A 57186-nucleotide genomic window follows, 5' to 3' on the forward strand; every position below is an offset into this window, starting at 1 on the left:
ATGGCGCATGCGGACTCCTTGAGGTCCGGGGCGCGACTTGCGGCCGCGCCCCATCGCGACTGTCGATATTGATAATCACCGCCGGCTGCCCGGCCCGTCCGATGGGTGGGAAGGCAACGACTTCTAGCCGTAGAGCAGGTACGACCCGCGGCGGCCGTCGAAGTCCGCGAGTTCGCCGGTCCAGGCGCCGACCACGTCGTCGACGTCGGCGCCGGCGTCGATCATCTCCCGCAGCCGCGACGACCCGGTGAGCTTGTCGATCCAGTTGTCGGCCCGCCAGGCGAACGCCGCATACTTGCGAGCCTCCACGAGCATCGCGACGCCGACGCGGATCGGGTCGTACCGCTCCCGGTCGACCACCTTCACCTCGACGCCCGCGCAGAGTTTGTTGAGCAGTTGCGGCTTTTGTCCGGCCGCTGTGGGCGTGAAGTATGCCTCGCGGAACTCCACGCCCGGCAGGTTGCGGGCGTTGAGCCGGTCACCCCAGTGGTGGTCGAAGTCGCCGGCGAGGCCGCCGATCAGCTCGAACGGGCGGGTGGTGCCGCGACCTTCGGTGATCGACGAGACAGCCTCGAACATGCAGGTACCGGGGTAGACGAGCGCCGAGTCGGGGGTCGGCATGTTGGGGCTCGGCATCACCCACGGCACATCGGTGTCCGCGGCGAACTTGTCGCGCTTCCAGTGCTCGCAGGCGATCACCTGCAGGTCGGCCGACCGTCCCGCCTCGACCGGCAGGAACTCGGCGTTGAAGAACCGTGCGAGCTCCCCGACCGTCATGCCGTGCTGCTGCACGATCTCTTTCTTCCCGACCCCGGAGGTGTACCCGGCGGTCATCATCGGCCCGTACGCGCGTCCACCGATCGGGTTGGGCCGGTCCAGCACGACGTACCGCTTGCCGAGCCGGGCGGCCGCCACCATGGAGTCGTACATCGTCCAGATGTAGGTATAGAAGCGGGCACCGACATCCTGGATGTCGAAGACGAGGGTTTCCGCGCCCGACTTCGTGATGAGCTCACCCCACTTGGCCTGGGATGCGCCGTACGCGTCGTAGACGACGATGCCGGTGCGGGCGTCGGTCCCGGTGCCTTCGCTGCCGCCGGCCTGGGCCGAGCCCCGGAAGCCGTGCTCGGGACCGAAGGCGGCGACCACCTCCACCCGGCCGGAGCCGTGCATGAGGTCGACGAGGTGACGGTATTCGGCGTCGACCCCGGTCGGGTTGGACACGACCCCCACCTTCTGACCGGCCAGCGCCACGAAGCCGGAGCCGACCAGCACATCGAGGCCGGTCTTCACGCGGCGAACGCCGGGTTCGGCCGCCACGGGCGCGCCTGCGGCCGTTGCGGCCGCCGCGCCGAGCGCGCCCGCGGCGACAGTGCCGACGAGAAATCTCCTACGCTCCACGGAACCTCCTGCACAGCCGGCCTATCCAGAGCCGGTAGGTAAGTTACCTCGGCTCAAGGTTCTTGAAAGTTTCCTACCCAAATTGCTGGATGTCAATTGGGAACATGACGAATGTCTGCCCCGGTCACGGCAGCCTCCGGGCGACGACGTGGTGCCGGCCCCGCGGTCGGCGCCATACGGATTTCCGTGACGGTTACGGTGTGGCGGGGTTCGGGTCGCGGATGGTGCTGGTGTCGTTGCCGGCTTCGGAGGCGCCGACCCAAACCACGACCCTTGCTGCTGGTTCGAAACCTCGGGGCGGGTGGGTCAGGCTGCGTGTGCGCGGGAGCGCAGGCGGCGCAGCATGCGGGCGTCCTCGAAGCCCGCGGCGCGGGCGGCGGCCTCGACCGTGGCGCCGTGGCCGATCAGGTGCTCGGCGCGCTCCAGGCGCAGCAGCTGCTGGTAGCGCAGCGGGGTCAGGCCGGTGGCGTCGCCGAAGGCGCGGGTCAGGGTGCGCTCGCTCACGCCCGCGGCGCCGGCCAGGGCGCGCAGCGGGAGGCGTTCGGCGAAGCGGCCGTCGATGAGGTCCTGCACGCGGTGCACGACGTCGGAGAGGTGGTCGCGGTGGCGCAGCATCACGCTGTGCTGTGGTGCGTCGCCGTTGCGGCGGGCGTAGACGACCATCTCGCGGGCCACCTGGGCGGCGACCGCGGGGCCGTGCCGGGTCGCCACCAGGTGCAGCGCCAGGTCGATGCCGCTGGCGATGCCGGCCGAGGTGACGACCCGCTCGTCGACGACGTAGAGCACGTCGCGGACCACGCGGGCGGCCGGGTACCGCTCGGCCAGGTGGTCCTGCAGGTCGTGATGTGTCGTGCAGCGGCGGCCGTCGAGCAGGCCGGCCTGGCCCAGGGCGTCGGCGCCGGCGCAGACGCTGGCCACGGTGCCGCCGGCGGCGTGGTGTCCGGCGAGTCTTGCGCGGGTCGATCCGGTCAGCACGCCGTGCACGCCGAAGCGGTGGCCGCGCCAGCCGGGGACGAGCACGAGGTCGTCGGGTGCCAGCTCGGGCCAGTCGAGCGACGCGCGCAGCGGCACGCCCTGCGCGGTGGGCACGTCCTCCAGCTCGGCCACGTAGTGCAGCTCGTAGCCCAGGCCGAGGTCGCGCACGGTGGAGAACACCTGTGCGGGTCCGGCCAGGTCGAGCAGGTGCACCTGCGGCACGAGCAGGAAGACGACTCTCACCGGGCGAGGACCTCCTTGACGGTGGCGACGGTCGCGAAACGCCCGGCCAGAGCATATTCCGTGCGCGCGATGACGTCGGCGACCGGCAGCGTGCGGGGGCTGGCGAGGATCTCGTCGTACGGGCGGTCGCGCTCGGCCACGTGCGGGATCGGGAACGTCGCGGTCGCCTCGGTGACGAACGTGACCTCGTACCCGAGGTCGCACCCCACCCGCGTGGTCGTCTCGCAGCACCACTCGGTCTGGATGCCGGTCACGATCAGGTGGCGGATGCTCTCGGCGGTGAGCAACTGCTGCAGGCCGGTCGTGGTGAACGCGTTCGCGGAGGTCTTGACCAGCTGCGGCTCGCCCGGCAGCGGGTCGAGGCCGTCGAGGTAGCGCACGTAGTCGTGGCCCGCCTCGGGGTCGAAGACGTTGCCGGTGCCGGGCTCGGTGTGCAGGACCCACACCACGAGGTCGCCGCGCTCGCGGGCGTCGGCGACCAGGGGCGCGACGGTGTCGGCGATGTCCGGGTCGGACACGGCCGCCCAGCTCGGGCGGCGGCGGAAGGACTCCTGGATGTCGATGATGAGCAGTGCGCTTCGCATGGCTTCGATCCTGCGCCGCGCCCGGCCGGCACGCCAGGCACGGCCCGGCACCGCACCGGACGGATCCGGTCACGCTGCCGCCACTCGACGCGTCCCATAATATGGGAGATCAATACCGAAGTTTGAGAACGCGGGCCTAGAGTTCGGGACATGCCGAGCAACGTCTACACCCACGGACACCACGAGTCGGTGCTGCGCTCACACCGCTGGCGCACCGCCGAGAACTCCGCCGCCTACCTGCTGCCGGTGCTCAACGAGAAGATGAAGGTGCTCGACGTCGGTGCCGGGCCGGCCACGATCACCCGCGACCTGGCCGCCCTGGTGGCGCACGTGACCGCCCTGGAGGTGACCGACGAGGCCGTCGAGCTCGCCCGCGAGGGCCTCGCCGGGGTCGCCAACGCCGAGGTCGTCAAGGGCGACGTGCACGCGCTGCCGTACCCCGACGACACGTTCTGCGTCGTGCACGCGCACCAGGTGCTGCAGCACGTCGCCGACCCGGTGGCGGCGCTGCGCGAGATGCACCGCGTGTGCAAGCCCGGCGGCTACGTCGCCGTGCGCGACAGCGACTACGCCGGGTTCGTGTGGTACCCCCAGCTGCCCGAGCTCGACGAGTGGATGGCGCTGTACCAGCGCATGGCCCGCGCCAACGGCGGCGAGCCCGACGCCGGGCGCCGGCTGCTGGCCTGGGCGCGCCGGGCCGGGTTCACCGACGTCACGGCGACGTCGAGCACCTGGTGCTACGCCGACGACGAGGACCGCGCGTGGTGGGGCGGCATGTGGGCGGACCGCGTGGTCTCCTCGGCGATGGGGCGCCAGGCGCTCGCCTCCGGGGTACCGCTGGCGGACCTGCAGCGCATCGCGGACGCCTGGCGGCGGTGGGCGGCCGACGGCGACGGGTGGATCTCCATCGTGCACGGGGAGGTCCTGGCCCGTCCGGCGAAGTGACCTACCGTGTGCTGATGCGCCGACTGCCCCCCGACCTGCACACCCACAGCGAGTTCTCGTGGGACACCGACACCGGCGACATGGAGGGGTCGTGCGCCCGGGCCGTCGAGCTCGGGCTGCCGGCGATCGCGTTCACCGAGCACACGGACTTCGTGACCTGGACCGTCGACCCGTCGCTGCTGCCGGACCGGATGGCGCGGCACCTGGCCGACCCGACCCACCTGGCGCCGCCGCCGCTGGACGTCGAGGGCTACCTCGAGGCGATCGAGCGGTGCCGCGCGAAGTACCCGGAACTGAAGATCATCACCGGCGTCGAGCTCGGCGAACCGCACTGGTTCGCCGAGCCGGCCGCGGCGCTGCTGGCCAGTCACCCGTTCGAGCGCGTCATCGGCTCGCTGCACTCGATCAGCGTCGCCGGCCGGCACTGTCTCGTGGAGGACGAGTTCGCGCTGCGCGGCGTGCCGGACGTGCTGCGCGAGTACTTCGCCGAGACCATCCGCATGATCGTGTCCTGCGGCGACTTCTCGACCCTGACCCACCTCGACTACCCGCTGCGCTACCTGCCGCAGGACCGGGCCACCCGCCTCACGGACTTCGAGGAGGAGGTGCGCGCGGTCCTCGCGGCCCTCGCCGGGACCGGCCGCGCCCTGGAGGTCAACACCCGGCGCGACCTCGAGCCGGAGGTGCTGCACTGGTGGCGCGAATCCGGCGGCACCGCGGTGAGCTTCGGCAGCGACGCGCACCGGCCCGAGGCGGTGGCGACCGGGTTCGCCGCGGCCGCCGCCAAGGCCGAGTCCGCCGGCTTCCGTCCGGGCCGCCACCCGTACGACCACTGGATTCGCTAGTGGCGTGACCGCGAAGCTATCCGGCAGCCGGTAACCCGCGGCACCGAGCCGCTCGGGCGGATCCCCCATCACGTCGCCGGGTCGCTACGGGCCTCCAGCCGCTCATAACGCTGCCGAGCCGCTTGCGGGGTGCCCAGGCCGAGGCTCAGCGCGATGTCCTGCCAGGTCATTGCGCGGGCGCGGTCGCCACCCACGCGGTGCGCCACCTGGCCTGGCTGCGCCGCACCGACGAGGCGGCCGCGACCGCCCTGGCCGCCCTGTGGCATGCGCTGGACGACCACGCCCCCGCACCGGCCGGCGCCCTCACCTAGCGTCCACGCGACGCGAGACGAGCGCGCCGCCGCGGCGCCGGCTCGACCTAGTGAAGACCTCCGGCCGAGTACTCGGCCGGGGGTCCCCTGTCGGATCAGGCCTGCACTACTGCGCCGAGCACGTCAGGGCCGGCGGGTTGTTCGTGCCGGACCAGGTGCCGTTGAAGCCGAAGCTGGTGCTCTGCCCCGGGCTCATCCGGCCGTTGTAGCTGGCGTTCGTCGCCGTGACCGTGCTGCCGCTGGTCGTCAGGTTGGCGTTCCAGAAGCTGGACACGGTCTGCCCGTTGGCGAACGTCATCTTCACCGTCCACGTGCTGATGCCGACGGCACCCGCGGTCACGGTCACCGTCGCGCCGAAGCCGCCGTTCCACTCGGAGGTCTTCGCGTAGGACGCGGCGCACGAGCCGGCCGGGATCGACGCCGAGGGCGACGTCGAACGCGACGGCGACACCGACACCGACGGCGAGGGCGAGGTCGAGCGCGACGGGGAAGGCGACGTGGAGCCGCCGCCGCCCTGGCCGGTGAAGATCACGTCGCTGCACAGGTAGTACGACTGGTCCATGTGGCTGGCCTGCCAGACGGTGTAGATGACGTGGCGCCCGGTGCGGGTGCCGGCGTCGACCTGCGCCTGGTACTGCCCGGCCGGCGCGTACCGCCCGGTGCGCTGGATCAGCTCGAGGCTGTTCCACGTCAGCGGCTGCGTGGCCGGGTCGAAGCCCTGCTTGGTGATGTAGATGAGCAGGTAGTCGGCGCCGTGCTGCGCCTGGTCGGTCAGCGTGAGCGTGAACTTGTCCGGCTTCGTGGCGGCGACCCACGGCCCGACCGTGTCCAGTGAGGCGTAGAACCCGTTCTGGGTGCGCCCGCCGCTGCACAGCTGCCCGTCCGGGACCGCGGCCTGGTGGTTGCCGGCGACGCCCTCGCGGTACAGGCCGTTCCAGTTCCACATGGTGTTGGGGTTGGCCTGCCAGGCCTGTGCGCACATCGGGTCGGTGTCGGCCATGTGCGGGTTCTGGAAGTCCGAGCCCCAGCGGGCCCAGCAGCCGTAGTTGCGCGACGGCGGGTCGGTGAGCGAGCCGTGCGCCGAGACCGGCGCCGGCCGGTCGAGCACGACAAGGCCGAGGGCCGCGGTCAGCACGACCAGCCCCCCGACCGCGATCCGCCGGGCGATCGATGAAAGTTGCATCGGTACTCCTCGGGGTGCGCGCCCGCCACCGAAACCGAACGGGCGCGGCGGCGGCGCGGCTGACGACGAAAGAACGAGGTCAACGCGCGCGGCTCCCGCCGGGGAGGGTAGCCGATAAAGCGAAGAATGTGAATATCTCAGCTGACTGGTCGGGCGGTGCCTCCGACCTCGACCGCGCCGCCCCGCACGGTGGCGGTGACCGTCGCCGGCTCGCCGAGCGCGTCGCCCATGTCCACCGCGACGTCCGCGCCGAGGTACGCGGCCAGGCAGGCGGTGCTGTTGGCGTTGGCGATGTCCTCCGGCACGCCGATCGAGGGCGCGAACATGCGCGCGGCGGCCCGCCCGTCCGGGCCCGGCGGACTGTACACGTAGCAGCCGAGCAACGCCGGCACGGCGCGCAGCCGCTCCAGGTCCGGCGCCAGCGCGGCCAGTGCGGCCCGGGAGGCGACCGGGACGAGGAGCCGCTCGCGCCCGACCGAGGCCACGCACGGCGCACCGGCGAGATCTGCCGCGGCGAGCCCGAGCGCGCCGAGCACCTCGCCGGCCTCGTCGCCGGTGGGAGCGCGCAGGGTGACCGGGCCGGGGTCGAACGCCGCGTGACAGACCTCGCCGTCGAACGAGGCGCGACCGGCGAAGGTCCGGCCGCCGGCGCGCAGGGCGAGCTCGATGCGCCGCCCGGGCGCGCGGGCCGCGAGCACGGCGAGGGCGGCGACGGTGCCGTGGCCGCACGCGGGCAGCTCGCCTTCGGACGTGCAGAACCGCAGGGCGCCGGCCGCGCCGAGGAACACCGCGTGCGACGTGCCGGCCCGAACCGGCACCGCCCGCCGCTCGGCGTCGGTGAACGGACCGTCGTCGAGGACCGCGGTGGGGCTGCCACCGCGACCGTCGCGCAGGCAGGCGCGCACGATAAGCATGCGCAGCAGCCTAAGCCGGCTTGGTGGTGAAGATCGGCCAGGCGACCTCGGTGCGGTGGGCCGACTCGTCGTCGGTGTCGAACGCCGAGACCAGGTAGTGCTCCCGGATGGGGCCGCCGAGGCCGATCGGTGCCGCAGCGGGGCCGGCGCCAGGGCCGCCAGCAGTGCCGACTGGCCCGGCCCCAGCCCTCCGTTGCCGGCGCCCGCCACGACCGCGGCGGCCGGCGCCCAGCCCGGCGCCGTGGCGAACGCGAGCCCCGTGTAGCCGGCGGCCAGCGCCGCGCGACGCTGCGGCCTCCCCTTACGGGAGAGTCAACGGATGTCCTTGTCGATGGCGACGGCCAGCGCCTCGTAGGTCGGCGCGAGCTCGCGCAGCAGCGCCGCCGCGGTCTTGGTGTCGCCGGTCATCACCGGGTACTGCAGGCCGCCGACCAGCCGCGCCTGGTGCGTGGCGATCTCGGCCGCCTCGGCCAGGCCGAGCCCGTCGAGCGCGTCGGCGGCGTCAGCCAGGCGGCGCGCCCCGCAGCGGATCGCGAAGTGCACCAGGTGGCCGTGCACCCCGTCGGGCAGGCCGGCCTCGACCTGCGCCGCGAACGCCTGGACGCCCTCCGCGCCGCCCAGCGTCCCCGGCGGCGGGGTGCCGCCCTCGCCGCGCAGCCACGCCACCGCACCGGGCAGCGCGGCTCGCAGGGCGGTGTCCGCGCCCACCGCGCGGTCATGGTGGAAGTCGAAGCGGATGGTGTACTCCGTGCTGCGGTAGGCAATCGTCTCCGCCCGCCACGCGGCGAGGAAGTCCGCGACCGGCAGCGTCGCGTAGGGGAACCCGTGCGGGTCGTGGAAGCGCACGAGGTCGTCGTCGACCTCGAGCACGGCGACGAAGTGATCGGCGCCGATCGGCCCGTTCATGAACGGCTGATGCCGAAAGAGCCCCATCTCCACCGGCCCGACGAGCGCCGGCCGCCCGCTGCGCAGCGCCGCACGCAGCGTGGCCAGCGCCTCCGCACCGCCGGCCGCGCCCGTGCGCCGGAACGACCAGCCCAGCAGGCCGATCGCGTCGTCGAGCCCACGGTCGGGGTCCCAGCCGTACGGGTCGAAGAACGGCAGGCCGGCGAGCAGCTCGAAGCCGAACGGCGACCCGGTGAGGACCTCGAGCACGGCCGGCGGCGGCGCGCCCGGGCCGAGGACCATCGCGAGGGAGTTGGCGTAGCAGTACGGTCCCGATCCGATGTAGCGATCCATGCGCCCCACCCTGGACCTTCACCCAGGGGAAAGGTCAACGCGGCAGCGCGCCGCCCAGCACCGCGGCCACGGCGCGGCGCACCGCCTCCGGTGCGGGCGCCGGGCCGGTGCGGTCGGCGAAGAGCAGGTGGCCGGTGCCCACCAGCATCGCGCCGAGCGACTCCTCGTCGGCGCCGGCGGCGATGCGCCCGAGTTCGCGCTCTGCGCCGAGGTACCGCCCGATCATGATCGCGGCCTCGGTCAGCACCGGCACGCCGGCCGGCCAGGTGCGGCGCAGCCGCGCCCGCAGCTCGTCGCGGAAGGTGACCAGCGCGACGATGGCCACCGCGACCGAGCCGAACACGGCGGCGAGCGCGCCCGCGACGTTGTCGACGACGTCGCCGGTCCCGGCGGCGTCACGCAGCGCGGCGGCCTGCGCGTCCATCCGCTCGACGCGGTCGAGCACGAAGTCGGCCAGGAAGCCGTCGAAGTCCTCGAAGTGCTTGTGCAGCACCCCCTTGGCCACCCCCGCCTCGGCGGTGACCGCGCGGCTGGTCAGCCCGCTCGGCCCGTCGCGCAGCAGGATGCGGTCGGCGGCGTCGAACAGCTGCTCGCGTACGTCGCGGATGGCCACTCCGGTCGGCACCCAATCCCCTTACGTTTGCTTCCAGTTGGTGAGTGGGCGGTTGCCCACTAGAGTGGGCGCATGCCCACTCCTGCTTCGGACGAGGCCCATCGTCAACGAACGGTAGCCGAGTCGTTCGGCGAGGACGCCGAACGCTACGACCGCGCCCGCCCCGACTACCCGGCCGCGCTCCTCGAACGCATCCTCGACGGCCTGCCCGGCCGCGAGGTCCTCGACGTCGGCTGCGGCACCGGCATCGTCGCCCGCCAGCTGCAGGCGGCCGGCTGCACCGTGCTCGGCGTCGACCCCGACGAGCGCATGGCCGCCGCGGCCCGCCGCCGCGGCCTGGAGGTCGAGGTCGCCACCGTCGAGGCCTGGGACCCGGCCGGGCGCACCTTCGACGCCATGGTCGCCGGCCAGGCCTGGCACTGGGTCGAGCCGTCCGCCGGTGCGGCGAAGGCGGCCGCCGTCCTGCGCCCCGGCGGCCGGTTCGCCGCCTTCTGGAACGCCTTCGGCCCGCCGCCGGACCTGGCCGATGCCTTCGCCGAGGTGTTCGGCCGCGAGCTGCCCGACCTGCCGATGCTGCAGCGCTGGGCGGGTGGCCCGGACGCGTACGCGACGTTCAGCGCCCAGGCCGGCGAGGCCCTGAGCGCCACCGGAGTGTTCGCCGAGCCGGAGATCTGGCGCGTGCCGTGGGAGCGGACCTACACGCGCGCCGAGTGGCTCGACACCGTGCCCACCGTCGGCCTGCTCACCCGCGTGCCGCCCGAGCGCCTGGCCCCGGCCCTCGCAGGCATCGGCGCCGTCGTGGACTCGGCCGGCGGTTCGTTCGTGATGGGGTACACCACCGTCGCCCTCTCGGCCGTGCACTCCTGAAACCTCCGGCGCATATCGTGCCGCCTCTACTCGTAAGCTGTGCGCCATGACGACTCGGCGGCCGGCGGCGGTGGCGCTGGCCCTGCTGCTCGCAGCCTGCGACGCGGGCGGCCCGTCGGCGCACCCCGCGCCCGCGTCTACGGCGGCCGCGGGGGCCTCGGCCGCGTCGAGCGCGTCGCCGTCGCCGGCGGCGCCGGTGGAGCTGACCCTTGCCTTCGGCGGCGACGTGCACTTCACCGAGCGCACGGCCGCGCTGCTCAAGGATCCCGCGACCGCGATCGGGCCGATGACGGGCGAGCTGTCCGCGGCAGACCTCGCCGTCGTCAACCTGGAGACCGCGATCACCACGCGCGGGACGCCCGAGCCGAAGGAGTTTCACTTCCGGGCGCCGGCTTCGGCGTACCAGGCGATCAAGGCGGGCGGCATCGACGCCGTGTCGATCGCGAACAACCATGCGCTCGACTACGGGCGGGTCGGGTTCGGCGACACCCTCGACGCCGCCGCGGCCGCCGGGATGCCCGCGTTCGGGGGCGGGCGCAACGTCGACGAGGCGTACGCGCCGCTGATCCTGCCGGTGCGGGGCGTCCGCGTCGCGATCCTCGGGTTCAGCCAGATTCACACGCTCGCCGAGAGCTGGAAGGCCGGTCCGGACACGCCCGGGATCGCGCTGGCGTGGGACGTCCCGCGGGCCGTCGCCGCGGTCCGCAAGGCGCGCGAGCAGGCGGACCTCGTGGTCGTGTTCAACCATTGGGGTACCGAACGAGTCTCCTGTCCCAACGAGGACCAGAAGTCGTTCGCGCGCGCCCTGGCCGAAGCCGGCGCCGACATGATCATTGGGGCGCATGCGCACGTGCTGCAGGGCGACGGGTGGCTGGGCCGGACCTATGTGGCCTACGGGTTGGGCAATTTCGTGTGGTACGTCGGATCCGCCGACACCGGCGTCCTGAAAGTCCAGGTGCGCGGGCGGTCCGTGATCCGCGCCGACCTGCTCCCGGCGGTGGTGTCGTCCACGGGCCAGCCGAAGCCGCTCACCGGCTCCGCGGCCAAGGCCGCCACCGACCGCTTCGCCGCCCTGCGCCGCTGCACCGGCCTGTCCCCGAACCCGCCGGCCGCTTAGCACCGGCCGATTCGGCACTCGGCTGACGGACCGGTAACCCGTAGAGTCCACGGGGGCCAGGTCCGGCCGGCGGAGGGAGTCGCGTTGATCGGCGCGGGAACGGTGCTCGCCGGGCGGTACGAGATCGGCCGGCACATCGCCGGCGGCGGCATGGGTGACGTGTGGCAGGGGCTCGATCGGGTCCTGGGCCGCACGGTGGCGGTCAAGCTGCTGCGCGCCCCCTCGGAAGAGCCGATGTTCATCGAGCGGTTCCGGGCCGAGGCGCGCATCATGGCCACGATCAGCCACCCGGGCGTGGTCGACGTGTACGACTTCGGCGACGACCCGGCCGCCGGCGTATACCTCGTCATGAAGTACATCGAGGGCGAGTCCCTGGCGCGCACCCTCGACCGCGGCCCGCTGAGCCCCGAGGCGACGATGCGGCTCGTCGCCGAGGCCGCCGAGGCCCTGCACGCGGCGCACAGCAACGGCGTGATGCACCGCGACATCAAGCCCGGCAACCTGCTGATCCGCCCCGACGGCAGCGCCGTGCTCACCGACTTCGGCATCGCCCGCTCGGCCGCCGCGACCCACCAGACGTCGACCGGCCTGCTGCTCGGCACCGCGTCGTACATCGCACCGGAGCGCGCCGGCGGCCGGCCCGCGACCGCACAGTCCGACATCTACTCGCTCGGCGTCGTGGCGTACCAGTGCCTGGCCGGCCGGCTGCCGTTCGAGGGCGAGAGCCTGCTGCAGATCGCGCTGCGGCACGCCAACGACGAGCCGCCGCCGCTGCCGCGGGACGTGCCGCCCGGCGTGCGGGCGCTCGTGGCCCGGGCCCTGGCCAAGGACCCGGCGCAGCGCTGGCCCTCCGGCGCCGCCCTCGCCGCCGCGGCGCGCACCGCGGCGGAGCCCGCGCCCACCGTTTCCGAGGCCGCGCCCGTGCCACCGCCCGGCGACCGCTCGATCCTGCGGTCCCGGGGCCTGCTCGTCGCCGGCGCCGCCGTGGTGGCCGTCGTGGTAGCAGCGGCGGCCGCGCTGACGTTCGGCCGCGGCGACGACCCGCGCGACCCCGACCCGGCGGCGGCGAACCCGGGCGCCACGGAGGCGGACGCGGTGGGCGGCCTCAACGGCGTCCCAGCGGCCGGCGGCGGCGCGACCTCGTCGTCGGCGTCCGCCGGCATCGGCGCGCCCGCGGCACCCGGCGCCACCGGCTCGGCGCGCGCCGGGGCCAACGGGGTGCCCGCCGTACCGTCGAATCTGACCGCGACCCCGGTCAGCGCCACCACCATCCGCCTGCAGTGGGCGGACAACTCCGCGAACGAGACCGGCTTCAGCGTCCTCAACGGCGCCGCGTCGAGAAACGCCGCCGCGAACGCGACGTCGCTCAACTGGGACGGCCTGGCTCCCGACACGCGCATGTGCTTCAAGGTGCGCGCCTTCAACGCCTCCGGCGCGTCGGCGTACTTCCCGGCGGCGCAGGGCGACTGGGTCTGCGCCATCACCCAGCCCGGCACCGGCCCGGCGGCGCCCTCCGGCCTGACGGCGACCCCGACCGGCCCGACCGCCGTCCGCCTGCAGTGGAACGACAACTCCTCCGACGAGACCGGCTTCACCGTCATCAACGGCTCCGCATCGCACAGCACCGGCGCGAACGCGACGTCGTACACCTGGACCGGCCTGAACCCGGGCACCTACATGTGCTTCAAGGTGCGCTCGTACAACGCGGCGGGCGTCTCGGCGTACTCCCCGCCCGCCCAGGAGGACTGGACCTGCACCACGACGCCGGCCGCCTAGTACCGCAACGGCAGCCCGCCTCAGCCACTACCGACGACGCGGCCACCCACTCACCTGTGCCAGTCAGCGGGCGGGGCCGAACCACCTCGGGAGGTGGGCGAGCAGGTCCTGCTGGTCGTCGCCGGCCCACGCCACGTGGCCGTCGGGGCGCAGCAGTGCCGCTGGCGCGTCCAGCTCCTCGCTGACGTCGACGACGTGGTCGACCCGGTCCGACCAGCCCTCGACCGACAGGCGGCCGGTCTGGTCCAGCAGCAGACCCCGGCCGGCGCGCGTCAGCTCGTAGAGGCGGGCCCGCTCGAGGTGGATGTCGCGCAGCCGGCGGCCGAGCAGGTGGTGGCCCTCGCCGAAGTCGTAGCGCACGCCGATCGCGGTGATCTTCTCGATGAGGTACCGGTTCACCTCCTCGAAGTCCATCAGCTGTGCGAGCAGGCGGCGTACCGACTGCGGGCCCGGCTCGGTCGAGAGCAGGACCATCTGGGCGCGGGTGTTGTCCAGCACGTCGGCGGCGACTGGGTGCCGCTCGGTTTCATAGCTGTCGAGCAGGCCCTCGGGCGCCCAGCCGCCGATCGCCGCGGCCAGTTTCCAGCCGAGGTTGAACGCGTCCTGGAGGCCGAGGTTCAGGCCCTGGCCGCCCATCGGCGGGTGGACGTGCGCGGCGTCGCCGGCCAGGAACACGCGCCCGGCCCGGTACCGCTCGGCCTGCCGGGTGGCGTCGCCGAAGCGGGACAGCCAGCGCGGCGAGTGCACGCCGAAGTCGGTGCCCGCGTAGCGCTGCAGCTGCCGGCGGAACTCCTCCAGCGTCGGCGCGACCGCGCGGTCCTCGGCCAGGCCCTCGGCCGGCACGACGACGCGGTACGCGCCGCCGCCGACCGGGCCGAGGCCGAACATCTTCTGGGTCCGGCGGATCTCGGCGACGACGGCGGTCACCGTCTCCGGCGCCGCGGTCACCTCCATCTCGCCCAGCAGGATCTCGACCCGGGCGGGCTCGCCGGGGAAGGCGACGCCGGACAGCTTGCGCACGGCGCTGCGGCCGCCGTCGCAGCCGACGAGGTACCGCGCGCGCTCCCGCGAGCCGTCGGCCAGCTCGGCCGTGACCCCGTCGTCGTCCTGGCGCAGCCCGACCACCTCGCAGCCGCGCCGGATCTCGGCGCCGGCCTCGGCGGCGTGCTCCTCCAGCAGCCGGTCGGTGGTCGTCTGCGGTACACCGAGGACATAGCCGTGCGCCGTGTCCATCCGCTCGGGCCACGGCTTGTCGATGGCGGCGAAGAAGCCGCCGGCCGCGTGCTTCGTGCCCGCCTCGAGGAACCGTTCGAGCAGCCCGCGCTGGTCCAGCACCTCGATGCTGCGCACGTGCAGCCCGAGCGACCGGACGAACTTCGTCGGCTCGGTCTCCTTCTCGAGCACCAGCACGCGTACACCCTGCAGCCGCAGCTCGGCCGCGAGCATCAACCCGGTCGGCCCGCCGCCGGCAACGATCACGTCGAACACGGAATCCCCCCAAATGCGCGCGAATCCGGAATTTCGCGGATTCTTGGCTTCGGCGGACGATTCTGCGTCACGACCCCGGCCTTGCCGCAAGCCCCTGGTCGCCCGGTATGTTGCAATGGGAAGCGCCGGACCACGGTGACTCGACTCGTGGCCCGGCGCTGGTTCGTGGGGGACGGTTACTGGTACAGCACCGCCGTGATCTTCGGGTCGTCGACGTTGGACTTGTCGTACCAGTAGAAGCCCGTGTCGATGGTCTTCTCGACCTTCTGGCCCTTGATGACGGCGACCGCGGCCTTCACCGTCTCGTAGCCGATGCCGACCGGGTTCTGGGTGATGGCGCCGGCCATCGCGCCGGACTTGATGGCGTCGATCTGGTCCTTGCCCGAGTCGAAGCCGACAATCGTGAGCTTGCCGTTCATCCCCTTCTCCTGCACGGCGTGCACCACGCCGATCGCGGCGCCCTCGTTGGAGCCGTAGATGCCCTTGAGGTCCGGGTTGGCGGTGATGATCGCCTTGGCGAGGTCGGTGGCCTTGAGCGGGTCGCCGCTGTACTGCGTGTCGACGATCTGGATCTTCGGCTCGTTCTTCTTGATGTAGTTGACGAAGCCGTCGCGGCGCTGGACGCCGGTGACCGACGTCTGGTCGTGGATCACCAGTGCGATCTTGCCCTCGTGGCCGATCGCCTCGGCCATGTGCTTGGCGGCCTCGGCCGCGGCGGCGAGGTTGTCGGTGGAAGCGGTGGTGACCGGCACGTCGCTGTCCACGCCGGAGTCGAACGCGACGACCGGGATCTTCTCGTTCTTGGCCAGCGTCATGAGCGGGGCGGCGGCCTGGCTGTCGATCGCGGCGAAGCCGATCGCGTCGGGGTGCTTGTCGATGACCGTCTGCAGCAGCTGGATCTGCTGCTCGACGTTGCCCTCCTCCTTGGCGCCCTCGAACGTCACCTTGACGTTGAACTCCTTGCCGGCCTGCTCGGCGCCGGCCTTCACGGCCTGCCAGAACTGGTGCTGGAAGCCCTTCGAGATGAGCGCGACGTACGGTTGCTTGTCGCCGCCGCCCCCGCCGGAACCGGGCTTGTCCGCGGCGTCCGAGCAGGCGCCGAGGGCTAACGTGACGAGCGTCGCGCCGAGCAGCGCGGTGAACGCCTTTCTCTGCATGGAACCGTCTCCATTCGCAACGTGGGGGGTGTGATTAGGCGCGTTTCCTGCGCAGCATGTCGACGTAGACGGCAACGATGATCACGCAGCCGACGACGACTGACTGCCACTCCTGCGGTACGGCGGTGACCCGCAGGCCGTTGGTGAGCACGGCGACGATGAGCGAGCCGACCACCGTGCCGGCGATCGAGCCGCGGCCGCCCTGTAGCGAGGTGCCGCCGATGACGACCGCGGCGATGGCCTCGAGCTCCAGGCCTTGGCCGCCGACCGGCTGCGCGGAGCTCAGCCGGGAGGCGGCGAGCACGCCGGCGACGCCGACGAACAGGCCGGACAGCGTGTAGATGGTGATCTTCCAGCGGGCGACGTTGACGCCGGACAGGGCGGTCGCGGCCTCGTTGCTGCCGATCGAGAAGGCGTAGCGCCCGACGATCGTCTTGCCCAGCACCGCCGCGGCCACCACGGTGAGTACCAGGAAGATGGCGACACCCAGCGGGAACCGGGCGCCCGGGATCACCGAGTAGTTCATGAGCAGCTGGAAGTCGGGGTGTTCCTTGAAATAGATGGGCTTGGTGCCAGAGATGACCAGCGCGAGCCCGGCGGTGACGAGCATCATGCCGAGCGTGGCGATGAACGGCGGCAGGCCGAGCACCGACACGTTGAGGCCGTTGACGAAGCCGATCAGGCCGCCGAAGAGGATCGCCGCGGTCACGCCGAGCCAGACCGGCCAGCCCCAGTACGTCAGGAAGACCCCGGTCATCACCCCGCACAGGATCATGCCGGTGCCGATGGACAGGTCGATGCCGCCGGCGACGATGACGAACGTGGTGCCCAGGGCCAGGATCCCGGTGACCGTGGCGGCCACGAGGATGCCGATGAGGTTGCTCGTGGTGAAGAAGTAGGGGCTGGCGAACGAGAAGAACACCAGGATCGCGATGAGGCTCACCAGGGCCAGGAGCTGCTGCACTGAGCCGCGGATCCGGGCGACGATCGGATTGTTGACCGGGATCGAGGTCACGGGGTCACCGCTCCTTCGGCGCCGAAGCGCGTGGCAAAGTCCATGATGTTTTCCTGGGTGGCTTCGGCGTTGTCGAGGACGGCGGTGATGCGCCCCTGGCACATCACCGCGATGCGGTGCGACATGCGCAGCACCTCGGGCAGCTCGGAGGAGATCATGATGATCGCCTTGCCCTCCGCGGCGAGCTCGTCGAGCAGCGCGTAGATCTCGTCCTTCGCGCCGACGTCGATGCCGCGGGTCGGCTCGTCGAAGATGAGCACGTCGCAGTCGCGCACGAGCCACTTCGCGACGACGGTCTTCTGCTGGTTGCCGCCGGAGAGGTTCTGCACCAGCTGCCCGGTCGACGGGGTGCGGATGCGCAGCTTGGTCACGTACTCGGCGGCGGTGCGGCCGATGAGCCGGTCGGCGACGACGCCGGCCGGCCCGGCGAAGCGGAACATCGAGGCCAGCACGACGTTGTCGCGAACGCTGCGGCCGAGCAGGACGCCGTAGCGCTTGCGGTCCTCGGACAGGTAGCCGATGCCGGCCTTGGCCGCGTCGGCGGGGCTGGCGATCGCGACCTCCCGGCCGTGCACGACGACGGTGCCGCCGTCGCGGCGGTCGGCGCCGACGAGGGCCCGCGCGACCTCGGTGCGCCCGGCGCCCATCAGGCCCGCGAAGCCGAGGATCTCCCCGCCGCGCACCTCGAAGCTGACGTCGCGCAGCAGCGCCTTCGTGCGCAGCCCGCGCACCGTCAGCACCGGCTCGCCGTCGCGCACTGCGCCGCGCGGGCGCTGCTCGCCGGTGATGGTGCGCCCGACCATCAGCGAGATGACCTGCGGGATGCTGGTCGTGGCGGTGTCGAGCGTGTCGACGTACCGCCCGTCGCGCAGCACCGTGATCCGGTCGGTGATCTGGCCGAGCTCGTGCATGCGGTGCGAGATGTAGATGACGCCGGTCTGCGGGGTGACGAACCGGCGGATGAGGCCGAAGAGCGTGTCCACCTCGACCTCGTTCAGCGCCGCGGTCGGCTCGTCCATGACGAGCACCCGGGCGTTGAAGCTCAGCGCCTTGGCGATCTCGACCATCTGCTGTCGCGCCACGGTCAGGTCGCCCACCAGGTCGGTGGGCTCCAGCGGCAGCCCGAGGCGCGCCAGCAGCTCGCGCGTGCGCCGGTTCAGCGCGCGCTCGGAGAGCAGGAAGCCGCCGGCGCGCGGCTCCCGGCCGATGTAGATGTTCTGCGCGACCGTGAGGTCGGGCATCAGGTTGAGCTCCTGGTGGATGACCGAGATGCCCAGCTGGTGCGCGTGGTGCGGGTTCCTCGGCGTGTACTGCTGCCCGTCGAGGTAGAACTCGCCCGCGTCGGGCTTGTCGATGCCGGACAGCAGCTTCATCAGCGTCGACTTGCCGGCGCCGTTCTCGCCGACCAGGGCGAGGACCTCGCCGTGGCGCAGCTCGAGGTCGACGCCGTCGAGCGCCTGCACGCCGGGGAAGCTCTTGCTCGCCCCGCTCACCTGCAGTAGTGCCGCCATCACGCGCTCCCCGGAACATCCGATGTCTGGGCACGCCAGTAGGTGCCGCCGGGGAACGTGAACTCGGCGAGGGTCGAGTCGAGCATCTGGCCGCTGTAGCCGGCCTGCTCCGGCAGCACGTAGTGCCCGTCGCGCACGACGCACGGGTCGGTGAAGTGCTCGTGCAGGTGGTCGACGTACTCGGTGACCCGGTGCTCCAGCGACCCCGACACCGCCACGAAGTCGAAGATCGACAGGTGCTGGACCAGCTCGCACAGCCCGACCCCGCCCGCGTGCGGGCACACCGGGACGCCGAACTTGCGGGCCATGAGGTAGACGGCGAGGATCTCGCTGACCCCGGCCAGGCGGGCCGCGTCGAGCTGGCAGTAGTCGATCGCGCCGGCCTGGAACATCTGCTTGAACAGCACCCGGTTCATGCCGTGCTCGCCGGTGGCGACCCCGATCGGGGCCACCGCCCGGCGGATCGTGGCGTGGCCGAGCACGTCGTCGGGGCTGGTCGGCTCCTCGATCCACAGCGGGCGGAACTCGGCGAGGCGGCCCACCCACTCGATCGCCTGCGACACGTCCCAGACCTGGTTGGCGTCGATCATCAGGTCGAAGTCCCAGCCGATGACCTCGCGGGCGATGCGCAGCCGGCGCACGTCGTCGTCGATGTCGCGCCCGACCTTGAGCTTCAGGTGGCGGTACCCCGCGTCGAGGGCCTCCTTGAGCAGCCGGCGCAGCTTGTCGTCGTCGTACCCGAGCCAGCCCGCGCTCGTGGTGTAGCACGGGTAGCCGCCGCGCTCGCGCAACTCGGCGATGCGCTGCGCGCGGGTCGGCTCCATCTCGCGCAGCATGGCCAGGGCCTCGTCGGGCGTGATCGCGTCGGAGACGTACCGGAAGTCGGTCGCCGCGACGAGCTCCTCCGGCGTCATCTCGGCCAGCAGCCGCCACAGCGGCTTGCCGGCCCGCCGGGCCGCGAGGTCCCACAGCGCGTTCACCACCGCCGCGAGGGCGAGGTGCACGACGCCCTTCTCGGGGCCCAGCCAGCGCAGCTGCGAGTCGGCGCCGAGCTGGCGGTACGCGCCGCCGAGGTCGGCGCACAGCTCGTCGGTGTCCCGGCCGATCAGCGGCAGCGCCCGCTGCCGTGCGGCCTCGACGACGAGGTCGGTGCCGCGTCCGATGGTGAAGGTGAACCCGTATCCGGCCAGGCCGGGGTCGTCGGTCAGGAGTTCGACGTAGGCCGCCGAGTAGTCGGCGTCCGGGTTCATCGCGTCGGACCCGTCGTGCTCGAGCGAGGTCGGGAACCGCACGTCATGGACCCGTACCGCGGTGATCATCGGCATACGCACGCTCCGTCGGCGAGTGATCCGATCTATTGGTGCGGAACCATAGCAGCGCCATCCCATCTGTGAACCCATGTTTCCCCGCTTTCTCCCGCCGAATGGCGCTGTATTACGCCGATTTGGCCCCATCGTTGCGCGAAAATGTTGAGTATTGATCGGATGATTCAGCGATCACCGGTCGGATGTTTCCCGGAAACGCGCACGTAACGTAGTGGCGCAACCGCGCCCCGCAACCTGTTCGTTAGGTTGATTGACCTCGGTCATTCATCGGATGTCTACTGCGCCGGTGCGCACGCGAAACCAATCGGAAATCCGTGCTCGAGCGGTCGCGACGGCCCTGGCCGCCGCCGCAGTGTTCGCGCTGCCCGGCTGCGCCGGCGGCACCGACAACCATGTGAGTGACTCGGGCGGGCCCATCACCGTGTGGGTCGACCCGCCGCGGGTGCCCGCCGTCGACGCCTTCCGCAAGGCGTACCCGGACATCCCCGTCCAGGTCACCACCATCAACGGCAACGTCGGCAGCACCGAGCTGCAGCAGAAGTTCGTGCTGTTCAACCAGGCCGGCAAGGGCTGGCCCGACGCGATCTTCTTCCCCTCCAACGACGACATCGCCTGGGCGGCGAGCTCGAAGATCAACTACGTCCGGGACATCGGGCAGAACCTCGGCGACATCATCCCGGAGTACCCCGCCAGCGTCATCGCACAGTGCCGCATCGACGGGCGGGTGCGCTGCCTGCGCAACGACGCCGCCCCCGACGTGCTGTGGTACGACGCCGAACTGTTCCGCCAGTGGGGCTACCTGCCGCCGGCCACCTGGGAGGACTACGAGCGGCTCAGCCTCGCCATCGCGCAGGACCACCCGGGCTACCTCACCGGCTTCCTCGGCGACGCCTACGCCCCCGACCGCTACCTGTGGGCCAGTGGCTGCCCGACCAACGAGCGGATCAGCGAGAAGCAGGTGCGCATCGAGCTCACCGACAACCGCTGCACCCGCATCCGCGACCTGCTGACCCGCCTCGTCGACGCCGGCGCCGTCTCGCCGTCGGGGATCTTCTCTCCGGACGCCGCCGCCCTCGGCCGGCGCCTGGCGATGAGCCCGGGCGCGGTGTGGTGGGGCAACTTCCTGTTCCGCGACACGTGGAAGGTCGACCCCGGCCGGATCACCGCCGCCGCGCCGCTGCGCTGGGCCGGCGACGACGCGCCGGCGACCAGCTCCGAGGGTGGCGGGCTGTGGGGCTTCTCCCGGCACATCACCGGCGTGCAGCTGCAGAACACGCTCACCTTCGCCCGGTTCGTGGCCACCGACCCGCGCTGGCAGGTCGAGCTCTCCGTCGGGCTGCCCGCCTACGGCCCGCTGCAGCAGCCGTGGCTGACCAAGCAGCGCCAGGCCGGGTACCTGGCGAAGTTCGACACCGCCGCCGCGGCGTTCGTCCTCGCCTCCACGATCGTGCGCTCCGGGCGGGACTACACGCGGTACAACACCGGCACCGTCTGGACCCACACGATCACGCCCGCCCTCACCTCCGGCCAGCCCTTCGCCCGCGCCTGGGACACCTTCGGCCAGCGGCTCACCAGCGAGGCCCGGTCCTTCGGCTACGCGGTGCGCGCCGGCCCCTGACACCCCAGAATCGAGAACCCGTCGTGACCACCACGCTCCAGCTGCGCACGCTCGACGCGCAACCGCGACACCATGCGGCCCGGCCCCGCCCGCGCGGGCGCGGCCACCGCCCGGAGCGGCGCTTCGGCGTGCTGCTCATCGCGCCGTACGCCGCCCTGCTGCTCGTCGCCGGCGTCGTGCCCACCGGGTACGCCGTGGTCAAGAGCCTGCAGAACGAGTCCGAGACCGGCTTCGGCGGCATCAGCAGCTACACCCGCGTCGCCGGCGACTTCCGCTTCCTCGAGACGTTCGTCAACGTCGGGCTCACCCTCGCCATCTGGCTGCCGCTCATGCTCGCCGTCGTGGTGCTGCTGGCGCTGCTCATCGACGCCCGGCCCGGCCGCTTCGGCGCGTGGATGCGCTTCGTGTACTACCTGCCCGGCGCCCTGGCCGGGATCGCCAACTTCATGCTGTGGCTGTTCCTGCTCAACCCCGGGCAGAGCCCGATCTCCTTCCTGTGGCACGGGTTCGGGTACCGCAACCTCAGCGAGGTCGCCCAGCCGGGCAACCTGCCGGTCATCCTCGCCGCGATGCTGTTCTTCCAGGGCGCCGGCACGTGGGTCGTCGTGCTCAACGGCGGCCTCAACGGCATCCCCGACACGCTGCTGGAGTCCGCGCGGCTGGACGGCGCGTCGGCGTGGGACGTCGCGTGGCGCATCAAGCTGCCGCTCATCCGGCCGTGGCTGGGCTACATGACGCTGCTCAACGTCGCATACGGCTTCCAGCTGTTCCTCGAGCCGCAGGTGCTCAGCCAGGTGACCCACGGCATGATCTCTCCACAGTGGACGCCCAACCAGCTGAGCTTCACCTACGCCTACCAGATCCTGGACACCCCGGCCGCGGCGGCGATGTCGGTGATCCTGCTCGTCATCACCCTCGCCCTCGGCCTGCTGATCGTCTCCCGCACCCGGCTCTTCGACGACGGACGGTGAAGCGTGCCGACATCCAGCACCATGCGCATCGGTCGGACCGGCCGCGTCGTGACCCTGCTGCTGTTCGCCGTGGCCTTCGGCTACCCGCTCATCGCCTTCCTCACCGTCGGCTTCCGCCACGACGACGGCGGCGGGCTCGGCGCGCTGTCGCTGGGCAACGCCCGCGCCAACTGGGACGACGTGCTCGCCTTCAACAACGGCGTCTTCCTGCGCTGGCTCGCCAACTCCGTGGTCGTGGCCGGCGGCGGCTCGCTCGTGGCCGTGCTGTGCGCGCTGCCGGCCGGCTACGCCATCGCCCGGCTGCGCTTCACCGGCCGCCGGCTGGTGCGGTTCCTCACCCTGCTGGTGATGGTCGTGCCCAACACCGTGCTGGTCATCCCGCTGTACCTCGAGGCGAGCGCGGTCGGCGCGGTGAACAACATCTGGGTGGTCACGCTGCTCATGGGCTTCCACCCGTTCGGGGTCTACCTGTCCTACATCCACTTCACGACCACGCTGCCGATGCAGATGATCGAAGGGGCGCGCCTGGACGGGCTGCGCGAGGCCGACATCCTGCTGCGCATCGCGCTGCCGCTGTCCAAGCAGGCGGTCGCCCTCGTGGCCTTCTTCAGCTTCGTGGCCAACTGGACCAACTTCTTCCTGCCGCTGGTGCTGCTGCCGCTGTCGGACACCAACACCGTCTCCGTCGGGCTGCAGCAGCTGGTCTCCTCCAGCCCGCTCTACGACCCGACCAACGCCAGCGGGCTGGACGTGCGCCTCTACGCTCCGCAGCTGGCCCTGGCGACGCTGGTCACGGCGCTGCCGGTGCTCACGGTGTTCGTGCTGGCTCAGCGGTACCTCATCCGCGGCCAGATGCTCGGGGCGCTGAAGGGATGACGGGCCCCGACGGCGAACGGCCGCCGGGAGGAGCTCCCGGCGGCCGTCCTGTGTGCGGTGTCTTACGGGTTGATCGTGATCGTGAACGTGCTGGTGGTGTTGCGGATGTTCTCCGCGTTGTTGGACAGGGTCAGGTGGTTGAACGTGACGGCGCCGAACGCCGGGCCCTGACCGGGCTCGGGCAGCTCGTTGGCCCAGATCCCGATGCCGGACTTGGCGTCGAACGCGTCACCGCTGCGCTTGGCGCCACTGATGCTCACGTTGGTGAACACCGTGTCCTGGAAGATGTTCTCGTGGGCGCTGCCCGTGTACTTCGTCTGGAACATGATGCCGGAGTACGTCGGGTCGACGATGTCCACGTCGGACACCCGGATGCCGCGGAACTCCTTCGAGGCCGAGAACGCCCAGATGGCGCCGAAGGCCTGCTGGCCCCAGAAGTGCCCGCCGTCGCGTACCAGCGAGACGTTCTGGATGGTCGTCGGCTGCGTGCCGAAGCCGACGAACGGGTAGCCGAAGTCCAGCGAGCTGATCGTGATGCCGGAGTAGCACAGCATGTCCGCGATGTACATGTTGCGGAACGTGTTGTTGTACCCGCCGTAGACCGCGAAGCCGGCCGCGCGCCAGGTGAGCGTCGCGGACAGGTTCTCCCACAGGTTGTCGTGGTTGCCCACGGAGCCGCCGCTGTCGATGGCCGAGAACAACGCGAACGAGTCGTCGCCGGTGGAGCGGGCGTCGATGTTGTTCAGGTGGGTGTTGGTCGTGTCGTTGGTGAAGTTGATGCCGTCGGCGAACGTGTCACGGATGCGGCTGTTGCTGATGTTGATGCCGCTGTTGTGCACGCCCCAGTACATGCAGACGGTGTGCTCCACCCAGACGTTGTCGATCGTCAGGTTCTGGTTGTCCTTCAGCTCGCCCCAGACCTTGCCCGGGCCGTCGATGCGCTCGACGTAGTTGCCGAAGAACGCCAGGTTCTTGAACGTCGAGCCGTTGGCCGAGGTCTGCACGGCGAAGCCGGCGTCGGTGTTCTGCTGGTCCTGCGGGGTCTGGAACTTGGTGTACCACGGCCCGGCGCCGACGACCTGGAGGGCCTTGCCGGAGATCTGGAACTTGCCGGTGGTGGTGTAGGTGCCCGCCGGCAGGTAGACGCCGACGGCCGTGGAGCTCTGCGATGCGTTGGTGAACGCGTTCTGCACGTCCTGCTGCGTGAAGCCGGCCGGGGTGATGTACGTGGCCGGGTTCGGGTTGGCGATCGGCGCGACCTGCTCCAGGTTGATGAAGTCGATCGCGAAGTTGCCGCCGTTGGCCGAGTCCTTCTGCAGCTTGATCACGTGACCGGCCGGCACCGTGCTGTCGAGCATGATGTTGGCTTCGTCGTAGATGTGCCGCGGGCCCGTGCCGGGGGAGTTGGTCGGCGACGCCTCGTTTCCGTACAGCCACGAGAACTTCGACGTCAGCGTGATCGCCTTGGCGAAGCTGCCGTCGACGTAGATGTTCAGCGTCGTGGTGGTGCCGTCCGGGATCGAGAACCGGGTGACGAGCGTGTTGGTGCTCGCCCGGGTCGTCCACTGCACGAACGAGCCCGTCGAGTTCAGCGTGACGGCCTTGCGGCCGGACGCCTCGCCCGCGATGTCGCCGATGGTGCGGTTGGGCCCGACGACCTGCGCGCCGCCGCCGACGGTGCCGTCCTCGGCCTCGTACATGTCGTAGGGCATGTTCGCGCCGCGCCCGACGAACAGCGGGTTGTCGCTGGTGTTGTTGCCCTGCTTGATGGACAGCTCGTTGGTGTCCGCGGCGAGGACGGTGTGCACCGTGTACTTGCCGTTGACCGCCGTCCACGTGCCGAGCGTGATCACCGGGGAGCTCGCGCCCGCCGCGATCGTGCCCGTGTACGAGCCGGTGAGGGTCTTGACCGTGGCGCCCGTGGAGTCCAGCAGCGTCAGCGTCACGCCGTGCGCGCCGGCGGCCGAGGCCTGGGTGCCCTGGTTCTTGATGACCACCGTGAACGTGACCGTGTTGCCGGCCGACGGGTTGCCCGGCGACCAGGCCACCGGCGCGGCGACGAGGTCCGAGCTCTGCACCGGCTGGACCACGAGGCTCGTGCCGCTGGTGAACGCGTTGTTGCTCTCGTCGGTCTCGACGACCGCGTTGCTCTCGTCCACCTTGGCGCTCACCGTGTAGGTGCCCGCGGTGCGCGGCCCGATGTTCGCGGTGAAGGTGCCCTGCGCGCCGGCCGCCAGGGCCGTCACGTTCGCCGTGCCGGCCAGGACGGTGCCCTGCGCGGTGGCGAGGTAGAAGTTCACGTTCGTCGCGCCGGACGCCGCGGTGCCGTTGTTCTTCACCGTCGCGGTCAGGTTCACCGAGTCGGTCTCCACCGGCGAGGCGGGCGAGGAGCTGATCGCCGTCACCTGCAGGTCGGGGTTGGGCGCCGGGGTGCCGAAGACCTGGAACTCCGCGACCTGGCCCGACGGGGCGCCGGTGTTGGAGTTGAACTTCAGCTGCACGTCGGCGACGCGGGCCGACACGGTGATGTCCACCGAGTTGCCGGTCGCCGGGTCCCAGCGGTAGTCCGCCGCCGACACCAGGTTGGTGTAGCCGGTCGCGCTCTGCTCACGCCCGAGGACCTGCAGGTTCTGGGTGCGGGCGCCCCACGCGGTGCTGGGGTCGAGCTTGAGCGTGATCTTGCTGATGTCGTGGTTGGCGCCGAGCTTCACGGTCAGGGTCGCCGGGTAGCCGGCCGCGCCCTCCCAGTAGGTGGTGACGCTGTTGTCGTTGGCGTTGGCCGGCACGAACGTGAAGACCGAGCCGCTGGCGTCCATCGTCTTGCCCAGCGCCACGTTGGTGCCCGGCGGCGGGTTGCCGGTGCCGGTGCGGGTCACCGTGTTGCTGGCCGCGGAGGCGTTGCCGGCGGCGTCGCGGGCCTTCACGTAGTACGTCACCGTCGCCGAGTCCGGCTGGTTGTCCGTGTAGGTCAGCACGTTGCCCGCGACGCTGGCGCGCAGCGAGTTGTTCGCGTAGACGTCGTAGCCGGCGATGCTGCCGCTGTTGTCGGTCGAGGCGGTCCAGGTGAGCTTGATCTGGCCGCTGGCCGGCTGGGTGTAGGCGAGGCTGCCGGGCGCGGTCGGCGCCTGGGTGTCCGGGTTGGTGCCGGTGCGGGTCACCGTGTTGCTGTTCGGCGACTGGTTGCCGGCGGCGTCGCGCGCCTTGACGTAGTACGCGACCGTCGCGGTGTCGGGCTGGCTGTCGGTGTACGTCAGCACGTTGCCGGCGACGCTGGAGCGCAGCGTACCGTTGGCGTAGATGTCGTACCCCGCGATCGAGCCGCTGTTGTCCGTCGAGGCGGTCCAGGTCAGCTGGATCTGGCCGCTGGCGGGCTGGGTGTAGGCGAGGTTGCCCGGCGCGGTCGGCGCCTGCGTGTCACCGCTCGTCGGGCCGTAGACCTCGAGCTCGGAGAGCTGCGCGGCCGGCCAGCCGGTGTTCGCCGTGATGTTGACCCTGATGTACCGCGTCGTGGTCTGCGTGAACGGGATCGTCACGGTGTTGCCCGAGGCGGGGTCGAAGTTGTACCCGCTGGAGGCCACGATGTCGGAGAAGGTGCTGCCGTTGGTGCTGCCCTGCACGGACAGTGTCTCCTGGCGGGCGCCCCACCCGGTCGGCAGCTTCAGCACGACCGAGCTGACCGGCACGGCCGAACCGAGGTCGACCTGCAACCACTGCGGGAAGGTGTTGTTGGTGCCCTCCCAGTAGGTGCCCTGGTTGGAGTCGCCGCCGTTGCTCGCCACGTACTGGGCGTTGGCGGAGCTGGCGGTGAAGGTCTTGCCCGCGGCGAGGTTGCTGCCGGTGGTGCTCACGCCGTAGATCTCGAACTCGGAGACCTGCGCGGCCGGCCAGCCGGTGTTGGCGGTGATGTTCAGCCGCACGTACCGCGTGGTCGTCGCGTTGAAGTTGATGGTGACCGTGTTCTGGGTGGACGGGTTGAACACGTACCCGGCCGAGCCGACGATCGTGCTGAAGCTCGTCCCGTCGTTGCTGCCCTGGACGGACAGCGTCTCCGTGCGGGTCTGCCAGGCGGTGTCGGCCGGCAGCTTCAGCTTGATCTGGTCGATGCTCTTGGCGCTGCCCAGGTCGATCTGCGCCCACTGCGGGAAGGCGTTGTTGGCGCTCTCCCAGTAGGTGGCCTGGTTGCCGTCGTTGATGTTGCCGATGCCGTTCTGGCCGTTGGTGCTGCTGGAGGTGGCGGGGCGGCCGCTGGAAAGGTTGGGGCCACCGGCGGCCTGCGCCGGCAGCGTCTGCGCCGTCACGGCGACGAGGGTGGCTACGGCGAACGCCGCCAGCACCCTTCGCGTCACGAGCCTTCTGCTCATCGGGTTCCTTCGTCGTGTCGTCTCATGCGTCCGAGCGGGGTGTTGGTGGTACTGCGTGGCGACGCGTACAGACGGACGGTGACTCGACCTGCGACCCGCGATGACGGGGTTGGGCGCATCGGGCGAAGCTTTGGCGTGGGTCGGCGTCGGTTCGCCGGACAGCGTCCCGCGCCAACGGCTGCGGGGTTGGCGGTGCGATCCGGCGGTGCGGTCCTGTGCGGTGGCGGCCACGTGAAGGTGCTGGGCATCGCATATGGCCCGGTCGATGCCGGGCCGGCTGTTCAAAGGTCGCGAGGTGGTGGTCCGCGACCGTGCTGCGGCAGGTCCCACTGCACGGGGTCTGGCCTCTCCGTAGGCGGGGTGTGGGCGACGGCGGCCGGTTGGCGGTCCGGCTGCGATCTAGTTGCGGAGAGTAGCGTAAGTCTGTCGAGCGCTTGTAGGAATCTTGCACTGCGTTGCGCCAAATGTTGCAGACTTGCTACCGGCTCGTCAACGGTCTGGCGTGTTGAAGTCGCGCGAACAGTGACAACAGTCTTTGGTTGTGTGCCATCCCGTGTGGTTGTTGCGTTGGATCCTGCGCGGCTGCTGTGGAGTCCTGTGATGACTTTCGAAACGTTCCTGATTCGTTGCTCGCAGGGCTGGTGTTGCCGGGATGTTTCGTGGTTCATTCGTCGGACGGACCGACGAATGAGGCGCGTCGATGCGCCCGATCTGTTCGTCCGATCGCTTGGACAGGCGCGAGGGGCTCGCTGCAGACGGCCCGGCGCCGGGGGAGGGCTGTAATGGTGAGCAAGGAGCGTGCCGGTGCCGGATCCGCCGAGGAGCCGACCGACCAGCTCGCCATGCGCCGGTCCAACCTGACGCGGACCCTGCGCCACATCCGCATCAACGGCCCTCGCTCGCGTGCCGCGATCGCCGCGGCCACCGGCCTGCACAAGGCGACCGTCTCGAGCCTCGTCGACGAACTGCTCACCCGCCGCCTGGTCCGCGAGATCGGCGCCGAGCACTCGGGCGGCGCCGGCCGCCCCGGCCGCGGCATCGCCCTGAGCCCCGACGTCGGCGCCATCGGCATCGAGATCAATGTCGACTACCTGGCGGTGCACGGCAGCGACCTGACCGGCCGAACCGTCATCGAGAAGCGGGTCAGCTTCGACGCCATGCACCGCGACGTGGAGCGCTGCCTGGACGACCTCACCGAGGCGGCCCGCCGCTCCCTGGCCGAGCTGGTGCGCCGCGGCGTGACCCCCGTCGGCCTGACGGTGGCGGTCCCGGGTCTCGTCGACGTCTCCCGCGGCGTGGTCGTGCTGGCCCCGAACCTCGGCTGGCGCGACGTCCCGGTCGCCACTCGCCTCGCGCACGGCCTGGCACCCGGCCTGTGGATCGGCGTCGATAACGACGCCAACCTGGCGGCCCTGGCCGAGTACACCTGGGGCGTGGCCGCCGGCACCGACGATCTGGTGTACCTGACCGGCGAGGTCGGCGTCGGCGGCGGCGTGATCGTCAACGGCCGCCTCCTGCGCGGCGCCGACGGCTTCTCCGGCGAGGTCGGCCACCTGCCCGTCGAGCCCGGCGGCGCACCGTGCGGCTGCGGTCGCGTGGGCTGCTGGGAGACGAAGGTCGGCCTCGCCGAGCTCGTGCGCCGGGCCACTCCCGACGCCGCCTACGGCCCCGGCGACGCCCCGATCCCCGACCCGCAGGAGCGCATCGCCGAGGTCGCCCGCCGCCTGTCCGCCGGCGACCGCGCAGCGACGGAGGCCGTGGCCGAGGTCGGCCGCTGGCTGGGCCACGGCGGCGCGATCCTCGTCAACCTGTTCAACCCGCGGGTGATCGTGCTGGGCGGCTACTTCGCCGAGCTGGCCGACCACCTGATCCCGGCGGCACAGGCCAACCTGGCCCGCCTGGCGGTCGCGTCAACGGCCGCCCGCTGCCACTTCGTCGCCTCACACCTGGGCTTCACCGCAGCCGCCCGCGGCGGCGCCGGCGTGGTGGTGGAGCGCATGATCGAGGACCCGACGGCGGTCTCGCTGGCCGCGCAGCCCCCGCTCGCGAGCGTGCACTGACCCTCAGCCCTCCACCCACGGCCCGCCCGCCCGCTCCCGCCACAGCGCCGCGGCCTCGGCGTCCCCGCGGTGCAGCAGGCCCTCGGCGTACGCCTCGACGGTCCGCACGTGCACCTCGACGCCGTCCTGCCCGTACGCGGCCCGAAGCTGCGACCAGTGCATCCGCAGGTTGTCGCGACCCGGTTCGCGACCAGCGCCCGACCTTGCCGAGCACCTCGCGCACTGGCGGTTGATCTCGGGCTCGTCGCCCGAGGCCGGCCGTTCGAAGGCCTTGGCGAGCTCCTCGGTGCGGATGGTGGCGGCCACGAGTACGGGCTGGCCCGGACGCGAGATCAGCCGCTTGAGGGTCACGCCGGTCAGCATGCCCGCGCCGATGTACGTCTCCACGTCGTCCAGCCACAGCACCGCGGGCGCCAGGCCGGCCTCGGACTGGGCGAGCGCGTGCACCTGTGCGCCGTCGGGGCAGAGCATCTGCCAGGACGGCACTTCGTGGCGCGGCGCCTCGTACAGCATGCGCGTCTTGCCCGCGGCCGCGTCGCCGACGAGCACGATGAAGCCGCCGGACGCCTTCCGGCTGCGGATCCAGGCGCGGATGTCGTCGTCGAGGTCGCGGGCGACGTACTCCGGGAAGTAGGCGGACAGCCCGGGATCGGCGCCCTCCGGGAGTTCGACGGACGGATGGACGTCCATCTCGATCCGCGCAGTCGACTCGTCGACGCGCACGCCGTAGCCGGGTATCGACTCGACGATCTCGCGCTGGCGCTGGCGGCGCTCCATCGGGCGGCCGAGGGCGGCGCTGGCGAGCTCGAGCGGCCGCTTGGCGAGGCTCAGCACGGCGGCGAGCACGGCCGTGACCGCCGCGAGTATCCACGACGGCCACGTGAAGCGGCCCGCGGCGAAGCCCTGCGACGCGCCGGCCAGGACGATGAGCAGTACGCAGGCGGTCCACAGCGCGGCGAGGGTGACCCGCCGCCGCAGGGCCGGGCGGGTCATGACGCGGCGCGGTCGATGGACACCGTCAGGTCGCGCAGCTCGTACGACGAGATGTCCTCCTTCATCGTGATCCGCGGCGCGCGCGTCATGCGCAGGCCCGGCAGCGCGAACAGGCGCGTCAGGAAGATGTCGGACTCCTGGATGGCCACGTGCGCGCCGGGGCAGCGGTGCGGGCCGTCGCCGAAGGAGAGCGCCATCGGGGCAACGCCGGTCGGCAGGGTGCGGGCCGGGCACACCTGGCCGGGGTCGGCGCCGACGGCGGCCGGGTCGAGGTTGGCGGTGCTCACCGCGATGTCGACCAGCTCGCCGGGCGGGATCGTCACCGTCGTGCCACCGGGGCCGGGGACGCTCACCCCGGCCGTCGTGCGGCGCTTCAGGTTGCCGACCACCGGCTCCAGGCGCAGCAGCTCGTGCAGCAGCGCGAAGCGGGCCGGTTCGGGGCTCTCGAGGTACCGAATCCGCAGCTCTTGATCTGTGAAGAGATGCCAGGCGGCCAGGTTGACGAACTCACGGGTCGTCACCATTCCCGCGGCCGCGAACGTGATCACCTCGCCGAGGATCTCGCCGTCGCGGCAGCCCTCGTCGAGCAGGTGCGAGATGAGGTCGTCGCGGCGGGCGCGGCGGCGGGGGCGGATGGCGGGGCGGACGTCCTTAAGGTAGATGGTCAGGAACTGCACGTTCTGGCGGAAGAACCAGCGCAGGCCGTCGATGCTCGTGAGGCCGGGGCGGCCGAACTTCTCCGGGAAGAAGCGCTGCAGGCGCTCGTCGATGCCGGGCCGGCTCTCGGTCAGGCCGATCACCGCCGCGGCCACGTCGATGGCCAGCCGGAAGCTCAGCGTCGACAGGTCGGCCTCGCCGTCGCGGCGCAGCACGTCCAGCTGCCGCTCGGCGATCTCGATCATGAGGTCGCGATAGTGCTCGTCGACCCGCCGCGGCGTGAAGAATCGCGCGGTCCGCCGTCGGTACTCCCGGTGCTCCTCCCCGTCGCGATACAGCACCGGCCGGCGGATCTTCGGCGGCAGGTTCTCGACGGTCTCCACTCCCAGCCCCGCCTGCACGGTGTCCGTGCTGCGCAGCACCGCCCGGCCCGCCGCGTGGCCGCGCACCCGCCACACCCCGTCGTCGCCGCGCTCGACCGGGCAGCCGACCTCCACCGCGCCCCGATCGACCTTGCGTGCCGTCTCCATCGACATAGAGTAAAGCCTGCCCACGGTACGGCGAGTCGGCTCGTACGCCTGTTCGAAATCGGGTACGATTCCCTCATGATTGACCTCGCGTACCAGCCGTCGATGTTCGACATCGCGGGCCCCTCCCTGGGCTCGCTCACCGGCCAGGTCACCCGGCACCAGCTGAGCCGAGGCGCGTGGGTCGATCACCTTCCCGGCTGGGTGCTCGGCTCCGACGCCATCCTGCAGACCCTGCTGCACGAGGTCGAGTGGCGCGCCGAGCGCCGCAAGATGTATGACGACGTCGTCGACGTGCCGCGCCTCCTGCGGTGGTATCCGGCCGAGGAGACGCTGCCGCATCCGCTGCTGACGGAGGCGCGGCGCCGCCTGACCGCCCACTACGTCGAGGAGCTCGGCGAGCCGTTCATGACGGCCGGGATGTGCCTGTATCGCGACGGCCGCGACAGCGTCGCCTGGCACGGCGACACGATCGGGCGCGGGGCGCGCTTCGACACGATGGTCGCGATCGTGTCCTTCGGGTCGCCGCGGACCATGCTGCTGCGGCCGCGCGGTGGCGGTGACAGTGTTCGGTTTCCGCTCGGGCATGGCGATCTGATCGTGATGGGTGGGTCGTGTCAGCGGACTTGGGAGCATGCGATTCCCAAGACTGCTCGGGCGGTTGGGCCGCGGGTCAGCGTGCAGTTTCGGCCGGCTGGGGTGGCGTGATCGTTTCTTCCGGGCGGGCCGGGCCGGGGCGGGCCGGGGGCGGGGGGCCGGGGAGCCGGGGGCGGGGGGCCGGGGGAACGTGTGGCTCTGAAAACCCCCGGCGCTTGCGGGTTTGGTAGTGGGCGCTCAGTCAGCGTTCGTGCTTTTGGTGCGGTCCGGCGCGGGGCGCGGTTGAAGCCGACGACCTTGCGGTTTCGCGGTGGGGGCGCAATCGGCGTTCGTGCTTTTGGTGCGGTCCGGCGCGGGGCGCGGTTCTCCGTTCTCCGTGGGGGCCGAATCCATGGTTGGGCTTTTTCGTGTGGGGCGATGTCGCCTGGTGACTGGGTTGCGCGATGGCCGTATCGTGAGAGCGGCTCGGATCGTGGAAGGTGAGCCGTCGATGAGTCCCGCCGATCGCTTTGGGGTGTTTCCCGAACTGCACGTCACCGTGGAACCGTTGCCGGGGCAGGCGCTCCGGGTGCGGGTGGCGGGGGAGGTGACGATGGAGAGCGTCGCCGAGCTCAAGTCCGTGTTGTTCCGGGCCATTGACGACGTGCGCGCTCGGGCCGTCGAGGTCGACCTCGCGATGGTGACCTTCATCGACTCCACCGGGATCGGCAAGCTGGTGTCGGCCCGCGCACATGCCATCAGCAACAACAGCGATCTCTGGGTCGTCAATCCCAGCCCCGGTGTGCGGCGGGTGCTCAGCATGCTCGGGCTGCTCGAGGTCCTCAGCACGCCGACCGGCAACAGCGGGTGGGCGCCGCCGAAGTCTGCCTGAGGGCGCCCGAGCCGCCGCGTCCGGCGTTTTGTTTCCACGATCATGCGTTTTCGGCCTGCTCGAGGCCGGTTTCGCATTGTCGAGTCTCGGGACGTCCGTGACAGATCAGTCATCGTCCAGCGGGGCGCCGGTGCGGTCAGTGGCCTGCCAGGTGCGGCCGCGACTCGGTTGACTGTGCACGATTCAGCATTGCATCAGCCAGCCCCTTTCGGGTGTCGCGTGGGCTCGGGTTTGCGGACTTTGAACCGGGCGATGGCCTTGGCGGCGGTGCGGGGCACATCGGCCAGGAGTTGGTCGCTGTCGTGGACGCGGAAGAGGGGTCGGTGGATGCTGTTCCGGTCGAGTCTGCGTCCCGGGGCATGGGCACCGTTTGTCAGGCCGCGGCAGGTGCCCGGGGGCCGGCCGGACGGGCCGGCCCCCGGGGTGTGTCAGTTGCCTTCGCCGGCGCCACCGCGGCGGCTGGAACTCGGGTTGGGGTTGGTGGGCGGGGTGCCGTCCGGGGACACCCAGATGACCATGCTGTTGTCCGTGCCGTAGGCGGCGTCGTAGACCTTCCACGAGCCGGGGACCTGGTCGGCCGGGGCGTCCAGGGACTGCCAGCCGACGCGGTACAGGATGGTCTTGCCCTGGGCGGCGAGGATCTTGCGGACCTCGGCGACGGTCTTGCCGTGCAGCGCGTCGGTCTTGGCGCCGCCGCCGGACTGGGTGCCGACCTCGTCCTGCTCGCCCGGCAGTGGGGCGCGGCCGAACGTGATCCGGGCGTAGGACTTGAAGTTGAGCGGGACCTTGACGCCGACGGTGCAGGCTCCGTTGGACGTGCAGTGGCCGGGGTCTTCGATGTAGGTCAGCTGCCCGGGCTCGCCGACCTCGTCGAAGATGACCATGCCGATCTGCTCCGGCCGGACCGGAGCCAGGGAGATCTTGATGTCCAGGCCGCGGCGCTTGAGCTCGGCCTCGTAGCGGGCCGGGTCGGCGGACGGATCCTTGATCGTGATGACCAGGTAGCCGGCGTCCTCGGTGATCGACAGCGCGTTGGCCGGTGCCGGTCCGCCGACGGGCGACGAGGCCGGCAGTGCGGCGAAGGCGGCGAACGCGGCCGCGGCAAGGGCGGCGACGATCGGGACGCCGATCAGCCAACGCCGTCGGGTGAGGGCCCGCCCGGGGCGATCCGCGGTGGCCATGATGGCCCGCATGAGGGTCTCGTCCGGGCTCGTCCGGAGGTGGACGGTCGGGGCGAGCAGACGGATCAGGGCGTCCTGCTCCTCGTCGACGTCATGCATCGAAGCTCCTCAGTGGCGTGGTGACGGAGGTCTGCGCGAGCGCGTCGGCGAGGCGCTTGCGGGCCCGGTGCAGCCGGATTCGGGCCGCGTTGACGGAGCAGTCGAGCGTGACGGCGAGGTCCTCGGCGCTCAGCCCTTCCCAGGCGACGAGCCGCAGCACCTCCCGGTCGGCCTCGGTCAGGGTGGCGAATGCCGCGCCGAGCGAGGCCGGAACGTCCGGCTGCACCACCGTCGCCTGCGACAGCTCCTGCCGCAGCCGTTCGGCGAGGTCGGCCCGCCGCCGGTCCGCCCGGTGCTGGTTGGCCATCACGTTGCGAGCCACCCCGAACAGCCACGGGCGAGCCCGATCGAGGGGTATCTCGCCGATCCGTCGCCACGCCACGAGAAACGTGTCGGCGACGACGTCGGCGGCGTCCTGCGGCCGGTCCACCCGGCGCAACGCGTAGCCGAGCAGGTCCTGATAACAGCTGCGATAGAGGTCTTCGAACCGAGCGGTGCTGGAGGGTGCTCGTGCCAAGGTATGGCTCCCGGTCTCGCGGTGGGCGATGGTCACCGGATACGTGTCCGCTCGCGGCCGATCATTTCAACGCCCGTTCGACATGCCAGGAGCCGGGCAATCCGGGCGCCTATGAGGACAGCGCCCTCGCCAGGCGGCGCACGCCCTCGTCCAGCAGGTCCGGTGGGGCGGCGGCGAACGTCAGGCGGAGGTGTGGGGCGTCGGGCTCCGCGGCGTACCAGGGGCGGCCGGGGAAGACGACCACGCCGGCCGCGGCGGCCGATGTCGTCAGCTGTACGTCGTCGGTGCCGTCCGGCAGGGGGAGCCAGGCGTGCATGCCGCCGCGCGGGACCGGCGGGGCGGGGCACGCCGGGAGGTGGCGGCGGATGGCGTCCAGGAGGGCGTCGCGGCGCAGGCGTAGCTCCGTGCGCAGGGTGCGCAGGTGGCGGGGCCAGGCGGGGGACGTCACGAAGTCCAGCGCGGCCTGCTGCAACGGGCCCGAGACGAAGAAGTCGTCCAGGACCCTGGCGGCGCGCAGGCGGGCGCCGGCGGGGCCCCGGGCGGCGATGGCGGCCACCCGTAGGCCGGGGGCCGCGGACTTCGTCAAGGAGCGCAGGTAGATGACGTGGCCGTCCGGGTCGTCGGCGACCAGTGGGGGCGGGGGATCGCCGTCGATGGACATGTCGCGGGCGTAGTCGTCCTCGAGGAGGAAGGCGCCGGCGGTGCGGATCTCGGACATGACCGATGCGCGGCGGGCGGGGGAGAGCGTCGCGCCGTGTGGGTTGGCGAACATGGGCTGGCAGTAGAAGAGGCGGGCGCCGGTGCGGCGTAACGCGGCCGCCAGCAGATCGGGGCGCACGCCCTCGGCGTCGGCCGGGACCGGGACCACGCGCAGGCCCGCGGCGCGGGCGGCGGCCAGGGCGCCCAGGTAGGTGGGTGACTCCACCAGCACGGCGTCGCCGGGGGCGGCCAGGGCGCGGAACGCCGTCGACAGGGCCGACTGCCCGCCGGGGCAGATGACCACGTCCTCGGCGCGCATCGCGCCGCCGGCGCCGCGGGCGAACCAGGCGCGCAGGTCCTCGCGGCCCTCGACCGGGCCGCGCAGCCAGCTCGCGGGCTGGCGGGCCGCCCTCGCCAGCGCGGCGCCCAGCGACGCGGACGGCTGGAGGTCCGCGTCCAGGTAACCGCTGGACAGGGGGATCGCGCCCGGGCGTGGTATCGCCAGGAGGGCCTGCATCGCGTCCTCGCCCGCCGGGCGTGGGCCCAGGGCGATCGACTGCCACGACAGGTCGGGGCGGGGTGGGGACACGGCGTGGGTGGCCACGTACGTGCCGCGGCCGGGCTGGGTGTCCAGCAGGCCCTCGGCGGCCAGGGCGCGGATCGCGCGGCTCACGGTGATCGGCGACGCGCGGTGCTCCGCCGTCAGCTCGCGCACCGTTGGCAGGCGCGTGCCGGGCGCGGACGCGGCCGCCCGGGTGCGGAGATCTTGGATAACGCGGAGCGTTGCGTTATCGTCATTCATGGAAGACAAGGATAACGTTACTCGCCGGAAAGCGATAACGGGGGCGGGGCTCGGAGCGCTGGGAGTGCTCGCGTTCAGCATGTCGCTGCCGGCCACCCGCGTCGCCGTCGAGCATCTCGACCCGTGGTTCGTCGCGTTCGGGCGGGCCGTCGGGGCGGGGCTGCTCGCCGTCGCGTATCTCGCGATCGTGCGCGCGCCGCGGCCGAGCCGGGTGCAGTGGCGGCGGCTCGCGGTGGTGGCGCTCGGGGTCGTCGCCGGGTTCCCGATGTTCACGTCCCTCGCCCTGCAGACGAGCACCGCGACGCACGGCGCCGTCGTCATCGCGCTGCTGCCGGCCGTCACCGCCGGGTTCGCGGTGCTGCGGGCCCGCGAGCGGCCGGCTCCGGCGTTCTGGGTGGCCGGCGGTGCGGGGCTCGTCGCCGTGCTCGCGTTCCTCGGGCTGAGCGGCGCCGTCTCCGGCGCGGTCGGGCCGGCCGACCTGTTCCTGCTGGCCGCGGTGGCGTTGTGCGGGCTCGGGTACGCCGAGGGCGGCGCGCTGTCCCGCGAGCTCGGCGGGGCCCGCACCATCTGCTGGGCGCTCGTGCTCGCGCTGCCGTTCACCGTCGCCATCGCCGGGGTCGCGGCCGCCTACCACCCGCCGCACGCCACGGCGGGGGCGTGGGCCGGGTTCGGCTACCTCACCGTCGTGTCCATGTTCCTCGGGTTCTTCGCCTGGTACGCCGGGCTGGCCCGCGGCGGCGTCGCCCGCGTCGGGCAGATCCAGCTCGGCCAGCCGGTCCTGACCATGTCCTGGTCGGCGCTGCTGCTGCACGAGCACGTCCCCGCCGTCGCGCTGGTCGCCGCCGTCGCCGTGCTCGCCTGCGTCGCCGCGACCCAGCGCCTCAGGAGCACCGCACCGGCCGCAGCGATACTGACCGGGGCGCAACACTGACCGGGGCGCAACACTGACCGGGGCACAATGAGGGCGTGCGCATCGCCTTCGCTGCCGACGACCGTAATGCGACCACCGACGCCGTGGTGGCGGAGCTCGAAGCGGCCGGGCACGAGATAGTCCGGCTCGACGAGCTGCCGTGGCCCGACCTCGGTGCCGGGGTCGGGCGCGCCGTCGTGGACGGGCGCGCCGACCTCGGCGTCGTCATGTGCTGGACCGGCACCGGGACCGCCATCGCGGCCAACAAGGTGCCGGGCGTCCTCGCCGCCGTCGCGTGGGACCCGTGGGTGGCGCGGGGCGCGCGGCTGTGGAACGACGCGAACGTGCTCGCGATGAGCCTCAAGCGGCTCGCGCCCGACGTGGCCGTCGAGGTGCTGCGGGCGTTCCTGGAGGTGCCGTCGCCCGATCCGGACGAGGCGCAGAACATTGCGCTGCTGAAGAGGCTCGACGCCCCTCGGTGACCAATCCGTTATCCGGTAAAGAGTTCCGGGGTGCAACCGGGCCGACGAGCCCGAGGTCATTGCACAGTGAACGGCGACGAACATCGCCGCGCACGCGACGTAGCCAACTGAACATCAGGATCTACCGACGTTTTCGCGACCGCCATGGGTGGGCGTGGTGCATGCCTGCGCCCTGGACCACTGTGGACGGTCCTGAGTGGACGCCGGCCGATCCGTGCTGCCCGCGTGCGGTCACCCCCTGATCCGCGGCACCACAACCGCGGCGCCTGGAAAGGTCCGACACGTGAATAAGCGAGCAAGTGCGCTCGTGGCCGGTGTGGCCACGGCGGCACTGCTGCTGTCCGCCTGCGGTGGCGGCTCCAGCAGCGACAATACCAGCAACAACGGCGGCACCAAAGACTCCGGTTTCAACGCGGCCGTCGACAAAATTCTGAACCCGTCCGACAAGAAGGGCGGCACGCTCAAGCTCACCGTCCACGACAACCCGGACTCGCTGGACCCGGCCATCGCGTACTACGCGCAGGTCTGGAACTTCATGAAGGGCTTCTACGTCCGCTCGCTGCTGACCAACGACGCCAAGCCCGGCGCGGACGGGCTCAAGCTCGTGCCCGACCTGGCCTCGGACATGCCCGCGATCGAGGACGGCGGCAAGAAGTACACCTTCAAGCTCAAGTCGGGTCTGAAGTGGGAGGACGGGTCGCCGATCACGTCCAAGGACATCAAGTACGGCATCGAGCGCATCTTCGCCACCGACGTCATCAACGCCGGGCCCAAGTACCTCGTCGACATCCTCGACGAGGGCCAGAAGTACCCTGGCCCGTACAAGGACGCCGACCCGGCCAAGCTGGGCCTGCGGTCGGTGCAGACGCCGGACGACTCGACGATCATCTTCACGCTCGACAAGCCCAACTCCGACTTCGCGCTGCTGCTGTCGCTGCCGTCTGCGAGTCCGGTGCCGGCGAGCCAGGACAAGGGCACCCAGTATGCCAACCGCCCGTTCTCCTCGGGCCCGTACAAGTTCGAGTCGTACGACGAGGGCAAGAAGCTCTCGCTCGTGCGCAACGAGTACTGGGACCCGAAGACCGACTCCGTGCGCAAGGCGCTGCCGGACCGGGTCGAGGTCACCTACGGCACCGCGGTCGAGGAGATCGACAACGAGCTGCTGTCCGAGGAGGTCGACCTCGACATCGCCCAGACCGGCGTGCAGCAGGGCACGCAGCCGAAGATCCTGCTCAACGCGGACAAGAAGAAGAACGCGGACGCGCCGGTGACGGGCTTCATCCGATACGTCGCCATCAGCACCAAGGTCGCGCCGTTCGACAACATCCACTGCCGCAAGGCCGTGCAGTACGCGACCGACAAGATCACGATGCAGACGGCGCGCGGCGGCCCCGACGCCGGCGGTGAGATCGCGACCAACATGCTCCCGCCGACGATGGCCGGTCACGACGACAAGGACGACGTGTTCAACACGAAGTCGGGCAAGCCGCAGATCGACAAGGCCAAGGAGGAGCTGGCCGCGTGCGGGCACCCCAACGGCTTCGACACGGTGCTCGCGACCCGCAACTCCGGCAAGGAGCCCAAGACGGCCGAGGCGCTGCAGCAGGCGCTCGCCGTGGTGGGCATCAACGCCAAGATCGACCCGCAGGACGCTGCGCTGTACTTCCGCTCGATCATCGGCTCGCCGTCCAACGTCCACAACAAGGGCTACGGCCTGATGATGGCCGGCTGGGGCGCGGACTACCCGAAGGAGTCGGGCTTCCTGCAGGTGCTCGTCGACAGCCGGGCGATCTCGGCGTCGGGCAACAACAACTACGCCGAGCTGGCCGACCCGTCGATCGACGCGCTGATCGACCAGGCACGGGCGGAGGCCGACCCGGCCAAGAACGCCGAGATCTGGAAGCAGATCAACAAGAAGGTCTCGGAGTCGGCGGCGTACCTGCCGTTCACCTACGACAAGGCGCTGAACTACCGCAACCCGCGGCTGACCAACGTCTTCGTCACCCAGTACTACGGCATGTACGACTTCGGCAGCCTGGGCGTCATGAGCTGACCGCTTCGGGAGTGCCCGGGTCGACGAGGGACTTCCCGGGCACGGCGGTGACGCGTCCGGCCGCTCTTCCTCCTTGGAGTGGCCGGACGCGTCCGGCCCGGGTCCGTGGCCCGACGGACCCGGGCCGCGTTTCTCAGTAGGCGACGTTGACGCGGTGGTGTACCCAGCCGGGCTCCTCCAGGGCCCGCAGCATGGCGTCGGCGACGTCGGCGCGCGACAGGGTCCCGCCGCCGCGCACGTTGCGGTCCACGACCGTCCGATATGGACGCTGCGGCCCGTCGGTCAGCCGCGGCGGCGAGACGAGCGTCCAGTCAAGGCCGCTGTCGCGCAGGACGCGCTCGGCGACGGCGAGGTCCGTGAAGCCCTCCCGCAGCAGCCGCTGCAGCAGCGGCTTGGCCACGAACCGCGTGACGAACCCGTCACCGGAGTCGGCGACGCGCCCGGCCGCGTCGACGCTGACGATGCGCCGCACGCCGGTGGCGAGCATCGCGGCGACCTGCGCGCGGGCGCCGTCGGCCTGCACGCTGCTGCGCGCGGACGGGTCCAGCTTGCGGCGGGCCCGCATCTCCGCCACGCGCAGGCCGAGCGCGGACAGCACGGCGTCGCGCCCGGCGACGGCTCCGGCGATGGCCTCGGCGTCGCCCAACTCGGCCACGACGACGTCGCAGCCGAGGTCCACGGGCCGGCGGGTGACCGCGGTCATCGCGTGGCCCCGCGCGATGCCCTGCCGGATCAGCTGCGAGCCGATGCCGCCGGTCGCCCCGAACACGGTGATTTTCACTGCGCCCTCCCCGAGTGGTTAGTGAGTGCTCACTAACCCCTACAATGACATGCGTGACGCAGTTCGGGAAGGGTTGCCGCCGTGGCGACCCGTGACGTGATCCTCGACGCCGCCGCGCGGGTGTTGCGCGAGCGCGGCCTGGCCAACGCCACGACGAAGGAGATCGCGCGGGAGGCCGGCTTCTCGGAGGCGACGCTGTACAAGCACTTCCGCGACAAGCTCGAGCTGATGGTCATGGTGCTGCACGAGCGCGGGCCGCAGTTCATCCCGATGCTGCAGACCCTGCCGCGGCGCGCCGGCACGGACCCGGTCCGCGACATCCTCACCGAGCTCGCCGAGGTGTGCATCACGTTCTACCGCGACGGCTTCCCGATGTTCGCCTCGATCTTCTCCGACCCGGCGATCCTGTCCGCGCACCGCGAGCGCCTGCGCGTGCAGAACCTGGGCCCGCACCGGGCCAACGAGGCCCTGGCCGCCTACCTGCGCACCGAGCAGGAGCTGGGCCGCATCGCGCCGGACGCCGACACCGAGGCCCTGGCCGGGCTGATCCTGGGCGCCTGCTTCCAGCACGCGTTCATCACGCACTTCATGCCGGAACCCCGCGACGACCGCACGGCCGCCGCGGCCTTCGTGTCCCAGCTGCGGCTGTAGATCGTGGCACCGCGGACCTGGCAGCGGAGGGCCGCCAGGCCCGCAGCGGTGTCTGGTGGGAACAACGGTCGCAAGTTGCGCGGACCCGAGTCCCCTTAATAACGAACGATCAGCGCGATCCGGCCGTCGGCCGCGAGGCTGTCGTCGCCCACGAACGTGACGTCGCCGCCCTGGCGGGCCACGGACTCCACCACGTCGTCGACGGCGTCGTCGAGCAGCGTGCCCGGGCCGTCGGCGTGCGGCTCCTGCTCCGGCGGGTGCAGGTGGTCCTCGTGAACCCAGGCGGGGCTGTGGTAGCCCTCCTCGACCAGCAGGTGCGCGCCGCGGCCCTGCTGCGCCAGGGACCACACCTCCGGCAGGCCGGCGGCGAAGCGGTTCGCGCCGCGCGCCGCGTCCAGCGACTCCAGGGCCGCGACCTGCTCCATCGCCGTGTACGCGGCCAGGCGCGGCGCCAGCAGCTGATACACCTCGTGCGCGCCGGCGTGGTCGTAGTTGCCGGTCACGGTGCCGGCGAACGGGCGGCCCCAGACCTGCTCGAAGAGCGCCAGGTAGCGCTCGACGCCGAGGACGAACACCGGCCGCGTGTCGAGGCTGTCGATGTCGGTGAGCGCCGTGGCGATGTCGCGGAAGAACTGCCGGTGCCGCTCGTCGCGGTGCGCGCTGGGGTTCTGGCCGTAGTCGCGGGGCAGGCCCATCGTGCCGCCGGGGCCCTCGTGGGTGAACGGGAAGCCGTGCGAGCTCACCTCGACGAGGTCGGGGCCGTCGCCGCTCCACAGCCGGGTCGGCTGCTCGGAGAGCACCAGCGCCCAGTACCGGTGGCGGCGGGCCGCGTCGGCGACGACGTCGCGCACCTCGTAGGTGTCGGCGATGACGACCCGCTCCTGCACCGGGCTCTCCAGCAGGCGCACGTGCACCTGGCCGGGCGAGGCGAACAGTGCAAGGCCCTCGCCGGTGTGCCGCAGGTCGACGCGCTCGGCCGCCGTCGCGATCTCGTCGTACACCTGGTTGGCCACGTCCCGCGGCACGGTCTCGTCGGACTCGAGGCGGCGGCGGGCCTCCGACAGCAGGTTGCGCAGGCGGATCGGGTCCTGCTGGTTCCCCGGCGCCTTGCGATGGGTCGGCATCAGCAGCGAGACCGCCGGGTACCCGCTCGGGGTCAGCGTGGCCAGATCCTTCACCGTCATGAGCCCACCGTGCCTCTGCTGGCCGAGGACCGGCCCCGCCCGCGGGGAATGACCTAGGCTGCCTGCGTGGGGAAGCGATTCGAGATCGTGCGCGAGGGCACGCTGCCGGTCGGCCAGGTCGACGTCTTCAACGGGTTCACCGGCGGCACGGCCGGCTGGCTGTGGCCGGTCGAGTACGAGCCGCGCGAGGGCGGCGCGGCCGGCTTCGGCGGCACCGTGACCGTGTGGGACCCGCCGCACCGGGTGGTCAGCCGCATGGAGGGCCCCGAGGGCTGGTTCAACGAGCTGGAGCACGTCGTCACCCCGGTCGAGGGCGGCGCGCACTTCCGCTATGTGCACAGCGGCATCTTCGTCGACGACTGGGAGCAGCAGTACGACGGCGCGAGCCAGCACACCGACTTCTACCTGCACACCTTCGCGCAGTACCTGCTGCACTTCCGCGGCCGCCCGGCCACCTGGGCGAGCATCGACGCGCCCGCGCCGCACGACTTCGCGGCCCTGGTCCGGGCCGTCACCGGCGACGCGGAGCAGGGCGAGACGGTGTGGTTCGACGCGCCGGTCACCGGACCGGTCGAGGCGGTCGTCGACTACCGCCACCCGCACTTCGCCGGCCTGCGCACCGAGGGCGCCCTGATCCGCCTCTTCGGCCGTTCGGCGTTCGGCGGCGCGGACGCGGTCGCCGTACACGACTTCACCGGGACGCCGGCCGCGGAGATCGAGTCGGCCTGGAGCGCGTGGTTCAAGAACCTGAGATAGGACTCGGGCCGCGTCACTTACAGACCGTAATTGCCACCAGCGCCTGGTCTGGGTCGATTACAGCGAAGCCTCATCGAGCCAGACTGGGCGAACCGCTGCGGGCCTGGCGGCCCTCCGCTGCCACGTCCGCGGTGCCAAGAGCTGTCCGATCCGGCGCCCGCCGTTCGTCGTCATGGCAAACGCGCCGGAGGAGGCCGAACTGTTGTGCGAGGACGTGCGGGCCGCGGTGGCGGACGCGTACCGCGAGGAGTGGGGCCGGATCGTCGCCGCGCTGATCCGGCTCACCGGCGACTGGGACCTCGCCGAGGAGTGCGCCCAGGACGCGTTCGCCCGGGCGCTGAGCCGCTGGCCGGCCGACGGCGTGCCGCGCCGCCCCGGCGCCTGGCTCACCACGACCGCGCGCAACCGGGCCCTCGACCGGCTGCGCCGCCGTGCCCTCGAGGCCGACAAGCTGCGCGAGGCCGCCGTGCTCCGGGAGGTTGCGATGCCCGACCCCTTCGACCCGTTCGACCCCTTCGACGACGACGCGCCCGCGGTACCTGACGACCGCCTCGAGCTGATCTTCGCCTGCTGCCACCCGGCGCTGTCGCTGGAGGCCCGGGTCGCCCTGACCCTGCGCAGCCTCGCCGGGCTGACCACGGCCGAGATCGCTCGGGCGTTCCTGGTGCCCGAGCCCACGATGGCGCAGCGGATCGTGCGCGCCAAGAACAAGATCCGCCGCTCCGGCATCCCCTTCCGGGTGCCGCCCGCACACCTGCTGCCCGAGCGGCTCGACGCCGTGCTCACCGTGCTGTACCTGCTGTTCAACGCCGGCTACAGCGGCGGCCTGCGGGCCGAGCTCACCGGCGAGGCGATCCGCCTGGCCCGCGTGCTGGCCGGGTTCATGCCCGACGAGCCGGAGGCGCTCGGGCTGCTCTCCCTCATGCTGCTGCACGAGGCCCGCCGGACCGGGCGCGTCGACGCCGCCGGCGACCTCGTCCCGCTGGACCGCCAGGACCGCGGCGGCTGGGACCGGGCGGCGATCGACGAGGGCGTCGCGCTGCTCGAGCGGGCGCGGCGGCGCGGGAGCGCCGGGAAGTACCAGCTCCAGGCGGCGATCGCGGCCTGCCACGCGGGCGCGCCGAGCGCCGCGGCGACCGACTGGCCGCGCATCGCCGGGCTCTACGCCGAGCTGGCCCGCATCGCGCCCGGCCCGGTCGTCGAGCTCAACCGGGCCGTCGCCGTCGCCATGGCCGACGGGCCCGCCGCCGCACTGCCCCTCGTCGACGCGCTGCGTTCGAGCGGGGCCCTGGCGGGGTACCACCTGCTGCCGGCGACCCGGGCCGACCTGCTGCGCCGGCTCGGCCGCGACGCCGAGGCGGCCGACGCCTACCGGGAGGCACTGGAACTGGCCGGCAGCGAGGCCGAGCGACGCTTCTTCACCCGCCGGTTGACGTCGCTCACCTCGTAGCGTCACCCGGAGCGTGAGTTCAGTCACCAGGCGTTGGCTGATCTTGCCGCGTGTGCAAGTTTGGCTGAGGCGGGCCTCCACTTTCACGGTGGTTCGCCTACTGGGAGGTGATCGAGTGGGACCTCAGGTACCGGTCGGCTGGGCGGCGCACCGGCGGGCGGTCGAGACCCTGCAACGCTCCTACGCCGACATTCCGCCCGGCGACGCGGTGCGGCTGGCCAAGAAGACCTCCAACCTCTTCCGGCCGCGCGCCCAGGTCGGCCGCGGCCTGGACGTCAGCGGCCTCGGCGGGGTCGTCGAGGTCGACCCCGACGCCCGCACCGCCGACGTGCAGGGCATGTGCACCTACGAGGACCTGGTCGACGCCACGCTGCCGCACGGGCTCATGCCGCTGGTCGTGCCGCAGCTGCGCACGATCACCCTCGGCGGCGCCGTCACCGGCCTCGGCATCGAGGCGACCTCGTTCCGCCACGGCCTGCCGCACGAGTCGGTGCTGGAGCTGGACATCCTCACCGGCGCCGGCGAGGTGCTCACCGCGCGGCCCGACAACGAGCACGCCGAGCTGTTCGCGGCGTTCCCGAACTCGCTGGGCAGTCTCGGGTACGCCACCCGCCTGCGCATCGAGCTCATGCCGATCGCCGCCGGCGTGCGCCTGGCCAACGTGCGCTTCGACGACATCGACGAGCTGCTCGCCACCGTCGGCGACGTCATGAAGACCGGCACGCACGACGGCCGCCACGTCGACGTCATGGACGGCGTCGTGTTCCGCCCCGGCGAGAGCTACCTCGTGCTCGGCGAGTTCACCGACGAGCCCGGCCCGACCAGCGACTACACCGGGCAGGACATCTACTACCGGTCGCTGCGCGCGAAGGGCACCGACCGGCTCTCCGCCTACGACTACCTGTGGCGCTGGGACACCGACTGGTTCTGGTGCTCGTCCGCCTTCGGCGCGCAGGTCCCCGCCGTGCGCCGGGTGTGGCCGCGCCGGTACCGCCGCTCGGACGTGTACCACCGCATCGTGCGCCTCGAGAACCGCTACGGCCTCGCCGCGCGCGTCGGCCGGTGGCGCGGCGAGCTCGACCGCGAGCGGGTCGTCCAGGACGTCGAGCTGCCGCTGGAACGCACCGGCGACTTCCTGCGCTGGTTCGCCGCCGAGGTGCCGATGGCCCCGATCTGGCTCTGCCCGCTGCGGCTGCGCGAGCGCGAGTGGCCCCTGTATCCGATGCACGCCGGCCAGGCGTACGTGAACGTCGGCTTCTGGGGCACCGTCCCGATCGTCCCCGGCGCCGCCGACGGCGACGTCAACCGGGCGATCGAGGCCAAGGTCTTCGAGCTCGGCGGCCACAAGTCCCTGTACTCCGACGCCTACTACGACCGGGAGACCTTTGACCGGCTCTACGGCGGCACCGCGTACCGCGCCGCCAAGGACCGCTACGACCCCGGCCACCGACTGACCGACCTCTACGACAAGGTTGTGGGGCGCAAATGACCAGCACATACCGTTCGAGCAACACTCGCGGGTCCGTTCCCGGCCAGCCCCGCCGCCGGCCGCCCGTGCCCACCGTCGCCGACATCGTCCGGGCCGTCACCAAGGGCGAGCCGAGCGTGCGCATCACCGCCTACGACGGCAGCGCCGTCGGCCCCGAGGACGCCGCCATCGGCCTGCACGTCGCCTCCGAGCGCGGCCTGTCCTACGTGCTGACGGCCCCCGGCGACCTCGGCATGGCCCGCGCCTACGTGACCGGCGACCTCGAGGTCCGCGGCGCGCACCCCGGCGATCCCTACGAGGTGCTGCGCCAGCTCGCCACCGGCCTGCAGCTGCACATGCCGACCCCCGGCGAGGCCCTGCGCCTCGTCCGCGGCCTCGGCTGGGAGCGCCTGCTCCCGCCGGCGCCGCCGCCGCAGGAGGCCACCCCCGGGTGGAAGCGCACCCTGGCCGGCCTCGGCCTGCGCCACGCCCGCGGCCGCGACGCCGAGGCCATCCACCACCACTACGACGTGTCGAACCGCTTCTACGAGATGGTGCTCGGCCCGTCGATGACGTACACCTGCGCCTGCTACCGCTCCGAGTCCGACACCCTCGAGCAGGCCCAGGCCAACAAGTACGACCTCGTGGCCGGCAAGCTCGCCCTGAAGGCCGGCCAGCGCCTGCTCGACGTCGGTTGCGGCTGGGGCGGCATGGTCCGCCACGCCGCCCGCGAGTACGGCGTGAAGGCCCTGGGCGTCACGCTGTCCAAGGAGCAGGCCGCCTGGGCGCAGGCCGCCATCGAGCGCGAGGGCCTGTCCCACCTCGCCGAGGTCCGCTACCTGGACTACCGCGACGCCCCGTTGGAGCACTTCGACGCCGTCAGCTCCATCGGCCTCACCGAGCACATCGGCGTGCGCAACTACCCGCGGTACTTCGGCGCCCTGCGCGACCGCCTCAAGCCCGGCGGCCGCCTGCTCAACCACTGCATCACCCGCTCCGACAACCGCGCCTCGCACAAGCCCGGCGCCTTCATCGACCGCTACGTGTTCCCCGACGGCGAGCTCGCCTCCCCGGGCCGCCTCGTCAGCGCCGTGCACGACGCCGCCTTCGAGGTCCAGCACGAGGAGAACCTGCGGTTGCACTACGCCCTGACGCTCGCCGGCTGGAACCGCAACCTGGTGGAACACTGGGACGAGTGCGTGGCCGAGGTCGGCCTGGGCACCGCTCGCGTCTGGGGCCTGTACATGGCCGGCTCGCGCCTGGCCTTCGAGCGCAACGAGATCCAGCTCCACCAGATCCTGGCCACGAAGACCACGAAGGACGGCGTCTCGTCGTACCCGTTGCGCCCCGACTGGACCCCCTGACCCGTTTCGGCGTCGCGCGGCCCGTTCGGGCGGGCCGCGCGCGCCGTGACCGTTTTGCGACTCTCGGCTTTCTCCCAGGGAGAATCCAGTTTGGCGGAAGCAGAGCTGTGCAGTCTGGACACCATGAGTGACCAGGACCGCCCGTGGGACGCCCCGCTGAACGCCGCTGAGACCCCCGGCCCCACCGCGCCGCCGCCGACCTCGGAGCCGGCGTCCGGGTCTGCGCCGTCGCCGGCGCCCGCCGCGGCCCCGCCGCCCCAGGCGTCCTGGCCCCCGCCGTCCCCGTCGTTGTCTTCCCCGCCGGCGCCCGTTCCTGCGCCGTCGTCTCCCACCTCATCCGCTCCTTCACCGGCACCCGCGTCCTTCGCGGCCGACCCCGATCCGTGGCCGGCTCCCGTGTCTTCCGATCCGTGGACGGCCCCCGCGTCGTCCGGTCCCGCGGCGGCCTCTGTCTCGCCGCCGGCTCCTCCGGCGTTCGGTTCCTTGCCGGCTGCTTCCGTTTCGCCCGGTTTCGCCCCTCCTGGTGGTTCGCCGGCGCCTACCCAGGCGTTCCCGGCGTCGGGGATTCCCGCCTCGGGTGTTCCGGCCTCCGGTGCTCCTGCGTCCGGCGCTCCTGCCCCGGGCATGCCGGCGCCCGGATCGCCGTGGAGCCGCCCGGCCACGAACGGGCACACCGCCTCCTTCGCGACCACGCCGGTCCCGACGTCCGGCCTGCCCGGCCATTACGGAAATGTCGGTCAAACGGCGAACTTCGGCCAGCTGGGCCTGCCGCCGTACGGCCACCACGGCGCCCCGCCCCCGCCCGGCTACCCGCCGGCGCAGCCCGGTTACGGCCAACCCCCGTACGGACAGCCCGGCTACGCCCAGCCGCCCCGCCCGGGCCGAGGCGGCCGGATCGCCGCCATCGCCATCTGCGCCATCGTGCTGGCAGCGGCATCGGCCTTCGGCGGCGGCGTGATAGCCACCCAGCTGGCCGACGACAAGCCGGCCGCCGCTCCAACGGTGGTGACGCGCGACCCGGCGCCCAACCTGGACCGCTCCTCGGTCGGCGGCGTGGCCGAGGCCGTGCTGCCCAGCGTGGTCGACATCTCCACGGGCGAGGCCGAGGGTTCGGGCGTCATCATGACGGCGGACGGCCAGATCATCACGAACAACCACGTCGTACAGGGCGCCCAGCAGCTGACGGTGACCTTCAGCACCGGCAAGACCGCCCCCGCGAAGGTGGTGGGCACCGACCCGGCCGGCGACATCGCCGTCATCAAGGTCCAGGGCGTGTCGGGCCTGACCCCGGCCAAGTTCGGCGACAGCGACGCACTGCGCGTAGGCGACACGGTCCTCGCGGTCGGCAGCCCGCTGGGCCTGCAGGGCTCGGTGACGGCCGGCATCGTCAGCGCCCTGCACCGCACCATCTCCGGCGAGCAGGGCGGCAAGTCGATAGCCGACGCCATCCAGACCGACGCCGCCATCAACCCGGGCAACTCCGGCGGCGCCCTGGTCAACCTCAAGGGCGAGGTCGTCGGCATCAACACCGCGATCGCCACCGCGGGCGAGAACAGCAACGGCAACATCGGCGTGGGCTTCGCGATCTCGGCGAACCGCGCCCGCTTGGCCGCCGACCAGCTGGTGAAGGGCGGCAAGGTCAGCCACCCGTACCTCGGCGTCCAACTGACCGACGGCAGCGGCGGCGGCGCCCTGATCGGCGGCGTGGTCGCCGGCGGCCCCGCGGACAAGGCCGGCCTGAAGACCGGCGACACCGTGACCAAGTTCGGCACCGCGACGATCAACGACGCCACGACCCTGATCAACGCCGTCCAGGCAGCAAAGGCCGGCGACAAGGTCCCGGTCGTCGTCAACCGCAACGGCAGCGACCAGACCGTGACCGTGACGCTGGGCGAGGCCCCGTAACACAGAGTTCCCCTTTGCTTCCCTTCCCTTTCGCAGCAGCGGCCCGCGTTCGCCACAACGCGGGCCGCTGCGTCACGTACAGCAGAATGTTCCCCATGAACGATGAGCGCAGCTGCCGCCTACGCGTACACGGCGACGACCTCGACCTGGCCGGCACCCCAGCAGCGTTACGCGCCCTGGCGGCAGCGCTGCGCGCCGCCCCCGCCACGCACGAGGTCCAGATCCTCAACGGCACGGTGGTCCAGCACCACACGGAGGGCCCGCTGGCGGTGGAGCTGCGCGGCTCCCCGTCGCTGTACCTGCAAGGCACCCCCACGGCCTTGGCCGAGGTCTGGTCAACTCTGGAGACGGTGGCCACCGCAACGGACGCCGACACCGAGCCCGACCCCCACCGCCACGTGGGCAGGCTGGTGGTAACCGGCGAGCGCAACGCCTCGCTGTCGGACCTGGGCCTCTAGTCGCTACCGTGGGTAACGTCGGCGCACGCTAGGTGTTCGCGCCAAGATCGGCTTTTTTCGGGCCTGGTACCGTCAGGAGGACAGTCCGGCAGCCCCCGCCGCCGAACGACTTTTGCGGCACACGCCACGAGCCGAACCGCCGCAGCCCAGACCCAGCCCCGACCCGACCCGCATGTCGCGGGCACGCGCGAGACCGGAAAACACCATGCTCGATCGCGCCCGGCGGCCCTACCGTGGGGCGATGTCGAGAAAGGACCCGCAGGAGAAGAAGGCGCTGAGCTACGCCCTCGACGGCCGCAACGCGTACGGGGAGAACGACAAGAGCTCCCGCCGCAACATCCGGCGCAACAAGCGGTTCCCCAACCGGGCCGATCGGCACCGCGAGCGCCAGCTGCTGGCGGGAGCCGCCGGACCGCTCGGGGCCGACGACGGCGAGGCCGCCGAGCGCACCGAGGAGCGGCTGGGCGCGAAGAAGTCCATGTGGGACACCAAGCGGTGGCGCAAGGGCGGGGACGCGGCGTTGGGGGACGTGGTGGCGTACCGGCTCGAGCGGCGGGCCCGGCTGGGGATGCTCGACCCGGGCCTCGCGGAAGCCCGGATCGAGCGCATTCGCAGCCGTGCGCGGCTCAGGCAGCCGAGCCGTCGCACCCGGTAGCACGCGGCCGCCTCACCCGCGCCCGGCGCGGCGCAGCGGCATCAGGGTCTTCGGGGGAGTGGAGGCGCCGGCCAGGAAGGTGCGGATCAACGACGTCGCCTGCTCGGGGGCCTCCAGCAGGAGCAGGTGCGACGTCGCGGGGAGGACCGCCAGGCGGGCGTCGGGCAGCGCGGCCAGCAGCGATGCCGTGTGCGACAACGTGACCAGGTCGTCGTCCGCCGTCACCAGCAGCGTCGGGCAGGTGATCGCCGCCAGGTCGGACGGGATCAGGGCGGGCTCGGTCGCCACCGCGTCGGCGATCTTGGCCTGGACCACCGGGAGGTGGTCGGCGCCGTCGGGGGAGACCTCCGCATAGCGCGCCACGACCGGCGGCGGGAGCGGCGCGTCGGCGGAGGGGGCGAAGAGCATGCCGTCGACCGAGTACGCGGTGCTGATCAGCACCAGCGCCCGCACCAGGTCGGGGCGGCGCAGCGCGGTGTGCAGGGCCACGGTGCCGCCCGCGCTGTACCCGCACAGGACCGCGGGGCCGCCGACCTGCGTGGTCAGGAAGTCGACGGCGTCGGACGAGAGCACCGACATGGTGAGCGGGCCGTCGCGGTCCGGGGTGCGGCCGTGGCCGCGGCGGTCGTAGGCGAAGACGCGGTAGGCGTCGGCCAGGGCGGTCAGGCTGGTGTCGAAGTCGCGGCTGTCGCTGAAGCCGCCGTGCAGCAGGACGACCGGGTCGCCGGAGCCGGACGCGGTGTGCCAGAACTCTGTCATGACCGGTACTACGCCGGCGCCGTCGCGAAATCATCGGCGCAGCGGCGGTGTGCCAGAACACGCCCGCTGTTACGCCGGCGCCGTCGCGAAATCGTCGGCGAAGCGAGCGAACATGGCCTGTAGTGGCGAATTATCGAGAAAAGTCGTGACATGTCCGACTTGTCCGTCACGGCACTCCAGAACCACCACGGCGAAAGGTGAGCCGTTGCGGTACTGGAGGAACGACGACGAGCCGCAGCGGACCAGCGTGGCGTCCGCGCAGGCGCCCGAGGCGGACATCGCCTCCAGCAGCGCGGCACGGCCCCGAAGCCAGAACGGCAACGGCGGCATCGACATCGTGGCGTCCTCGTGCAGCACCGCGACCAGCGCATCCACGTCGTTGTCGTTGAACGCCCGCACGTACCGCCGCAACAGCCCCTCGTCGATCGGCTGCGCCGCCACCGGCGCGGACAGCCCCGCCCGCGCACGCTGCAACGCGCTGTTCACCGCCGCCACCGACGTCGACAGCAGCGAGGCGACCTCGGCCGCCGACCACGCGAGCACGTCGCGCAGGATCAGGACGGCCCGCTGTCGCGGCGGCAACGCCTGCAGCGCCGCGACGAACGCCAGCCGGACCGTGTCCCGCTGCACCGCGATGTCCGCCGGATCGCCCGACGACGGCACGACGAGCCCGTCCGGCGCCGGAAAAACAAGATCAAGATCCGGATACGGTACCCCGAGAGCCGCACCCGGCTCCGCCGCCGGCCCCAGGTTCACGGTCAGGCCGCGACGCCGCGCTGCCCGCAGCAGATCCAGGCAGACATTGGTCGCGATCGCGAAGAGCCACCCGCGCAGCGGCGCCCGCGAGGGGTCGAACCGGTCGGCGTTGCGCCAGGCCCGCAGCAGGGTCTCCTGCACGGCGTCCTCGGCGTCGAAGGGCGACCCGAGCATCCGGTAGCAGTAGCCCACCAGGGCGGCGCGGTGCTCCTCCAAAGGAAGCTGTTCCGGCAACGGGAGTTCAGCCACGGCGATCCTCGACCGGCGGCCCGTCGGGCGCGGGCCGCATCGCGATCAACAGTAGGCAGACCGAGCGGTCGAAGTCGAGCAGCGCGCACGCGTGAAAATGGACGTTCATTCAGTATTATCGGCGACATGGAAGGCAGCAGCCGCTCGGCGGAGCACGTGGCCCTGTTCCGCGCCCTGGAAACGAGCCGCCGCGGCGACCGGCTCTTTGACGACGGCCTCGCGTCGCGCATGCTCTCGCCGCGGTACCGCGCGGTCGTCGCCGCCTCGCGCATCCCGCCCGTGCACCGCTGGATCGTGCGGTACATCGACACCCGCTACGCCGGCGGCCCGCGCGCCTCGGCGGTGGTGCGCACCCGGCTGATCGACGACCTCGTCCGCGCCGCGGTCGACGGCGGCGCCCGGCAACTGGTACTGCTCGGCGCCGGCTTCGACAACCGCGCACACCGTATCGTCGCGCCCGTCGCCTTCGAGGTCGACCACCCGGCGACCCAGGCCACCAAGCGCCGCCGGGTGCCGGCCGCGTTGGCGGCGCGGGTGCGGTTCGTGCCCGTGGACCTCGCCGTCGACGCGCTCGGGCCGGCGCTCGCCGCGGCCGGGTTCGACGCCGCGACGCCCGCCGTCGTGGTCTGGGAGGGCGTCACCAACTACCTGAGCGCCGAGGCCGTCGACGCCACCCTGCGGGCCCTGGCCGCGCTGCTCGCGCCCGGCGGCCGGATCGTGTTCACCTACGTCGACCGGGCCGCGCTGGACGGCACCGGCGGCTTCGACGGCGTCGAGGAGTGGCACGACGCCGTGCGCCGCGGCGGGGAGCCGTGGACGTTCGGCTTCCGCCCGGCGCAGCTGCCCGCGTACCTAGCCGAGCGGGGGCTGCGCCTGGTCGAGGACGTGTCCACCCGCGACGCCGCCGCGCGCTACCTCGCACCGCTGGGCCGCGACGAGCCGACCGCCGAGTTCTACCGGATCGCGGTGGCGGATGCCCAAGGTTGACAGCGAGCACTTCGCGGCCCGCCGCCGGCAGATCCTCGACGCCGCCGCGGCCTGCTTCGCCCGGGAGGGCTTCCACCGCACGTCGATGCAGGACATCGTCAAGGAGTCCGGCATCAGCGCGGGCCTCATCTATCGGTACTTCACCGGCAAGGACGACATGATCGCCGCCATCGTCGCCGAGTGGCACGAGCGGCGCACCGCCATGCTCGGCGACGACCCGGCCGCGGGCTACCTGGAGGTGCTGCGCGGCGTCGGCGACCCGGCCGCGGCCCGGGAGCTGCGCCTGGCCGTGCAGGTGTGGGCCGAGACGGTCCGCTCCCCGCTCATCCGCGAGATGGCCCGCGACAACGTCGACCGGCCTCGGCGCCTCGCCGCGGCCGCCCTGGACGGCGCCGTGGCCGAGCCCGACGCGCTCGCCCGCGTGCTCATCGCCATCTACCAGGGCCTCGTCCTACAGACGCTCTGGGACGACGGCGTCGACCACGCCGCCTATGCCCGGGCCGTCGCCGCGCTGCTTGCCCCGCTGGGCATCGAGGTACCGCCGGCGGATCCGGGGCAGCCAGGGCGCGATCGCGACCAGCAGGAGTAGCACCGTCAACGGCGCCCTCCACAGTGGACCGATGACGGCGGGCGGCGCGGCCGGCGGCGGCGACACCCAGGGCTGCGCGGTGCGCGCCCAGACGAGGAAGGCGTCGCCGACCGGCATCAGCCCGAGGGCGTAGCGCTTGGTGTGCCAGGTGGGCAGCGGCACCCCCGCGAGCTCGCCGTAGCTGGACAGCGCCGAGGCGAGCGCATCGTCGCCCTCGACCCGCGCCGCCCCGATCGTCACGACCGTGGCCGACAGCGACACCCCGAGCGGCAGCGGCCCGCTGTCGACGTCGGCGGGGCCGTCGGTGCCCTTCGGGTACTCGCGCACGGCCGGCCCGATGCCGAGCGGCCGGGCCACGAACAGCTCCCGGAAGCGCAGGTACTGCTCCCGCGCGAACGCCGGGTCGACGTCGGGCAGGAACCGGGCGATGACGCTCTGGGAGCTGGCCCGCGCGCCCTGCAGCGGCCGCCCCGTCGACGGGTCGGTCACGTGCGGCAGCAGCCCGGTCGCCGGGTCCAGCCGCGCCCGGGCGGCGTCGAGCCAGCGGGCGACCGTCCCGGCGTACCGCTGCGGCATCAGCCTGTCGTGCAGCCGCAGCGAGGTGATGGCGACGGTGGAGTCGACCGGCCACGACTGGCCGGGGTAGGCGGTCAGGAACGGCGTCTGCGAGGCGTCGAACGCCGCCGCGAGCTCGCGCGAGGCCGCCTCGAACCGCTCGGCCTCGCCCGCATCGCGCGCGCCCGGGTCCTGCAGCGACAGGATCCCGCCGCGCAGCCAGTTGGTCCAGCCGGCGTAGAACACGCCGTAGCGGGGCGCCAGCTCGGCGCTGAACGGCGCCGTCCCCTGTGGACCGTCCAACTGCGACAGTGCCCAGCGCGCCTCGCGCAGCGCCTTCGCGCGGTCGGTCGCGTGCCGCCCGACGTCGACCCAGGCGATCCCGTAGAGGGCGTGCAGGAAGAAGTAGCCCTCCGGGAACATCCCCTGCGCCTGCTCGCCGGCGCCGGCGTCCAGCGCGGAGCGGATGAAGGCCAGCTGGCGCTCGGCGCCGCCGGGCGGCGCGTAGAGGCGCACCAGCCCGCCGCACGCACACAGCGTGACGACGGCGGCGAGGACCAGGCGCACCACCCGCAGCACGGCAGGAGCGTATCCGGTGGCCGCCAACAACCGAGATGAAGTCGTTACGAAGCTTCACTCATGCGCATGCGTCGTTGTAGCTTATTTTCGTAGCCAAGTTACAAGACGGCGACAAACTACGTAGGCGAAGGGGGCACATGAGCAGCACGCCCCTGGACGCCGCCCCGGCGCCCGCCGCGATGAGCACCCGCTCGCCCGGCCGGGCCGCCTGGCTGCGCCTGCGCCGGGACCGCGCGGCGCTGGCCAGCGGGATCGTGTCGGCGTTGCTGGTCGTGGTGGCCCTCGCGGCGCCGCTGATCGGCGCGGCGTACGGCATCCACCCGCAGGACACGTTCCAGGAGGACCTGGACCGGTTCGGGCTGCCCTACGGCGTCGCCGGCGGCGTCACCGGCACGCACTGGTTCGGCCTCGAGCCCGGGCAGGGCCGCGACCTGTTCATCCAGATGGTCTACGGGATGCGCACCTCGCTCGGCATCGCCTTCGCCGCGGCGCTGATGACCACGGTGGTCGGGGTGCTGCTCGGCATCGTCGCCGGGTACCTCGGCGGCTGGGTCGACGCCGTCCTCAACTGGGTCACCGACGTGACCCTGGCGCTGCCGTTCCTCATCTTCACCCTGGCCGTCATCCGCCCCATCGAGCTGCACTTCTACGGCCCCCGCGAGGCGGTGCCCGGCTGGTTCCGGGTCATCGTGCTCATCACGGTCTTCACCGCGTTCGGCTGGACCACCACCGCCCGGCTGGTGCGCGGGCAGGTGCTGTCGCTGCGCGAGCGGGAGTTCGTCGAGGCGGCCCGGGCCAGCGGCGCCCGGCTCGGGCGCGTGCTGTTCCGGGAGCTGCTGCCCAACCTCGGCGCGCCGATCCTGGTCGCGTTCTCGCTGTCGATCCCGGCGTACATCACCGGCGAGGCGGCGCTGTCCTTCCTCGGCATCGGCATGCTCGAGCCGACGCCCGACTTCGGGCGCACCATCTTCCGCAGCCTCAACTACCTGCAGACGGACCCGGCCTACGTGCTGTTCCCCGGCGTCACCATCTTCGTGCTCGTGCTGGCCTTCAACCTCTTCGGCGACGCCCTGCGCGACGCGCTCGACCCGAAGTCGCTGCGGTAGGCCGCCATGGGATCCTTCCTGCTGCGCCGGGTGCTGCTGGGCGCGCTGACGCTGTTCGCGGTCAGCATCGTCACGTTCGCGATGTTCTTCGCCCTGCCGCGCGACCCGGCCACCGCCATGTGCCCGAAGAACTGCGACGCGCAGCGGCTGGAGCGGGTGCGCGCCGAGCTCGGGCTCAACGATCCGAAGCCGAAGCAGTATCTGCGGTACATGAGCGGCGTCTTCGTCGGGCGCGAGAACTGCCCGGCGCCGTGCCTGGGGTACAGCTATGTCAACAACGAGCCGGTCAGCCAGACCATCGGGCGGGTCATCCCGGTGACGCTGAGCATCGTGATCCCCGCGTCCGTGCTGTGGCTCGCCCTCGGCATCGGCCTCGGCATGCTCTCGGCGCTGCGCCGCGGCACCGTGTTCGACCGCCTCGCCATCGGCTTCTCCCTCTCCGGCGCCTCCATGCAGCTGTACTTCGTCGGCGGCGTCCTGCTGCTGGTGTTCGTCTACACGCTCAAGGTGCTGCCGTACCCGCACTACACGCCGCTGCTCGATGACCCGCTCGCCTGGTGCACCGCGCTCGTGCTGCCCTGGTGCACCCTGGCGTTTCTGTTCTCCGCCGTGTACGCCCGGCTGTCGCGCGCCCAGATGCTGGAGACGATGTCGGAGGACTTCGTGCGCACCGCGATGGCCAAGGGCCTGCGGCAGCGGACCGTCGTGCGCCGGCACGTGCTGCGCGCGGCCATCACGCCCCTGGTCACCGCCGCCGGCCTGGACGTCGGCACGGCGCTGGGCGGCACGGTGATCACCGAGACCACGTTCGGGTTCCGCGGCCTCGGGCGGACCGCCATCGACGCCGTCCGCGACGGCGACCTGCCGACGATCATGGGGACGGTGCTGCTGGCCGCGGCCTTCATCGTCGTCGCCAACATCGTCGTTGACGCGCTCTACACCACGATCGATCCGCGAATCCGGTTGCGATGACCGGTGCTGGCTCTCCGGAGGTCCACATGCGACGCAGGCTCATGACGGCCGTCGCCCTGGTGCCGCTCGTCGCGGCGCTCGGCGCGTGCACCAACAACAAGAAGGGCGGCGACGAGCCGGCGGTGGACACCAACCGGCAGGCCACCGGCGCGATCGCGTCCGACCCGAAGGACTCGATG

Annotated in this window: 50 protein-coding genes (1 of these 50 only partly in view); 28 read left to right on the top strand and 22 right to left on the bottom strand. The window is 72.0% G+C overall.

From position 1 onward, the window contains the following. Positions 1-123: 123 nt before the first annotated feature. The 3 genes from ABD901_RS22940 to ABD901_RS22950 form a co-directional block, all read right to left on the bottom strand. Complete coding sequence (locus ABD901_RS22940; RefSeq protein WP_345129170.1) at positions 124-1401, bottom strand: exo-beta-N-acetylmuramidase NamZ family protein; 1278 nt, start codon at positions 1399-1401, stop codon at positions 124-126. Positions 1402-1707: 306 nt separating this feature from the next. Next, positions 1708-2619, bottom strand: coding sequence for a GlxA family transcriptional regulator (locus ABD901_RS22945; protein ID WP_345129171.1), 912 nt, complete (start codon positions 2617-2619; stop codon positions 1708-1710). Then, the gene (locus tag ABD901_RS22950) at positions 2616-3203 is read right to left on the bottom strand and encodes a cysteine hydrolase family protein (protein WP_345129172.1); all 588 of its coding nucleotides are present in this window, start codon (positions 3201-3203) and stop codon (positions 2616-2618) included. Before ABD901_RS22950 ends, ABD901_RS22945 begins: the two co-directional genes overlap by 4 nt. 150 nt (positions 3204-3353) lie before the next feature. Between ABD901_RS22950 and ABD901_RS22955 the strand changes: the two genes are divergently transcribed. The 3 genes from ABD901_RS22955 (at position 3354) to ABD901_RS22965 (ending at position 5304) form a co-directional block, all read left to right on the top strand. After that, complete coding sequence (locus ABD901_RS22955) at positions 3354-4148, top strand: class I SAM-dependent methyltransferase (RefSeq protein WP_345129173.1); 795 nt, start codon at positions 3354-3356, stop codon at positions 4146-4148. 14 nt (positions 4149-4162) lie between these two features. Next, positions 4163-4993: a histidinol-phosphatase HisJ family protein gene (locus ABD901_RS22960; protein ID WP_345129174.1), complete on the top strand. Its 831-nt coding sequence runs from the start codon at positions 4163-4165 to the stop codon at positions 4991-4993. 122 nt (positions 4994-5115) lie between these two features. Beyond that, on the top strand, positions 5116-5304 hold the full coding sequence (locus ABD901_RS22965) for a hypothetical protein (protein WP_345129175.1): 189 nt from the start codon (positions 5116-5118) through the stop codon (positions 5302-5304). Positions 5305-5410: 106 nt separating this feature from the next. On the opposite strand, the gene ABD901_RS22970 is transcribed toward ABD901_RS22965, so the two are convergent. The 4 genes from ABD901_RS22970 to ABD901_RS22985 all read right to left on the bottom strand — a co-directional run bounded on the left by ABD901_RS22970 (position 5411) and on the right by ABD901_RS22985 (position 9265). After that, a complete protein-coding gene (locus ABD901_RS22970) occupies positions 5411-6487 on the bottom strand; it encodes a lytic polysaccharide monooxygenase auxiliary activity family 9 protein (RefSeq protein WP_345129176.1) in 1077 nt (358 codons plus the stop codon). A gap of 137 nt (positions 6488-6624) precedes the next feature. Further along, positions 6625-7401: a PhzF family phenazine biosynthesis protein gene (locus ABD901_RS22975; RefSeq protein WP_345129177.1), complete on the bottom strand. Its 777-nt coding sequence runs from the start codon at positions 7399-7401 to the stop codon at positions 6625-6627. A gap of 312 nt (positions 7402-7713) precedes the next feature. Further along, on the bottom strand, positions 7714-8640 hold the full coding sequence (locus ABD901_RS22980) for a hypothetical protein (RefSeq protein ID WP_345129178.1): 927 nt from the start codon (positions 8638-8640) through the stop codon (positions 7714-7716). A gap of 34 nt (positions 8641-8674) precedes the next feature. Then, positions 8675-9265, bottom strand: a complete 591-nt coding sequence (locus ABD901_RS22985) for a TetR/AcrR family transcriptional regulator (RefSeq protein WP_345129179.1) — start codon at positions 9263-9265, stop codon at positions 8675-8677. A 60-nt stretch (positions 9266-9325) separates the two neighbouring features. Here ABD901_RS22985 and ABD901_RS22990 point away from each other — a divergent pair, with 60 nt between their 5' ends. The 3 genes from ABD901_RS22990 (at position 9326) to ABD901_RS23000 (ending at position 13013) form a co-directional block, all read left to right on the top strand. Beyond that, positions 9326-10120, top strand: a complete 795-nt coding sequence (locus ABD901_RS22990) for a class I SAM-dependent methyltransferase (protein WP_345129180.1) — start codon at positions 9326-9328, stop codon at positions 10118-10120. A 46-nt stretch (positions 10121-10166) separates the two neighbouring features. Then, entirely contained in the window at positions 10167-11237 is a 1071-nt protein-coding gene (locus ABD901_RS22995; RefSeq protein ID WP_345129181.1) for a CapA family protein, read from the top strand. Between the two features lie 84 nt (positions 11238-11321). Continuing rightward, a complete protein-coding gene (locus ABD901_RS23000; protein WP_345129182.1) occupies positions 11322-13013 on the top strand; it encodes a protein kinase domain-containing protein in 1692 nt (563 codons plus the stop codon). Positions 13014-13076: 63 nt separating this feature from the next. On the opposite strand, the gene rox is transcribed toward ABD901_RS23000, so the two are convergent. The 5 genes from rox to ABD901_RS23025 all read right to left on the bottom strand — a co-directional run bounded on the left by rox (position 13077) and on the right by ABD901_RS23025 (position 19509). After that, the gene (rox, locus tag ABD901_RS23005) at positions 13077-14501 is read right to left on the bottom strand and encodes a rifampin monooxygenase (RefSeq protein WP_345129183.1); all 1425 of its coding nucleotides are present in this window, start codon (positions 14499-14501) and stop codon (positions 13077-13079) included. Between the two features lie 176 nt (positions 14502-14677). Continuing rightward, positions 14678-15658, bottom strand: coding sequence for an ABC transporter substrate-binding protein (locus tag ABD901_RS23010; RefSeq protein WP_345129184.1), 981 nt, complete (start codon positions 15656-15658; stop codon positions 14678-14680). 34 nt (positions 15659-15692) lie between these two features. Continuing rightward, positions 15693-16673 (bottom strand): ABC transporter permease, encoded by a 981-nt coding sequence (locus tag ABD901_RS23015; protein WP_345129185.1) that lies wholly within the window; start codon positions 16671-16673, stop codon positions 15693-15695. After that, the gene (locus ABD901_RS23020; RefSeq protein ID WP_345129186.1) at positions 16670-18184 is read right to left on the bottom strand and encodes a sugar ABC transporter ATP-binding protein; all 1515 of its coding nucleotides are present in this window, start codon (positions 18182-18184) and stop codon (positions 16670-16672) included. The genes ABD901_RS23015 and ABD901_RS23020 overlap by 4 nt, the downstream gene beginning before the upstream one ends. Beyond that, a complete protein-coding gene (locus ABD901_RS23025; protein WP_345129187.1) occupies positions 18184-19509 on the bottom strand; it encodes an L-fuconate dehydratase in 1326 nt (441 codons plus the stop codon). Before ABD901_RS23025 ends, ABD901_RS23020 begins: the two co-directional genes overlap by 1 nt. 286 nt (positions 19510-19795) lie before the next feature. Between ABD901_RS23025 and ABD901_RS23030 the strand changes: the two genes are divergently transcribed. From ABD901_RS23030 to ABD901_RS23040, 3 genes are read left to right on the top strand one after another with little or no spacing between them, the layout of a single operon-like run. Next, positions 19796-21127 (top strand): ABC transporter substrate-binding protein, encoded by a 1332-nt coding sequence (locus ABD901_RS23030; RefSeq protein ID WP_345129188.1) that lies wholly within the window; start codon positions 19796-19798, stop codon positions 21125-21127. Positions 21128-21150: 23 nt separating this feature from the next. Further along, positions 21151-22098 (top strand): carbohydrate ABC transporter permease, encoded by a 948-nt coding sequence (locus ABD901_RS23035; RefSeq protein ID WP_345129189.1) that lies wholly within the window; start codon positions 21151-21153, stop codon positions 22096-22098. A gap of 21 nt (positions 22099-22119) precedes the next feature. Continuing rightward, the gene (locus ABD901_RS23040; RefSeq protein WP_345129190.1) at positions 22120-22974 is read left to right on the top strand and encodes a carbohydrate ABC transporter permease; all 855 of its coding nucleotides are present in this window, start codon (positions 22120-22122) and stop codon (positions 22972-22974) included. Positions 22975-23036: 62 nt separating this feature from the next. Here the strand turns inward: ABD901_RS23040 and ABD901_RS23045 are convergent, their stop codons facing one another. Further along, the gene (locus tag ABD901_RS23045; RefSeq protein WP_345129191.1) at positions 23037-27335 is read right to left on the bottom strand and encodes a discoidin domain-containing protein; all 4299 of its coding nucleotides are present in this window, start codon (positions 27333-27335) and stop codon (positions 23037-23039) included. Between the two features lie 782 nt (positions 27336-28117). On the opposite strand from ABD901_RS23045, the gene ABD901_RS23050 reads away from it, so the two are divergent. Further along, the gene (locus ABD901_RS23050) at positions 28118-29395 is read left to right on the top strand and encodes an ROK family protein (protein ID WP_345129192.1); all 1278 of its coding nucleotides are present in this window, start codon (positions 28118-28120) and stop codon (positions 29393-29395) included. Between the two features lie 3 nt (positions 29396-29398). Here ABD901_RS23050 and ABD901_RS23055 read toward each other — a convergent pair whose 3' ends face one another. Together ABD901_RS23055 and ABD901_RS23060 are read right to left on the bottom strand one after the other, a co-directional pair. Beyond that, positions 29399-30388 carry a hypothetical protein gene (locus ABD901_RS23055; protein WP_345129193.1) on the bottom strand — a complete coding sequence of 330 codons (990 nt, stop codon included), beginning with the start codon at positions 30386-30388 and terminating at the stop codon, positions 29399-29401. Next, entirely contained in the window at positions 30385-31575 is a 1191-nt protein-coding gene (locus ABD901_RS23060) for a cytochrome P450 (protein WP_345129194.1), read from the bottom strand. Before ABD901_RS23060 ends, ABD901_RS23055 begins: the two co-directional genes overlap by 4 nt. Positions 31576-31650: 75 nt before the next feature. On the opposite strand from ABD901_RS23060, the gene ABD901_RS23065 reads away from it, so the two are divergent. Both ABD901_RS23065 and ABD901_RS23070 read left to right on the top strand, forming a co-directional pair. Continuing rightward, a complete protein-coding gene (locus ABD901_RS23065) occupies positions 31651-32280 on the top strand; it encodes an alpha-ketoglutarate-dependent dioxygenase AlkB (protein WP_345129195.1) in 630 nt (209 codons plus the stop codon). A 361-nt stretch (positions 32281-32641) separates the two neighbouring features. Continuing rightward, positions 32642-33040: an STAS domain-containing protein gene (locus ABD901_RS23070; protein WP_345129196.1), complete on the top strand. Its 399-nt coding sequence runs from the start codon at positions 32642-32644 to the stop codon at positions 33038-33040. A gap of 428 nt (positions 33041-33468) precedes the next feature. Here the strand turns inward: ABD901_RS23070 and ABD901_RS23075 are convergent, their stop codons facing one another. The 3 genes from ABD901_RS23075 to ABD901_RS23085 form a co-directional block, all read right to left on the bottom strand. Further along, entirely contained in the window at positions 33469-34320 is an 852-nt protein-coding gene (locus ABD901_RS23075; protein WP_345129197.1) for a hypothetical protein, read from the bottom strand. After that, positions 34313-34837 carry an RNA polymerase sigma factor gene (locus tag ABD901_RS23080; RefSeq protein ID WP_345129198.1) on the bottom strand — a complete coding sequence of 175 codons (525 nt, stop codon included), beginning with the start codon at positions 34835-34837 and terminating at the stop codon, positions 34313-34315. The genes ABD901_RS23075 and ABD901_RS23080 overlap by 8 nt, the downstream gene beginning before the upstream one ends. A gap of 109 nt (positions 34838-34946) precedes the next feature. Continuing rightward, positions 34947-36338, bottom strand: a complete 1392-nt coding sequence (locus ABD901_RS23085; protein ID WP_345129199.1) for an aminotransferase-like domain-containing protein — start codon at positions 36336-36338, stop codon at positions 34947-34949. Here ABD901_RS23085 and ABD901_RS23090 point away from each other — a divergent pair. The 3 genes from ABD901_RS23090 to ABD901_RS23100 all read left to right on the top strand — a co-directional run bounded on the left by ABD901_RS23090 (position 36337) and on the right by ABD901_RS23100 (position 39783). Beyond that, a complete protein-coding gene (locus tag ABD901_RS23090; protein ID WP_345129200.1) occupies positions 36337-37269 on the top strand; it encodes a DMT family transporter in 933 nt (310 codons plus the stop codon). The two genes, ABD901_RS23085 and ABD901_RS23090, sit on opposite strands and share 2 nt — an antisense overlap. A 35-nt stretch (positions 37270-37304) precedes the next feature. After that, positions 37305-37730 carry an RpiB/LacA/LacB family sugar-phosphate isomerase gene (locus tag ABD901_RS23095; RefSeq protein ID WP_345129201.1) on the top strand — a complete coding sequence of 142 codons (426 nt, stop codon included), beginning with the start codon at positions 37305-37307 and terminating at the stop codon, positions 37728-37730. 283 nt (positions 37731-38013) lie between these two features. Next, positions 38014-39783: an ABC transporter substrate-binding protein gene (locus ABD901_RS23100; protein WP_345129202.1), complete on the top strand. Its 1770-nt coding sequence runs from the start codon at positions 38014-38016 to the stop codon at positions 39781-39783. 133 nt (positions 39784-39916) lie between these two features. Here the strand turns inward: ABD901_RS23100 and ABD901_RS23105 are convergent, their stop codons facing one another. After that, the gene (locus ABD901_RS23105; protein ID WP_345129203.1) at positions 39917-40564 is read right to left on the bottom strand and encodes an NAD(P)-dependent oxidoreductase; all 648 of its coding nucleotides are present in this window, start codon (positions 40562-40564) and stop codon (positions 39917-39919) included. Between the two features lie 81 nt (positions 40565-40645). Here ABD901_RS23105 and ABD901_RS23110 point away from each other — a divergent pair, with 81 nt between their 5' ends. After that, on the top strand, positions 40646-41215 hold the full coding sequence (locus ABD901_RS23110; RefSeq protein WP_345129204.1) for a TetR/AcrR family transcriptional regulator: 570 nt from the start codon (positions 40646-40648) through the stop codon (positions 41213-41215). A gap of 95 nt (positions 41216-41310) precedes the next feature. On the opposite strand, the gene ABD901_RS23115 is transcribed toward ABD901_RS23110, so the two are convergent. Then, positions 41311-42399, bottom strand: coding sequence for an AOC03_06830 family ribosome hibernation factor (locus ABD901_RS23115; protein WP_345129205.1), 1089 nt, complete (start codon positions 42397-42399; stop codon positions 41311-41313). A gap of 66 nt (positions 42400-42465) precedes the next feature. Here ABD901_RS23115 and ABD901_RS23120 point away from each other — a divergent pair, with 66 nt between their 5' ends. From ABD901_RS23120 to ABD901_RS23150, 7 genes are all read left to right on the top strand, one after another. Continuing rightward, positions 42466-43155, top strand: a complete 690-nt coding sequence (locus ABD901_RS23120) for an SRPBCC family protein (RefSeq protein ID WP_345129206.1) — start codon at positions 42466-42468, stop codon at positions 43153-43155. Between the two features lie 172 nt (positions 43156-43327). Further along, entirely contained in the window at positions 43328-44605 is a 1278-nt protein-coding gene (locus tag ABD901_RS23125) for an RNA polymerase sigma factor (protein ID WP_345129207.1), read from the top strand. A 115-nt stretch (positions 44606-44720) separates the two neighbouring features. Then, positions 44721-46094, top strand: coding sequence for an FAD-binding oxidoreductase (locus ABD901_RS23130; RefSeq protein ID WP_345129208.1), 1374 nt, complete (start codon positions 44721-44723; stop codon positions 46092-46094). Next, the gene (locus tag ABD901_RS23135) at positions 46091-47437 is read left to right on the top strand and encodes a class I SAM-dependent methyltransferase (protein ID WP_345129209.1); all 1347 of its coding nucleotides are present in this window, start codon (positions 46091-46093) and stop codon (positions 47435-47437) included. Before ABD901_RS23130 ends, ABD901_RS23135 begins: the two co-directional genes overlap by 4 nt. A gap of 624 nt (positions 47438-48061) precedes the next feature. Further along, positions 48062-49342, top strand: coding sequence for a S1C family serine protease (locus ABD901_RS23140; protein ID WP_345129210.1), 1281 nt, complete (start codon positions 48062-48064; stop codon positions 49340-49342). 95 nt (positions 49343-49437) lie between these two features. Next, a complete protein-coding gene (locus ABD901_RS23145) occupies positions 49438-49800 on the top strand; it encodes a hypothetical protein (protein WP_345129211.1) in 363 nt (120 codons plus the stop codon). Between the two features lie 241 nt (positions 49801-50041). Further along, the gene (locus ABD901_RS23150; protein WP_345129212.1) at positions 50042-50455 is read left to right on the top strand and encodes a hypothetical protein; all 414 of its coding nucleotides are present in this window, start codon (positions 50042-50044) and stop codon (positions 50453-50455) included. Positions 50456-50467: 12 nt separating this feature from the next. Here the strand turns inward: ABD901_RS23150 and ABD901_RS23155 are convergent, their stop codons facing one another. Beyond that, positions 50468-51214 carry an alpha/beta fold hydrolase gene (locus ABD901_RS23155; RefSeq protein ID WP_345129213.1) on the bottom strand — a complete coding sequence of 249 codons (747 nt, stop codon included), beginning with the start codon at positions 51212-51214 and terminating at the stop codon, positions 50468-50470. A 69-nt stretch (positions 51215-51283) separates the two neighbouring features. Further along, positions 51284-52219 (bottom strand): RNA polymerase subunit sigma-70, encoded by a 936-nt coding sequence (locus tag ABD901_RS23160; RefSeq protein WP_345129214.1) that lies wholly within the window; start codon positions 52217-52219, stop codon positions 51284-51286. A 126-nt stretch (positions 52220-52345) separates the two neighbouring features. Between ABD901_RS23160 and ABD901_RS23165 the strand changes: the two genes are divergently transcribed. From ABD901_RS23165 to ABD901_RS23185, 5 genes are all read left to right on the top strand, one after another. Further along, positions 52346-53206: a class I SAM-dependent methyltransferase gene (locus ABD901_RS23165; RefSeq protein WP_345129215.1), complete on the top strand. Its 861-nt coding sequence runs from the start codon at positions 52346-52348 to the stop codon at positions 53204-53206. After that, a complete protein-coding gene (locus tag ABD901_RS23170) occupies positions 53193-53795 on the top strand; it encodes a TetR/AcrR family transcriptional regulator (RefSeq protein ID WP_345129216.1) in 603 nt (200 codons plus the stop codon). Before ABD901_RS23165 ends, ABD901_RS23170 begins: the two co-directional genes overlap by 14 nt. A 1271-nt stretch (positions 53796-55066) precedes the next feature. Then, positions 55067-56035, top strand: a complete 969-nt coding sequence (locus ABD901_RS23175) for an ABC transporter permease (RefSeq protein ID WP_345129217.1) — start codon at positions 55067-55069, stop codon at positions 56033-56035. Between the two features lie 6 nt (positions 56036-56041). Then, complete coding sequence (locus tag ABD901_RS23180) at positions 56042-57007, top strand: ABC transporter permease (RefSeq protein WP_345129218.1); 966 nt, start codon at positions 56042-56044, stop codon at positions 57005-57007. Positions 57008-57033: 26 nt separating this feature from the next. Beyond that, positions 57034-57186: the 5' portion of an ABC transporter substrate-binding protein gene (locus ABD901_RS23185; protein WP_345129219.1), read on the top strand. The gene runs 1596 nt beyond the window's last position; 153 of the gene's 1749 nt are visible here — the first part of the coding sequence; the start codon lies at positions 57034-57036; its stop codon lies beyond the right edge, outside the window.

Origin of the sequence: Dactylosporangium darangshiense, from assembly GCF_039537565.1 — a bacterium.
GTDB classification, from domain to species: Bacteria; Actinomycetota; Actinomycetes; order Mycobacteriales; family Micromonosporaceae; genus Dactylosporangium; species Dactylosporangium darangshiense.

What these genes read in the sequence shown, in the direction of transcription:
- ABD901_RS22975 (WP_345129177.1), bottom strand. Translation starts at nt 7,401, where the DNA reads ATGCTTATCGTGCGCGCCTGCCTGCGCGACGGTCGCGGTGGCAGCCCC.
- ABD901_RS23010 (WP_345129184.1), bottom strand. Translation starts at nt 15,658, where the DNA reads ATGCAGAGAAAGGCGTTCACCGCGCTGCTCGGCGCGACGCTCGTCACG.
- ABD901_RS22995 (WP_345129181.1), top strand. Translation starts at nt 10,167, where the DNA reads ATGACGACTCGGCGGCCGGCGGCGGTGGCGCTGGCCCTGCTGCTCGCA.
- ABD901_RS23050 (WP_345129192.1), top strand. Translation starts at nt 28,118, where the DNA reads ATGGTGAGCAAGGAGCGTGCCGGTGCCGGATCCGCCGAGGAGCCGACC.
- ABD901_RS23020 (WP_345129186.1), bottom strand. Translation starts at nt 18,184, where the DNA reads ATGGCGGCACTACTGCAGGTGAGCGGGGCGAGCAAGAGCTTCCCCGGC.
- ABD901_RS22960 (WP_345129174.1), top strand. Translation starts at nt 4,163, where the DNA reads ATGCGCCGACTGCCCCCCGACCTGCACACCCACAGCGAGTTCTCGTGG.
- ABD901_RS23075 (WP_345129197.1), bottom strand. Translation starts at nt 34,320, where the DNA reads ATGCATGACGTCGACGAGGAGCAGGACGCCCTGATCCGTCTGCTCGCC.
- ABD901_RS22980 (WP_345129178.1), bottom strand. Translation starts at nt 8,640, where the DNA reads ATGGATCGCTACATCGGATCGGGACCGTACTGCTACGCCAACTCCCTC.
- ABD901_RS23170 (WP_345129216.1), top strand. Translation starts at nt 53,193, where the DNA reads ATGCCCAAGGTTGACAGCGAGCACTTCGCGGCCCGCCGCCGGCAGATC.
- ABD901_RS23085 (WP_345129199.1), bottom strand. Translation starts at nt 36,338, where the DNA reads ATGAATGACGATAACGCAACGCTCCGCGTTATCCAAGATCTCCGCACC.
- ABD901_RS22950 (WP_345129172.1), bottom strand. Translation starts at nt 3,203, where the DNA reads ATGCGAAGCGCACTGCTCATCATCGACATCCAGGAGTCCTTCCGCCGC.
- ABD901_RS23115 (WP_345129205.1), bottom strand. Translation starts at nt 42,399, where the DNA reads ATGACGGTGAAGGATCTGGCCACGCTGACCCCGAGCGGGTACCCGGCG.
- ABD901_RS23180 (WP_345129218.1), top strand. Translation starts at nt 56,042, where the DNA reads ATGGGATCCTTCCTGCTGCGCCGGGTGCTGCTGGGCGCGCTGACGCTG.
- ABD901_RS23145 (WP_345129211.1), top strand. Translation starts at nt 49,438, where the DNA reads ATGAACGATGAGCGCAGCTGCCGCCTACGCGTACACGGCGACGACCTC.
- ABD901_RS23040 (WP_345129190.1), top strand. Translation starts at nt 22,120, where the DNA reads ATGCGCATCGGTCGGACCGGCCGCGTCGTGACCCTGCTGCTGTTCGCC.
- ABD901_RS22990 (WP_345129180.1), top strand. Translation starts at nt 9,326, where the DNA reads ATGCCCACTCCTGCTTCGGACGAGGCCCATCGTCAACGAACGGTAGCC.
- ABD901_RS23175 (WP_345129217.1), top strand. Translation starts at nt 55,067, where the DNA reads ATGAGCAGCACGCCCCTGGACGCCGCCCCGGCGCCCGCCGCGATGAGC.
- ABD901_RS23125 (WP_345129207.1), top strand. Translation starts at nt 43,328, where the DNA reads ATGGCAAACGCGCCGGAGGAGGCCGAACTGTTGTGCGAGGACGTGCGG.
- ABD901_RS23135 (WP_345129209.1), top strand. Translation starts at nt 46,091, where the DNA reads ATGACCAGCACATACCGTTCGAGCAACACTCGCGGGTCCGTTCCCGGC.
- ABD901_RS23090 (WP_345129200.1), top strand. Translation starts at nt 36,337, where the DNA reads ATGGAAGACAAGGATAACGTTACTCGCCGGAAAGCGATAACGGGGGCG.
- ABD901_RS22970 (WP_345129176.1), bottom strand. Translation starts at nt 6,487, where the DNA reads ATGCAACTTTCATCGATCGCCCGGCGGATCGCGGTCGGGGGGCTGGTC.
- ABD901_RS23045 (WP_345129191.1), bottom strand. Translation starts at nt 27,335, where the DNA reads ATGAGCAGAAGGCTCGTGACGCGAAGGGTGCTGGCGGCGTTCGCCGTA.
- ABD901_RS23055 (WP_345129193.1), bottom strand. Translation starts at nt 30,388, where the DNA reads ATGACCCGCCCGGCCCTGCGGCGGCGGGTCACCCTCGCCGCGCTGTGG.
- ABD901_RS23065 (WP_345129195.1), top strand. Translation starts at nt 31,651, where the DNA reads ATGATTGACCTCGCGTACCAGCCGTCGATGTTCGACATCGCGGGCCCC.
- ABD901_RS23140 (WP_345129210.1), top strand. Translation starts at nt 48,062, where the DNA reads ATGCCGGCGCCCGGATCGCCGTGGAGCCGCCCGGCCACGAACGGGCAC.
- ABD901_RS23025 (WP_345129187.1), bottom strand. Translation starts at nt 19,509, where the DNA reads ATGCCGATGATCACCGCGGTACGGGTCCATGACGTGCGGTTCCCGACC.
- ABD901_RS23150 (WP_345129212.1), top strand. Translation starts at nt 50,042, where the DNA reads ATGTCGAGAAAGGACCCGCAGGAGAAGAAGGCGCTGAGCTACGCCCTC.
- ABD901_RS22955 (WP_345129173.1), top strand. Translation starts at nt 3,354, where the DNA reads ATGCCGAGCAACGTCTACACCCACGGACACCACGAGTCGGTGCTGCGC.
- ABD901_RS23165 (WP_345129215.1), top strand. Translation starts at nt 52,346, where the DNA reads ATGGAAGGCAGCAGCCGCTCGGCGGAGCACGTGGCCCTGTTCCGCGCC.
- ABD901_RS23060 (WP_345129194.1), bottom strand. Translation starts at nt 31,575, where the DNA reads ATGGAGACGGCACGCAAGGTCGATCGGGGCGCGGTGGAGGTCGGCTGC.
- ABD901_RS23155 (WP_345129213.1), bottom strand. Translation starts at nt 51,214, where the DNA reads ATGACAGAGTTCTGGCACACCGCGTCCGGCTCCGGCGACCCGGTCGTC.